The organism is Microbulbifer sp. SE14 (assembly GCF_059834885.1).
Genome location: NZ_JCBAJA010000020.1, coordinates 57672 through 101133 on the forward strand (window position 1 = coordinate 57672; position 43462 = coordinate 101133).

At 61.5% G+C, this 43462-nt stretch carries 35 protein-coding genes and 1 pseudogene (1 of these 36 running past the window's edge); 14 read left to right on the forward strand and 22 right to left on the reverse strand.

The genetic code is table 11. The annotated features are described in order from the left end of the window. A protein-coding gene (locus AC6R19_RS14545) for an alkyl/aryl-sulfatase (RefSeq protein ID WP_500580558.1) crosses the window boundary here: on the reverse strand, positions 1–878 show its start. 1099 nt of this gene lie to the left of the window's left edge; only the first 878 of its 1977 coding nucleotides appear in the window; its start codon is at positions 876–878; its stop codon lies off the left edge, out of view. A gap of 240 nt (positions 879–1118) precedes the next feature. Here AC6R19_RS14545 and AC6R19_RS14550 point away from each other — a divergent pair, with 240 nt between their 5' ends. After that, positions 1119–2150, forward strand: coding sequence for an AraC family transcriptional regulator (locus AC6R19_RS14550; RefSeq protein ID WP_500580559.1), 1032 nt, complete (start codon positions 1119–1121; stop codon positions 2148–2150). Positions 2151–2181: 31 nt separating this feature from the next. Here the strand turns inward: AC6R19_RS14550 and AC6R19_RS14555 are convergent, their stop codons facing one another. From AC6R19_RS14555 to AC6R19_RS14575, 5 genes are all read right to left on the reverse strand, one after another. Continuing rightward, complete coding sequence (locus tag AC6R19_RS14555) at positions 2182–2643, reverse strand: hypothetical protein (RefSeq protein ID WP_500580560.1); 462 nt, start codon at positions 2641–2643, stop codon at positions 2182–2184. Then, complete coding sequence (locus AC6R19_RS14560) at positions 2597–3376, reverse strand: porin family protein (RefSeq protein WP_500580561.1); 780 nt, start codon at positions 3374–3376, stop codon at positions 2597–2599. Before AC6R19_RS14560 ends, AC6R19_RS14555 begins: the two co-directional genes overlap by 47 nt. Before the next feature lie 228 nt (positions 3377–3604). Beyond that, the gene (locus tag AC6R19_RS14565; protein WP_500580562.1) at positions 3605–5254 is read right to left on the reverse strand and encodes a GMC family oxidoreductase; all 1650 of its coding nucleotides are present in this window, start codon (positions 5252–5254) and stop codon (positions 3605–3607) included. 105 nt (positions 5255–5359) lie between these two features. After that, positions 5360–7768: an efflux RND transporter permease subunit gene (locus AC6R19_RS14570; protein WP_500580563.1), complete on the reverse strand. Its 2409-nt coding sequence runs from the start codon at positions 7766–7768 to the stop codon at positions 5360–5362. Then, positions 7758–8882 carry a WD40/YVTN/BNR-like repeat-containing protein gene (locus tag AC6R19_RS14575; RefSeq protein ID WP_500580564.1) on the reverse strand — a complete coding sequence of 375 codons (1125 nt, stop codon included), beginning with the start codon at positions 8880–8882 and terminating at the stop codon, positions 7758–7760. Before AC6R19_RS14575 ends, AC6R19_RS14570 begins: the two co-directional genes overlap by 11 nt. A 255-nt stretch (positions 8883–9137) precedes the next feature. On the opposite strand from AC6R19_RS14575, the gene AC6R19_RS14580 reads away from it, so the two are divergent. The 3 genes from AC6R19_RS14580 (at position 9138) to AC6R19_RS14590 (ending at position 13876) form a co-directional block, all read left to right on the forward strand. Beyond that, on the forward strand, positions 9138–10973 hold the full coding sequence (locus AC6R19_RS14580) for a DUF1302 domain-containing protein (protein WP_500580565.1): 1836 nt from the start codon (positions 9138–9140) through the stop codon (positions 10971–10973). A gap of 15 nt (positions 10974–10988) precedes the next feature. Continuing rightward, positions 10989–12350: a DUF1329 domain-containing protein gene (locus tag AC6R19_RS14585; RefSeq protein ID WP_500580566.1), complete on the forward strand. Its 1362-nt coding sequence runs from the start codon at positions 10989–10991 to the stop codon at positions 12348–12350. Positions 12351–12436: 86 nt separating this feature from the next. After that, complete coding sequence (locus AC6R19_RS14590) at positions 12437–13876, forward strand: coniferyl aldehyde dehydrogenase (protein WP_500580567.1); 1440 nt, start codon at positions 12437–12439, stop codon at positions 13874–13876. Between the two features lie 97 nt (positions 13877–13973). Here the strand turns inward: AC6R19_RS14590 and AC6R19_RS14595 are convergent, their stop codons facing one another. From AC6R19_RS14595 to AC6R19_RS14610, 4 genes are all read right to left on the reverse strand, one after another. After that, positions 13974–14981 (reverse strand): fumarylacetoacetate hydrolase family protein, encoded by a 1008-nt coding sequence (locus AC6R19_RS14595; RefSeq protein ID WP_500580568.1) that lies wholly within the window; start codon positions 14979–14981, stop codon positions 13974–13976. Continuing rightward, positions 14978–15538 (reverse strand): VOC family protein, encoded by a 561-nt coding sequence (locus AC6R19_RS14600; protein ID WP_500580569.1) that lies wholly within the window; start codon positions 15536–15538, stop codon positions 14978–14980. Before AC6R19_RS14600 ends, AC6R19_RS14595 begins: the two co-directional genes overlap by 4 nt. A 3-nt stretch (positions 15539–15541) precedes the next feature. Beyond that, entirely contained in the window at positions 15542–16648 is a 1107-nt protein-coding gene (gene hppD / locus AC6R19_RS14605; RefSeq protein WP_500580570.1) for a 4-hydroxyphenylpyruvate dioxygenase, read from the reverse strand. A 398-nt stretch (positions 16649–17046) separates the two neighbouring features. Further along, positions 17047–17322, reverse strand: coding sequence for a hypothetical protein (locus tag AC6R19_RS14610; protein ID WP_500580571.1), 276 nt, complete (start codon positions 17320–17322; stop codon positions 17047–17049). Between the two features lie 559 nt (positions 17323–17881). Here AC6R19_RS14610 and AC6R19_RS14615 point away from each other — a divergent pair. After that, positions 17882–18862, forward strand: a complete 981-nt coding sequence (locus tag AC6R19_RS14615) for a calcium/sodium antiporter (protein ID WP_500580572.1) — start codon at positions 17882–17884, stop codon at positions 18860–18862. A 26-nt stretch (positions 18863–18888) separates the two neighbouring features. Here AC6R19_RS14615 and AC6R19_RS14620 read toward each other — a convergent pair whose 3' ends face one another. From AC6R19_RS14620 to AC6R19_RS14650, 7 genes are all read right to left on the reverse strand, one after another. Next, entirely contained in the window at positions 18889–19194 is a 306-nt protein-coding gene (locus tag AC6R19_RS14620; RefSeq protein WP_500580573.1) for a chaperone modulator CbpM, read from the reverse strand. A gap of 21 nt (positions 19195–19215) precedes the next feature. After that, the gene (locus tag AC6R19_RS14625) at positions 19216–20247 is read right to left on the reverse strand and encodes a DnaJ C-terminal domain-containing protein (protein WP_500580574.1); all 1032 of its coding nucleotides are present in this window, start codon (positions 20245–20247) and stop codon (positions 19216–19218) included. A 149-nt stretch (positions 20248–20396) separates the two neighbouring features. Further along, positions 20397–20975 carry a zf-TFIIB domain-containing protein gene (locus AC6R19_RS14630; RefSeq protein WP_500580593.1) on the reverse strand — a complete coding sequence of 193 codons (579 nt, stop codon included), beginning with the start codon at positions 20973–20975 and terminating at the stop codon, positions 20397–20399. A gap of 83 nt (positions 20976–21058) precedes the next feature. Then, positions 21059–22753: a flotillin family protein gene (locus AC6R19_RS14635; protein ID WP_500580594.1), complete on the reverse strand. Its 1695-nt coding sequence runs from the start codon at positions 22751–22753 to the stop codon at positions 21059–21061. A gap of 22 nt (positions 22754–22775) precedes the next feature. Beyond that, positions 22776–23432, reverse strand: a complete 657-nt coding sequence (locus AC6R19_RS14640) for a YqiJ family protein (RefSeq protein ID WP_500580575.1) — start codon at positions 23430–23432, stop codon at positions 22776–22778. Beyond that, positions 23432–24094 carry a PspA/IM30 family protein gene (locus AC6R19_RS14645; protein WP_500580576.1) on the reverse strand — a complete coding sequence of 221 codons (663 nt, stop codon included), beginning with the start codon at positions 24092–24094 and terminating at the stop codon, positions 23432–23434. Before AC6R19_RS14645 ends, AC6R19_RS14640 begins: the two co-directional genes overlap by 1 nt. A 29-nt stretch (positions 24095–24123) precedes the next feature. Next, positions 24124–24579: a hypothetical protein gene (locus AC6R19_RS14650; RefSeq protein ID WP_500580577.1), complete on the reverse strand. Its 456-nt coding sequence runs from the start codon at positions 24577–24579 to the stop codon at positions 24124–24126. Positions 24580–24951: 372 nt separating this feature from the next. Between AC6R19_RS14650 and AC6R19_RS14655 the strand changes: the two genes are divergently transcribed. The 9 genes from AC6R19_RS14655 to AC6R19_RS14695 all read left to right on the forward strand — a co-directional run bounded on the left by AC6R19_RS14655 (position 24952) and on the right by AC6R19_RS14695 (position 37435). After that, a complete protein-coding gene (locus tag AC6R19_RS14655) occupies positions 24952–26595 on the forward strand; it encodes a TldD/PmbA family protein (protein WP_500580578.1) in 1644 nt (547 codons plus the stop codon). 134 nt (positions 26596–26729) lie between these two features. Continuing rightward, positions 26730–28061 carry a TldD/PmbA family protein gene (locus AC6R19_RS14660; RefSeq protein ID WP_500580579.1) on the forward strand — a complete coding sequence of 444 codons (1332 nt, stop codon included), beginning with the start codon at positions 26730–26732 and terminating at the stop codon, positions 28059–28061. A 27-nt stretch (positions 28062–28088) separates the two neighbouring features. Continuing rightward, complete coding sequence (locus tag AC6R19_RS14665) at positions 28089–29720, forward strand: TldD/PmbA family protein (RefSeq protein ID WP_500580580.1); 1632 nt, start codon at positions 28089–28091, stop codon at positions 29718–29720. Positions 29721–29833: 113 nt separating this feature from the next. Continuing rightward, the gene (locus AC6R19_RS14670; RefSeq protein ID WP_500580581.1) at positions 29834–30538 is read left to right on the forward strand and encodes a DUF4159 domain-containing protein; all 705 of its coding nucleotides are present in this window, start codon (positions 29834–29836) and stop codon (positions 30536–30538) included. Between the two features lie 6 nt (positions 30539–30544). Then, complete coding sequence (locus AC6R19_RS14675) at positions 30545–31543, forward strand: AAA family ATPase (protein WP_500580582.1); 999 nt, start codon at positions 30545–30547, stop codon at positions 31541–31543. A 32-nt stretch (positions 31544–31575) separates the two neighbouring features. Then, positions 31576–32481, forward strand: coding sequence for a DUF58 domain-containing protein (locus AC6R19_RS14680; RefSeq protein ID WP_500580583.1), 906 nt, complete (start codon positions 31576–31578; stop codon positions 32479–32481). A gap of 1 nt (position 32482) precedes the next feature. Further along, entirely contained in the window at positions 32483–33634 is a 1152-nt protein-coding gene (locus AC6R19_RS14685; protein WP_500580584.1) for a BatA domain-containing protein, read from the forward strand. Then, on the forward strand, positions 33627–35840 hold the full coding sequence (locus AC6R19_RS14690) for a hypothetical protein (protein ID WP_500580585.1): 2214 nt from the start codon (positions 33627–33629) through the stop codon (positions 35838–35840). Before AC6R19_RS14685 ends, AC6R19_RS14690 begins: the two co-directional genes overlap by 8 nt. Then, positions 35837–37435 carry a hypothetical protein gene (locus AC6R19_RS14695; protein ID WP_500580586.1) on the forward strand — a complete coding sequence of 533 codons (1599 nt, stop codon included), beginning with the start codon at positions 35837–35839 and terminating at the stop codon, positions 37433–37435. Before AC6R19_RS14690 ends, AC6R19_RS14695 begins: the two co-directional genes overlap by 4 nt. A 155-nt stretch (positions 37436–37590) precedes the next feature. Here AC6R19_RS14695 and AC6R19_RS14700 read toward each other — a convergent pair whose 3' ends face one another. The 5 genes and pseudogenes from AC6R19_RS14700 to AC6R19_RS14720 all read right to left on the reverse strand — a co-directional run bounded on the left by AC6R19_RS14700 (position 37591) and on the right by AC6R19_RS14720 (position 42936). Beyond that, positions 37591–37914 carry a hypothetical protein gene (locus AC6R19_RS14700; RefSeq protein ID WP_500580587.1) on the reverse strand — a complete coding sequence of 108 codons (324 nt, stop codon included), beginning with the start codon at positions 37912–37914 and terminating at the stop codon, positions 37591–37593. An 86-nt stretch (positions 37915–38000) separates the two neighbouring features. After that, positions 38001–38783 carry an MBL fold metallo-hydrolase gene (locus tag AC6R19_RS14705; RefSeq protein WP_500580588.1) on the reverse strand — a complete coding sequence of 261 codons (783 nt, stop codon included), beginning with the start codon at positions 38781–38783 and terminating at the stop codon, positions 38001–38003. A 120-nt stretch (positions 38784–38903) separates the two neighbouring features. Then, a complete protein-coding gene (locus tag AC6R19_RS14710) occupies positions 38904–39407 on the reverse strand; it encodes a hypothetical protein (protein ID WP_500580589.1) in 504 nt (167 codons plus the stop codon). Positions 39408–40878: 1471 nt separating this feature from the next. Next, positions 40879–41868 (reverse strand): annotated as a pseudogene (locus tag AC6R19_RS14715) (reverse transcriptase domain-containing protein). 630 nt (positions 41869–42498) lie between these two features. After that, on the reverse strand, positions 42499–42936 hold the full coding sequence (locus AC6R19_RS14720) for a DUF3592 domain-containing protein (RefSeq protein ID WP_500580590.1): 438 nt from the start codon (positions 42934–42936) through the stop codon (positions 42499–42501). Positions 42937–43462 lie beyond the last annotated feature (526 nt).

Genomic DNA, 43462 nt, shown 5'->3' on the forward strand with positions numbered 1-43462 from the left:
TTCATCTCCGCCGGGGACTCGGTGTCGGGGGTGTTCTGGAACCGCATCTCGATGCCGTCGATCACCAGGGTTTCCTCGTCCTCCTCGATGGTGCGCGTCGGCGCAATCAGGCCGATCACTCCCAGCGAGGCGCCCTTGCCGATGGCGGAATCCACCTGCCCCTTGGGGCTCTTTTCCAGCATGGTGCCGTACTGGAAGCTGCCGCGGCGCAGCATGGCGTTGCCGGCGAGGACATTTTCCTTCACTGCGTGCTCCATAAAGCCCCGCGGGGCAATGACCTGCACCTTGCCGCTGTCCACGTCTTCCTGGCTGACGATGCCCTTGACGCCGCCGAAGTGGTCCACATGGGCGTGGCTGTAGACCACCGCGTGCACCGGGCGCTCGCCGAGGGTTTTGGTGACCAGTTCGAAGGCGGCTTTCGCCGGCGCCGGGGTCAGCAGCGGATCGAAGACGATCCAGCCGGTGTCACCGGCGACGAAGGTGATATTGGCCAGGTCGTAACCGCGCACCTGGTAGATGCGATCGGTCACCTTGTACAGGCCGTAGTGCATATTCAGCTTGGCCTGGCGCTCCAGACTGGGGTTGATGGTGTCATGTGACTGATCACCACTGAGGAAGTCATACTGGTCCAGGCTCCAGACCAGTTGGCCCTGCGCGTCGCGGATCTCTACCGATTCCGGGCGTTCGATCAGCCCTTTCTCGGCCAGTTCGAAATCGCGCCTGTCGGCAAACGGCAGGCTGTCGCGCACCGACTTTTGATAGGCCCGGGTGGCCGGACTCGCATCCTTTTGTTGCGCCACCGTATCAGCACTGTGGACCAGGGCCGAAGCCGCCATCAAAGCGCCCAGACCGACGGACGCAACCAATACTTTTAGCATTCTGTTCTCTCTTTATCGTTTTGCCTGGCCCAAAACATCTGCGAGAGCCGAAGCGCAGCGCAATAGCCTTTGGACCCAGTGTTTACTGGCTCTTACATTACACAGGTGACCGGGAATGACTATTGCAGTACACGCCAATCTATTGTTCTCCCGCGCAAATCGAGTAGAATGCCAACTGATCAATTTTTGTACCCTTTGTGGCTATTGGTACGAAGATAACGCAACAGTAGGAAAAACAAAGTGGAACGCGATTACATTGCATTGAGCGGCTGGTTGATTCCCGTTTCCAAAGCCATGCGCGCCAACCATATCGACGTGCAGGAGGCACTCAATGCGTGTGGCATTACCGAGGAGTACCTGGAGGACCAGGAGTCCCGTATCGCCGTGTCCAAACTCAACTTGCTGATGGAGTACTGCAACGCCCGCATGCCGCAAAAGGATTTCAGTATCCAGGTGGCGGAGCACTTCCACCCGGGCATGTTCCACGCCCTCGGCTACGCGATGATGTCATCGGCAACGCTGAAGGACAGCCTGGAGCGCATCGTGCGCTACAAACGCATAGTGTCCGACGCCTGTCGGGTGGCGATATCGGAAGGCCCCGGCGGGCTCGAGTTCCGCATGAGCCCCCTCTACCACGAGGACAGCGGCAAGCCGACGCTCGGCCCCCGGCAGATTGAGAGCTTTCTCGCCACGCTGCTGAAATTCGGCCGCGAAGCGGTGGACGCCGACCTGCGACCGCTGGCGGTCTGCTTTCAGGCACCGGCGCCGGAACAGGGCAGCGGTTATCTACAGGACTTCTTCAAATGCGAGCTCCGCTTCAATGCGGAACACAACGCGCTGCTGTTCGATCGGGCACAGGCGTCGAAGAAACTGCTGGCGCACAACCTGGTCCTGACCCAGAGCCACGAAAAGATCCTTGATGAGTACCTGTCGCGCATCGACAAAAACGATCTGGCCAACCTGGTCAAATGTAAAATCTACGAGCGGCTGCCACTCGGCACACCGACACAGACAGAGGTTGCCGAGAGCCTGGGCATGAGCCTGCGCAATCTGCAGCGCAAGCTCAACGAGCAGGGCACCAGCTACAAGGAAATTCTCGAACACACGCGCAAACAGCTGGCACTGGAATATATCGACCAGGCGCACCTGTCGCTGGGCGAGATCGGTTACCTGGTGGGCTTTGCGTCGGTGGCCAATTTCAACCGGGCGTTCAAGCGCTGGACCGGGTGCACGCCGGGGGAATTCCGCACGGCGCACGCCGCCAGCGCCTGACGGCTTATTGCCCGGGCACCGGCATCGCCTTTCAGAAGCTGTAGCCAACGCGAAACGCGGCGGCCCATACCCACCCGTCGTCAAAGTCGGTCTGCAGCCGGTTGGCAGTGTCGCCAAGTTCGCCGTAGGTCAAGGCCCCGGTGAAGGTGAACTTGCCGCAGTCGTAGCTCAACGCGGCCGTGCCCATTGTCCGCCCGTCGTAAGGGCCGAGGGTCGTCATGGTGCCGCCCACCGAGGGTTCGTAGACGACGAAGAAGGAACCACCGACCTGGGTGCTCAACCGGCGCCCTATTCCCAGAGTGTAGGTCCACCAGTCTTCCTCGTAGTCAACGACCGGCCGTCCGGTGAGCCCTTCGAAGAGCGGCGGCGCAATAATGTAGTCAGCCCAGTTCATCCATCGGACCGAACCGAAGACCAGGGTTTTCGGGATGATTCCCCTTTGGAACTCAAGTGAGGCCGACTGCGGCGTGTCGATGCTGAAACTGCTTTCCAATGCGCCCGTCAGAACCGAACTCGGTCGCGTCGACATTGTGGTCAATGCCGGAGAAATAGCTGAGCGCGATCCGCTGCATCTTCTCCGGCCGGGTGTAGGCGGCACCGATCAGGTAGCCACCACCCCAGTCCCGATCGACATTGGCCACATAGTCCGCAAGGAAAGGTACCGCAGCCCCGGGATCTATGCGCTCGGCGCGCAGACCGGCGTAAACCTTGCCCATCGGTGCTACGTCGTAAGCCAGTACAGTAGTGAGCTGATAAGAGCGCAACTCACCGGTGGTGCCGTCATAAGACAGTGTAGTCGACGGAAAGGAGCCTTGTCTGTAGCGGGTATCCACTCCCTGCGGCTGGTCGAGCACCACCACATAAGACAGCTGCCCGTTGATCTCGCTCTTCAGGGCGGCGAAAACACTCGTGTGCGCGTCCAATGGGTCGCCGGTATTTCCCTCCAGCGGGCGCGGCCCCGAGGATGTGGGGAAAACGGCACCCTCCCCAGCCTGGTGGGGGCTGACATAAAGAACGCCCAGCTCGCCATAGGTCCCCTTCTCGTAGAGGAGCCGGACGATTTGCGGAACAGCGCGTTCGAGCGCGGCACCCCACCCGGTTTCGGCTAGCCCCATAAAAACGGCCGCTAGCAATACCAACAGCCGGCCGCACCGGGGTACAGCCAGCGCGCGCCAGATCCCAGCGGCGGGGTCGCAGCTCCCTGGTTTTTCCGCTATCACTGGCATTGTCCTGTCTCCCCGAAACCTTGGCACCGCACCCCTGCGATTGCTCAGGCTCAACAAAATATAAACCATAGCCGCCCTGGCATCTCGAGCAGGTCGCTGGAAGGATGGGAGGGAACCCCATGACATACATCCGTATACCCTTTTCACGCAACAAAAAAGACGCCCCTGCATCGACAGGAGGCGCCCCCAGTGAAGACCAACAAGGCCTGAGAGAAAAGTGTCGGGGAATCAGTGCTGCGCCGGCTCCGCCACTTCGCCGGCGACGGCACTGTCTGCGCAGAGAATCATATCGGCCGCCTTTTCCGCAATGGCGATGGTGGGGGCGTTGGTATTGCCGCTGACGAGCTTCGGCATGATGGATGCGTCCACCACGCGCAGCCCCTTCAGGCCGTGCACCCTGAGCGCCGGATCCACAACGGCCATATCGTCCACCCCCATCTTGCAGGTGCCCACCGGGTGGTAGACCAGCCCCACCTTGTCCTGCGCTTTCTGGAATATCTCCTCGTCGGACTGGCTGTCGACGCCCGGGTAAATCTCCTCGGCCCGGTATTCGTCGAAGGCCGGCGCAGCGAGAATTTTGCGCGCCTGGCGGATGCCGTCGACCAGTACCTGGCGGTCCTGTGGGTGGTCGAAGAAGTTGTAGTCGATCTCCGGCGCGGCGAAGGGATCCGCGGAGCGCACCAGCACGGTGCCGGTGCTCTCCGGGCGCAGCACGCACACATGCACCGAGTAGCCGGGTTTCGACATCAGCTGCAGGTCGCGGCCGTGGTCGTCGAACAACAGCGGCAGCATGTGGAACTGTACATCCGGCCGCTCCACCTTGTCGGAAGAGCGGACAAAGCCGCCCACCTCGGTGATCGACTTGGCCAGCTTGCCCTTTCTGGTGAGGAAATATTTCACCACTTCCGGCACCATCTTCAGCACGCCGCCGATGGTCGCGGTAAAGCCGTTGTTGATCTTGCTGCGCACCAGCACACAGGCGTCCACATGTTCCTGCAGATTCTTGCCCACACCCGGCAGGTGGTGCAGACAATCGATACCGACAGTTTGCAGGTGTTCGCGGTCACCGATGCCGGAGAGCTGCAGCAGCTGCGGTGAGTTGATGGCGCCGCCGCTGAGGATAATCTCCCGGGTCGCCTCCAGTTTCAGGTCGCTGCCTTTGTGTCGCAGCTCCACCGCCACGGCGCGGCCCCCTTCCAGCACTACCCTTGTCACCTGCGCCTCGGTCAGTACCGTCAGGTTGTCGCGCTCCATCGCCGGCTTCAGGTAGGCGGCGGCGGCACCGAAGCGACGGCCATCCTTGATATTCAGGTGGTAGTAGCCCACACCCTCCTGGTCGGCGCCGTTGAAGTCGTCCGTATAGTTGAATCCGGCCTGCTGCGCCGCTTCGACAAACGCCTGCGACATGGGGTATTCCGCGGTGTCCGGCGCGCTGATATGCAGGTTGCCGCCCCTGCCGTGATACTCGCTGCCAGCGAGCTTTTCGTGGTGCTCGGATTTCTTGAAGTACGGCAGCATGTCGCGGTAGGACCAACCCTTATTGCCCAGCGATTCCCACTCGTCGTAGTCCTCTTTCTGCCCGCGCACGTAGAGCATGGCGTTGACCGCCGAGCTGCCGCCCAGGGTTTTTCCGCGTGGGGTAAAGGCCGGCTCACCGCCGCGCAACTTCGGGTCCGGCTTGGCCTCGTAGGCCCAGTTGTATTTCTTTGAATACATGAAATAGGCGAAGGCGCCGGGGATGCCGATCATCGGCGAGCGGTCGGCGGGACCAGCCTCCAGCACACAGACGCTGTACCTGCCGTCGGCGGACAGGCGGTTGGCCAGCACACAGCCCGCGGAGCCGGCGCCGACGACGATGTAATCGAATTTTGTTTTCATTATTTTATCTCCTGTTCCTGGCCGCAGGATGGGCAAAGGAGCGCAGCGACCTGCCCATCTTCCACAGCATCGATGGGCACGCTTCGCTTTGCCCATCCTACAAAACTACAAAACTTCCGCGGCAACCGCTTTCTCGTGCACAGGTTTGTACACCGACTTCTCCGGCGCCGCCAGGCCGGCACCGTTGCCGGCACCGATTCGCAGCAGCCAGGCGATCGCCGGCACCAGCACCAGCGCTCCGAGCATGTTCCAGACAAACATAAAGGTCAGCAGCAGGCCCATATCCGCCTGGAACTTGATCGGCGAGAAGACCCAGGTGGCCACGCCGATGGCCAGGGTGATGCCGGTAAAGGCCACTGCCTTGCCGGTCTGGTTCAGGGTGGCGGCGTAGGCCTCGGGCAGTGACTTGCCCTCGGCCAGCGCTTCGCGCAGCTTGCTGAAGATATAAATACCATAGTCGACGCCGATACCCACGCCCAGCGCAATCACCGGCAGGGTCGCCACCTTGACACCGATTCCCATCAGCACCATCAGCGCCTGGCCGAGGATCGAGGTCAGCATCAGCGGCAGCACCACGGCGAGGACGATGCGCGGGGAACGGAAGGTCAGCAGGCAGAGTGCGATCACGACGCCGTAGACCCACACCAGCATTTTCAGCTGCGCTTTATCGATCACGCTGTTGGTGGCCGCCTCGATACCGGCGTTGCCGGCCGCCATCAGGAACTCCACCGATTCCGGCGCGAAGTCTTCATTGAAATCGCGCACGGTGGCGACCACACGGTCCAGGGTTTCCGCCTTGTGGTCGTTCAGGAATACCAGCACCGGCGCCATGCTGCAATCGGCGTTGATCAGTCCCGGCGGCGCCTTGGCCACCGACTGGTTGGTGACGAACTGGTTGCGATTCAGGCCGTACCATTTCAGTGAGCCCTCGTTCATGCCAAAGTTGCCGAACTTGGACACGTCCGCCACGGAGCTGACCTGCTGTACGCCGCGGACATTTTTCAGGTGCGCGGACAGCTGGTCCATCCACACCAAATTTTCGTAGGCGATGCACTCTCCCGCTTCGGTCCTGGCCATGACCACGAACACGTCGGTGCTGGTGCTGTAGTTCTCCACCAGGTAGGCGTTGTCCTTGTTGTAGCGGGAATCCGGGCGCAGTTCCGGCGCACCTGCATCGAGATCCCCGATCTTCATGTACTGCGAGAACCAGGCGCCGGTGCCGAACAGCACCAGGGCGATCGCCAGCGTCGCCTTGGCCCGGTGCGGCTGCGCAAAACCGGCGAACAGCCGCTGCACCAGCGGCGCCCTGTCCAGGCGCTCGCGGGCGTGACGCACGCCACCCGCGGATGCGCCGATATAGCTGGCGATGATCGGCAGCGCCACCAGGTTGGTGACGATGATCACCGCCACGCCGATACTGGCGGCGATGGCCAGTTCGCGGATCACGCCGATATCGATCACCATCAGGGTGGTAAAGCCGATGGCGTCACTCACCAGCGCGGTGATACCGGCCAGGTACAGGGAGCGGAACGCCAGTTTGGCCGCGCTCAGTTTGTCGGCGCCGTGCACCGCATTGTGCATGGTGGCGCTGATGATCTGCACCCCGTGGCTGACGCCGATCGCGAATACCAGGAAGGGCACCAGCATCGAGTAGGGGTTGATGCCGTAGCCGAGCAGGTTCAGCACGCCCAGCTGTGCAAACACCGCGAAGATGGAGCAGGCCAGCACCGCCAGGGTGCTGCGCAGACAGCGGGAATAGCTCCACAGCAGCGCGAAGGTAATCAGTACCGCCAGGCCGAAGAACATGACCACCTGCACGGCGCCCTCGATCAGGTCACCGATGACCTTGGCGAAGCCGACGATACGGATACTGATATCGTCGCTGCTGTATTTGTCGCGGACATTCTGTTCCAGGTAGTCGGACAATTCGCGGTAGTCCAGCGGCTTGCCGGTCTCCGGGTTCACATCCTGCAACGGAGCCAGGATCACCGCGGATTGGAAGTCGTTACCGACCAGCACGCCCACCTGGCCGGACTTGAAGACGTTTTCCTTCAGCCGCTGGACCATTTTCGGCGAGCCATCGTAGCCGTTCGGAATCACCGCGCCGCCGACAAAGCCGTCCTCGGTGACCTCCTGCCAGCGCACATTCGGGGTCCACAGGGATTTGAGGCCGTCGCGGCTGACGCCGGGCACATAGAAGACTTCGTCGGTGACCTGCTGCAGGACCTGCTGGAAATCGGCGTTGAAGATATCGCCGTCTTTGCTCTCGACGACGATACGCACCACATTGCCGAGATCCGCCAGCTCCCTGCGGTAGTCCATGTAGTTGTTGATGAATTCGTGGTTGCCCGGAATCATCTTGGTAAAGCTGGCCTCCGGGCGCACCTGCAGTCCCTGCCAGGTCAGGAAGGACAGCATCCCCACCAGTACCGCCAGCACCAGTGGGCGCTTGCCGAATATCAGGCGCTCGAAAAACTGTTCCAGCCCGGACGGATTCTTTGGATTATTCTGCATCGCCCTGCACCTCACTCTTGTTCCAGGCGGTTACCCCGAACTGACCCGTCAGGATCAGCTGCTCGCCGTCGACCGCGACCGCAGACAGCGCGGCACCGGACGGATGTTTGCCCAGTTTGACGGCGCCGGGGTCGCCGATCGGGAAATGCACCACCAGGCCACCGTGGCCGACCAGGTAGACGTCGCCACTGTCGGTGGCAATGCCGCCGAGCAGGCTGGCGCCGGCGTCTATGCGTTGGCGAACCCAGCTGGCGCCGGCGTCGCGTGAAATCAGCACATTGCCCTGCAGGCCGAAGGCCACCAGGTTTTCACCGCCGCCCTGCACGGCAATGCCGAACAGGCTGCCGCCGTAGGGCAGTTCCATCCGCGCCCAGCTGTCGCCGCCATCGCGGGAGACAAAGCCGAGACCGCTCTCGCCGACGATGTAGAGGTCGTCGCCGGCGCCGCGCACGATCGCGTTCAGGTGAAAGCGGTCGGGGTTGTCGAGACGATCGCTCAGCAGCTGCCAGCTGTCGCCGCCGTCGCTGCTTTTCAGGAAGGTGCCGTAGGCACCGACGGCAAACAGGTCGTCACCGAGCGCGGCGATATCCAGCAGCGGCCGGTTGGGCCCCTTGTCCAGTTCGGCACGGGCGTCCTCCAGGGTGAACTGCAGATCTTCCAGTTGATATTCCAGCTCGCCGATATCCGCATCCTCGGCCGGGTTATCGACCTGCCGCTGCAGCCGTTCGCGCTTTTGTTCCAGCGCCGCAATCTGCAGGCGTGTCAGCTGGTAGCCGTCGAAGATCTTCTGCCAGTCGCCAGCGGCGGCGCGGCGCAGGATGGCAGCATCGTGGCCGACCGCATAGGCGCGGCCGTCCGCCAGCACTGCCAGCGCCGTGAGGGCGACACTGACCGGCGAATCGAACTGCTGCCACTGACCGGATGGTCGCCACTGCAGCAGGGTGCCGCGCTCGCCGGAAACCAGGTAGCGGTCGCCGGCTGCGGCGAGATCCATCATCACGCCGGAAGCGGCGCTATCGCTGTGCAGGGCGGGTGTCTGGAGGAGTTCCACCGCGGCACTGGCGGGGCCGGATGCCGCCATCAGCGGGGGCAGGAGAAATCGGGCAAGTCTCATATCAGTGCTACATCGGGATTATTATTAGGTCGTCGGATTATCCGGCAGCCTGCAGGCGCACCGATATGTCAGACGCGCCAAATCATTGTCATTGCTTCCCGGATCCCGGCCCGACCCCGACAGCGCCTCTCCCAGCCTAATCCGGCCATCCGGCGCGGGATGATAAAAAGTTGGCGCACTCCGCCTATCAAACGGCATCTTCCCGCCGCGGCTTCTACGGTAGAGTTTTCAGTGGCATGAATGGGAGAAGAGCCAATGCATACAAAAATAAAGTTGCCCCTTTATAAGAAAACCCTGCTCGCCGCGCTGATCGGCGGCGCAGTTTCACAGGCCCAGGCGGCCGACTTTTACTTCGGAGAAAACGAAGATATCGCGCTGCGCATCACCTCGCAGCTCGACGTCGGCGCAAGCTGGCGCCTGGAAGACGCGGACCCGCGCTTTATCGGCAGCCCCAACGGCGGTGCCGGCCACGCCACCACCTCTGACGACGGCAACCTGAACTTCGAGCAGGGCGAGACCTTCTCGAAAATCGTCAAGGGCGTGCATGATATCGAGCTGTCGAACGACAACTTCGGTGTCTTCATGCGCGTCAAATACTGGTACGACAAGGAGCTCGAGGACGAGAACCGCCCCCACGGCAACAATGCCAACAGCTATGACGCCGGTGCACCACTGTCCGACGAGGGCTTTTCCGATTTCGCCAAGTTCTCCGGTGCTGAAGTGCTGGACGCCTACACCTATCTCGATAGCGAAGTGGCGGAAATGCCCATCAGCCTGCGCCTCGGCCGCCAGGTGGTGAGCTGGGGTGAAAGCACCTTTATCCAGGGCGGCATCAATGCCATCAACCCGCTGGACGTCAGCGCCTTCCGCCGCCCCGGGGCGGAGCTGAAAGAGGGCCTGCTGCCGGTAGGCATGGCCTACTTCAACGTCGGCGTGACCGAGAACCTCAGCCTCGAGGGCTTCTACCAGTACGAGTGGGAGAAGACGCAGATCGAGGGCTGCGGCACTTATTTCTCCACCGCCGACACGGCCGCCGACGGCTGCAACCGCGTCACCCTGCAGTTGCCCGACCAGGCGGCGGTCGCCCAGGGATTCTTCGTCGGGCGCGACGCGGATATCGAGCCGGATGACGGCGGCCAGTACGGCCTCGCCGCGCGCTACTACGCCGCGGCACTGAACGATACCGAGTTTGGCGCCTACTATATGAATATCCACTCGCGCACGCCCTATGTCAGTGGCGTCCGCTCGGCAATCCCCGATAGCGTCGGCCAGGTCTTCATCCCGTCGGCTCTCGATCCGACCAGAGGCCAGTTGTCGGCGGCCAACCCCGGTTACCTGGTCAGCTTCCCGGAAGACCTGAAGATCTATGGCTTGAGCTTCGCCACCAATGTGGGCGGCGTGGCCCTGTCCGGCGAGCTGTCGTACAAGCCGGACACGCCGGTGCAGATCAACGGCAATGAAATTATTTACGGCGTGGTGACCGAGAGCCCCCTGTTTGCCTTCAGCAGCCGCGTGGCAGATGTGGGTGACGGCCAGGTGGCACCGGGCTACGACACCTTCGACCAGACCCAGTTGCAGGTTACCGCGATCAAGTTCTTCGAGCGCGTACTGGGTGCCTCGCGCCTGACCCTGATCGGCGAGGCCGGCGTGTCCCTGCTAGACGGCGTGGAGGATTCCGACCAGCGCTACGGCCGCAACCCCGTATTCGGCCTCGGCGACTTCGACCTGGGCAACGGCATCAACTGCCGCAACCTGGTGGCCGCGGGCCAGATCGCCGGCGACTGCCGCAGCGACGGCTATGTCACCGACAGCGCCTGGGGTTACCGCGCCCGCGCCGCATTGGAGTACCCGAACGTCTTTGCCGGCGTGTCCCTGAACCCGACGCTGGCCTGGTCCCACGACGTATCCGGCTATTCCGCCGAGCCCGGACAGCAGTTCCATGAAGGGAGCAAATCCCTCGGGCTATCCCTGGAGGCGGTATACCAGCAGAAGTACAGCGCCACCCTCGGCTACACCGCCTTCGAGGGCGGCAGCCACAACATCCTCGAAGACAAAGACTTCATTTCTTTGAGCTTCAGCATCTCCTACTAAGAAGAGGTAGCGACCATGAAAAAAACAATGACTACCGCCGCACTCTTGCTGCTGGCACTGACGAGCGGCGCCGCTTTCGCCAAGGTCTCCGAGCAGGAGGCTGCCAAGCTGGGCGACATACTGACGCCGCTGGGCGCGACCAAGGCCGGCAACGAAGACGGCACCATTCCCGCCTGGAACGGCGGTTTCACCGCCGCCAAGGCCCCTAAGGGCGGTGACAAGGGCCGCCCAGCCAACCCCTTCCCGGACGACAGGCCGCTGTTCGAGATCACCAACGCCAACCTGGCCGGCTACAAGGACAAGCTGAGCCCGGGCCAGCTGGCGCTGTTCGAGAAATTCCCGGACTACCGCATGCCGGTGTACCAGACCCGCCGCACCGCCGCCTATCCGCAAGCGCTGTACGACGTGGTCAGGAAGAACGCCACCAGCGCCGAGCTGGTCGCCGGCGGCAGCGGCCTGACCAACTTCGACTCTGTGATTCCGTTCCCGATACCGCAGAACGCGCAGGAAGTGGTCTGGAACCATATCACCCGCTACCGCGGCGGTTCCGTCGAGCGCACCACGACCACGATCCCGGTGCAGGCGGACGGCTCCTTCGTGCCGGTGAAAATGACCGACCATCTGGTGTGGCCGGAATTCCTCAGCGAGGGCCGCGATGCCGAGCAGGATGACAACGTACTGTTCTACTACCTGCAGCAGATCACCGCGCCGGCGCGCCTGACCGGCACCGCGCTGCTGGTGCACGAGACCATCGACCAGGTCAAGGAGGCGCGCCGCGCCTGGGTCTACAACGCTGGCCAGCGCCGCGTGCGCCGCGCGCCCAACGTCGCCTACGACGGCCCCGCCGCTGGCGTGGACGGGCTGCGCACCTCCGACAACCTGGACATGTACAACGGCGCGCCGGACAAGTACGACTGGAAACTGATCGGCAAGCGGGAGATGTATATCCCGTACAACGACTACCAGCTGATCGATCCGTCGCTAAAGTACAGCGACATCATCCAGGCCGGCCACCTGGCCCCAGACTACCTGCGCTACGAATTGCACCGCGTGTGGGTGGTGGAGGCGACCCTGAAAGAGGGCGAGCGCCATATCTACGCCAAGCGCACCTTCTACATCGACGAGGACACCTGGACCGCCTCGGTGGTCGACCACTACGACGGCCGCGGCAGGCTGTGGAAGGTGGCCCAGGGCCACAACGTAATGTTCTACGGCGCGGACACCCCGTGGCTGGCGGCGGAAACCCTGCACGACCTGGATTCCGGCCGCTACCTGGTGACCGGCCTGGCGAACGAGGAGCCGAAATTCCTGGACTGGGATACCAAGGCGAGCCGCCGCGATTTCTCCTCGGCGGCGCTGCGCCGCATCGGCCGCTGAGCCCGTCTTAACAACCCGGTTCAGTCAGCAAGTTGAATCCGCGTTTCTTGTGGCCGGCGCAGCCGGCCTTTTTTTTGGAAAAAAACATGACCTCTTTCGTTCAACACGAGCCCGTCAGGGCCTCGCTGCAGGGCCTGCTGGACAGGCAGCGGCAGGCCTACCTGGACAACCCGAATCCGGACTACCGCCAGCGCGTGGCGGACCTTAAGGCGCTGTCGCGCATGGTGCAGGATCACGAGCGGGAACTGGTGCAGGCCATCAGTGACGACTTCGGCAATCGCGCGCCGTTCGAGAGCGGCTTCTGTGAAATCTATCCGGTACTCGACGGCATCAAGGACACGATCAAAAAACTGAAGAAGTGGATGAAACCGCAGCGCCGCCACACGGCGATCAGCGTTTATCCCACCTCCCGCAACCGCGTGATTCCGCAGCCCCTGGGCGTCGTCGGCGTTATCGTGCCGTGGAACTTCCCCATCAACCTGAGCCTCCTGCCGCTCACCGGCATCTTCGCCGCCGGCAACCGCGCCATGGTGAAGATGTCCAACAACTCCGGCCAGCTGGCCCGGCTGCTGAAGCGCATCAGCGGCGACTACTTTCCCGAGGACAAGCTCGCCTTTGTCGAGGGCGCCAGCGGCGTCGGGCAGGCCTTCTCCAGCCTGCCGTTCGACCACCTGATCTTCACCGGTTCCAGCGACACCGGCAGCGCGGTGATGCGCTCCGCCGCCGACAACCTGACGCCGGTGACCCTGGAACTGGGCGGCAAGTCGCCGGCAGTGGTCGCGCCGGATTTCCCCCTCGACGTCGCCGCCGAGCGCATCCTGTTCTGGAAGCTGCTGAACGCGGGACAGATCTGCACCACCGTCGACTACCTGTTCCTGCCGGAGGACAGCGTCGACGCCTTCGTGGCAAAAAGCAAAGCGCTGGTTGCAGAACGCTATCCGGACCTGCACAGCAGGGACTACACCTCCATCATCGACGACGCCTCCTACCGCCGCCTGTGGGACACGCTCGACGACGCCATCGCCAAGGGCGCCACCGCCATCGACCTGTCCGCTGGCCGGGGCAGCCGCGACGACAAGCTGCGCAAGTTTCCGCCGCACCTGCTACTGAATGTCAGCGACGATATGGAAGTGATGCAGCGGGAGATTTTCGGCCCGCTGCTGCCGGTCAAGACCTACAGCAGGCGCGAGGAGGTTGTGCACTACATCAACGCCCGCCCGCGCCCGCTGTCGATCTACCCGTTTTCAAATGACCGTTCGCTTGTCGATTACTATATCGAACGGATGATTTCCGGCGGCGTCAGCGTGAACAACTGCGTGCTGCACGTGGCGCAACACGATATTCCCTTCGGCGGCGTCGGCGAGAGCGGCATGGGCCACTATCACGGTTACGAGGGTTTTCTGACCTTCTCCAAGCTGCGGCCGGTTTTCTACCAGGGACCGATCGATCCGCTGAAGCTGCTGGTGCCACCCTATGGCAAGTCCGCCAACAGGATTCTCGACTTTATGATCCGGCTGACGAAATAGAGAATCGCATAAAAGAATGGCCACCCAATGGGTGGCCATTCTCGTGCAGTTTCTGCGGGAGCGGCGTTTTGTGGTACTTAGGGTGGTCCAGCCTGCCTCAGGCCTGCTGCACCGTCTGCTCGATACGCCCGAAGATGGACTGGCCGTTGTCGTCCAGCATCTCGATCGCGACCTGGTCGCCGAACTGCATGAACGGCGTGCTCGGCTGGCCGTGCTGGATCGTCTCGATCATGCGGATCTCGGCGATACAGCTGTAGCCGACACCGCCCTCGGAGACCGGCTTGCCGGGGCCGCCGTCCAGTTTGTTGGACACGGTGCCGGAGCCGATGATGGTGCCGGCGCCCAGGGGGCGGGTCCTGGCGGCGTGGGCGATCAGTTGGCCGAAGTGGAAGGTCATGTCCACGCCGGCATTGGGCTCGCCGAACTTGTCACCGTTCAGGAAGGACTGCAGCGGCAGGTGCAGCTTGCCGTCCTTCCACTTTTCACCCAGCTGCGCCGGGGTGACGCATACCGGCGAGAAGGCGCTGCTCGGTTTGGACTGGTAGAAGCCGAAGCCCTTGGCCAGTTCACCCGGGATCAGGCCGCGCAGGGAGACGTCGTTGACCAGCATCACCAGCTTGATGTGCCCCAGCGCCTGCTCCGGGGTCACCCCCATGGGCACGTCGTCGGTGATGACGGCGATCTCGGCCTCGAAGTCGATGCCGAAGCCTTCGGCCTGCGGCATTCTGATCGGCTCGCGCGGGGCCAGGAAGGTGTCGGAGCCGCCCTGGTACATCAGCGGGTCCGTCCAGAAGCTCTCCGGCATCTCCGCACCCCTAGCCTTGCGCACCAGTTCCACGTGATTGACGTAGGCGCTGCCGTCGGCCCAGTGGTAGGCGCGCGGCAGGGGCGAGTGGCACTGGCTCTGGTCGAAGGGCCGGCTTTCGATTTCGTCGTATTTCAGCTGGTGACTCAACTCCTCCAGCAGGCTCTCCACCTGGGCCCAGTTGTCCAGGGCGGCCTGCAGGGTGGGCACCACGGATTCGGCCGACGCCATGCGGGTCAGGTCGTCGCTGACAACCACCAGCTGGCCGTCGCGGCCGGATTTGAGACTGGCTAACTTCACTGTGCCTCCACTTCGGTCTTGGGTTCAAACTCTGCGTCGCCGTGCATCCAGGCGGCGTGCCTCGGTGCCTTCTTGGTACGCGACCACTCCTCGAGCATATCCTCGGCCACGCGCTTCAGCTCGGTGTGCATGCCCGGCTTGGCGGTGTTGGCGGCCAGCTCTATGCGGTGGCCGTTGGGGTCGAAGAAGTAGATCGACTTGAAGATCGTGTGGTCGGTCGGACCGAGCACATCCAGGCCGGCGGCTTCCAGTCTGTCCTTGGCCGCCAGCAGTTCGTCCATGCTCTCCACTTCCAGGGCGATATGCTGCACCCACTGGGGGGTGTTCTCGTCGCGGCCCATCTCCGGGGAGTTGGGCAGTTCGAAGAAGGCCAGCACATTGCCCTGCCCCGCGTCGAGGAAGACATGCATATAGGGGTCCGGCGCCCCGGTGGAGGGCACCTTGTCCTCGGCGATGGCCAACTGGAACTCCATGCCGAGGAGATCGCGGTAGAACTCCACCGTCTCCTTGGCATCGCGGCAGCGGTAGGCCACGTGGTGTATGCGTTTGATCGCCATTACTCAGGCCTCTTTCTTCTCACCCTTTTCGCCTTTCTCTCCACCGATAACCCCGCGCTCCAGCTGGTCGCGCTCGATGGATTCGAACAGGGCCTTGAAGTTACCCTCGCCGAAGCCCTCGTCTTCCTTGCGCTGGATGAATTCGAAGAACACCGGGCCGAGCATGTTGGCGGAGAAGATCTGCAGCAGCAGGCGCGGCTGGCCGCCCTCCGTGGTGCCGTCCAGCAGTATGCCGCGGGCCTTCAGTTCCTCGGTGGGCTCGCCGTGGCCGGGCAGGCGCTCTTCCAGCATGTCGTAGTAGGTGTTCGGCGGCGGGGTCATGAACTCCATGCCGCGCTCTTTCAGGCGGTCCCAGCACTTGATCAGGTCGTCACAGGCAAAGGCGATGTGTTGTATCCCCTCGCCGTTGTACTTCATCAGGAACTCTTCGATCTGGCCGCCGCCACCGGCCGCCTCTTCGTTCAGCGGGATGCGGATCTTGCCGTCCGGCGCGGTCATGGCCTTGGACAGCAGGCCGGTGTATTCGCCCTTGATGTCGAAGTAGCGGATCTCGCGGAAGTTGAACAGGTCTTCGTAGTACTTGGCCCAGTAGTCCATGCGGCCGCGGTAGACGTTGTGGGTCAGGTGGTCCAGGGTGTGGAAGCCGCAGCCCTTCGGGTGCCTGTCGACGCCCTCGAGCCACTTGAAGTCGATGTCGTAGATGGTCTCGCCTTCCTTGTAGCGGTCGATCAGGTAGAGGTTGGCGCCGCCGATACCCTTGATGGCCGGCAGGTGCAGTTCCATTGGCCCGGTTTTCACTTCCACCGGCTGGGCGCCCTTCCGGATCGCCTCTTCGTAGGCGAACCTGGCGTCCTTGACGCGGAAGGCCAGACCGCAGGCGGAGGGGCCGTGCTCCTGGGCGTAGTAGTGAGCGTGGCTGTTGGGCTCGTAGTTGGTGATGAAGTTGATGTCGCCCTGGCGCCACAGTTCGACGTCCTTGGAGCGGTGGCGGGCGACCTTCTCGAAGCCCATGGCCGCGAAGACGTGCTCGAGGATGCCCTTCTCCGGCGCGGTAAATTCGACGAACTCAAAGCCGTCCAGACCCATGGGGTTTTCAAACAAATCGGCCATCTTGCCCTCCGTTTTTCTCTCTCGTGTCGCCGCAATGCTAGTGCGGCGGCGGGGTGAATAGTTTCAGGTGCAACGAACTTAGTTGCAGGTGTAACTAATGTCAAGAGGGGAGGATTTTCGGAACCCGTCAAGCTGGTCCGGTCATCGAGCCCGGGCGGGGCGATCAGGGCTCAATCGGCAGTCGTCATCTGCGGCCGATATAACCTGGCGATTAGCAATTCTTCTGTGGCAGCGAGGAGCCCTGGCACGGGCGCTGCTGGCGCCCTCCACCAATACGGTGATGCGCCCGGGGTGGTCTTCCGTCGCCTATCCGGCCGGCAGCAACTTCGCCGAGTTACTGGCGGCGCTGTCGGCCGGGCCGGACGGCGCCTGGAGGAGCAGAGATAGCAGACGCGGTGTTACTGCTGTGGTTGCATCTGGTCCCGGGTGCACATGCCATCGGTGCCACAGCTGGCGCCCTGCTGGAACTGGCCGCCCATACCGGTGCAGTCCTGCTCGGAGACCGGGGCGGAGCAGGTGTTGTCGGCCTTTTGGCAGCAACCCATGTCCGGGGTGGTCATGCCGCCGCCGTTTTCCATGCGCTCTTCCCGGCGCTCCTCGCGCTCACAGCCCGCGAATACCGTCAGCAGACAGCCTATCATCAACAGTCTGGTGGTGAATTTCAGCAGTTCCATAATGACGCCCTCAGGTTTTGGGAGTGGCCCCGGCCATTACAGCGCGGGAATTTAAGTTACACGGAATTGGCTCCGCCTCCCGGGTCGCCCCGGTCAGCTGCTGCCCGGCCGCACTGGCGCTGTTTCGGATAACCCGAGCTCTTGCGCCAGCTTGTCCAGGCGGCCTTTTCCCGCGGATTGTCCTCGTCGCTGGTCAACGCCGTGACCAGGTAAATGTTCAGCGCGGTTCCGGGATGTTGCCCATCGCCACCACGCCACCCATATCCACCGGCTGTGCCAACTGCCGCCGGAATTCCTCCAGCTCAAAGTCGTGGCCCGGCGCCTGCATTCAGCAGTAACTTGTTGCGCATTTGGGGCTCAATGTAGACCAAGCGCCTATGCGTTTAGCGTAGCCCAGCACTGACGGGTATTCCGCCCCGGCTCCGGGATTTAACGCCTCGCCGCGCAGTGACCGCTGGGCCGGCACCGATTTTTCCTTTTGGATTTCCCCTGAGTCGGTACAATCGGCCCCCGCGCACAGATCTGCCCTACCCTGAACGCACTGAAATAAGGACACCCCATGCTTGTCGCCGCCCTCGCCATCATCGCCGGATTCGCCCTGCTGGTCTGGAGCGCCGACCGCTTCGTGGAGGGTGCCGCCGCCACGGCGCAGCACGCCGGCATGCCGCCGCTGCTGATCGGCATGGTGATCGTCGGCTTCGGCACCTCGGCGCCGGAGATGGTGGTGTCGGCCATGGCGGCCCTGGACGGCAGTCCCGGCCTGGCGCTGGGCAACGCCTACGGTTCCAATATCGCCAACACCGGCCTGATCCTCGGCCTCACCGCGCTGTTCGTGCCGCTGATGGTGCACTCGAAGATAGTGCGCAAGGAGCTGCCGCTGCTGCTGGCCATCACCTGCCTGGGCGGTTTCTTCCTATGGGACGACGGCCTGGAGCGCTGGGAGGCGCTGGTACTGCTGGCGGGCTTCTTCGGACTGATCGGCTGGTCGATCTTCTCCGCCCTGCGTGGCAAGGACGATATGCTCGCGGGCGAGATGGCCGGCGAGCTGGAAGTACACGCCATGCCCCTGGGGCGCGCGCTCTTCTGGGTTGTGGCGGGCCTGGTGCTGCTGATCGTCAGCTCGCGGACCCTGGTGTGGGGCGCCGTGACCATTGCCGAGGCACTGGGGGTCAGCGACCTGATCATCGGCCTCACCATCGTTGCCCTGGGCACCTCGCTGCCGGAGCTGGCGGCCACGGTGATCGCCGCGCGCAAGGGCGAGCACGATATCGCCATCGGCAATGTGGTGGGCTCGAACATGTTCAACCTGCTGGCGGTGGTGGGAATCGCCGGCGCCATAGCACCCATGTCCAACGTGCCGCCGGAGGTCCTGTCGCGGGACTGGCCGATGGTGATCGGCCTGACGGTGGCGCTGTTCGTGTTCGGCTACGGCTTCCGCGGCCAGGGGCGCATCAACCGCTTCGAGGGCGCCACGATGCTGCTGGCCTATGTCGCCTATAACGCCTACCTGGTGATGACGATTACCCGCGCGGTGGTCTAGCCGCTTTCGCGGCCTGCACCGCGCTCCTACGGCTGTTCGAAGCGCCGCAGCTGCGCCTGCAGGCGCTCGATTTCCTCCAACAGTTCAATCGCCAGGGCCGCACCGGCCAGGTTGACGCCAAGGTCCCGCTCCAGGCTGCAGACCCTGCGCACCCGGCGCACACAGATGCCGCTGAAGCGCCACTGGATCTGGGCACCGCCGCGGGGCTCGATAACCCCCTCCTCCACCAGGGCGATGATCTCCTCCGCCGGCAGTTCACAGGCGCGGCAGAGTTCGCTCAGGGTCAGTTCGACGCTTTCATCCAGGATTGCGCCGCTGATTTCTTTTTCCATATCCGTTGCCATTGCACTGCCTCACAAGCCACTGCGGGGATTGAATTTGAAGGCATCGCTGAAGCGGCGGTAGGCCTCCTTTTCCTCCTCACTGTCCGCCGGCGGCGAGACGATTTTCAGCACCGCATAGAAGTCGCCCGGCTCCCGGGCAGGAATGCCGCGGCCCCTGAGGCGCAACCTGCTGCCGTTTCTGCTGTTCGGCGGTATCTTCAGGTTGACCGAACCCGCCGGGGTCGGCACCTCCACCTTTGTTCCCAGTGCTGCCTCCCAGGGCGCCAGCGGCAGGTCCAGGTACACGTTCCGGCCCTCGACGCGATAGAGCCGGTGGGGGTTGAAGCTGATCTCCAGGTAGAGGTCGCCGGCCCCGCCGCCGCCGATACCCGGCTCGCCCTGCCCGGCGAGGCGTATCTGCTGGCCCTCGGTGACGCCCTTGGGAATCTTCACGTTGAGTTTGCGCTCGCGAACCTGCGGCCGCCCGTCCGGACCCAGCTCCGAGTGCTTGAGGGAAATCTGGCGGGTGGCGCCCCTGTAGCTGTCCTCGAGATCTATGGCTATTTTGGCGTAGGTGTTCTCGCCCTGGGCGCGGTACGCCCGGCGGTGGACGCCGCCCCTCTCCCCGAAGCCGCCGCGGCCGAAGAGGCTCTCGAAGAAATCGCTGAACATATCCGGGTCCGCCTCGGTGAAACCGCCGCCGTGGAACTCGAAGCCCTGGTCCCAGTTGGGCGGCGGGCGGAACTCCTGCCCTGCCTGGTAGCCGCTACCCAGCTGGTCGTAGGCGGCGCGCTTCTCCGGATCCTTGAGCACCTCGTAGGCCTCGCTGACTTCCTTGAAGCGGTCCTCGGCCTCGTGTTCCTTGCTCACGTCCGGATGATATTTGCGCGCCAGGCTGCGATAGGCGCGCTTGATCTCGGCCTGGTCGGCGTCGCGCTCCAGGCCGAGGATTTTGTAGTAGTCCTTGTACTCCATGGTTTTATAAAAGCCGATAAGTTGGCGGCCCGCCACGTTGGTGGATGCGCCCGGCGTGGATGCGCCCGGCGTGGATGCGCTTAGCACTTATCCACCCTACAGAGTGGCACGGTGTGTGCTTCGTAGGGTGATAAGCGCGAAGCGCATCCACCAAGAAAAAAGCCGCCTGAATGGGCGGCGTTTTTTTATCTGACTTAGCTCAACCTTCGGTTTTCCCGAACTTGTGTTCGCGCTATCTATCTCTCAGCTGAGTAAGGGTCCTCCGCCAGTAGATAGGCTCTGATATCTGCCTTTTGCTCCTGGGATTGCAGCCATTCTCGGACCTCCCTGACTTTGCCGTAAAGATCCTCTCCGAACTTTTGCTTGTAAATTTCGGCAAAGTTGTCCTTAGCGCCATCCTGCCGAATCTTTTTCTGCCACTGTTGAGTCACTACAGCATTAAGTGAACCGGCCAGTCCTTCCGTCTTGAGTAGTTCCCATTCCCCCCTGTCCAACCACAAACCGCCAACGGCGGCGCTGTAATCCAGGCGGTGTTCATTCCCGGCGGAGATTCGGAACTTCTGCATAAGGACTCCGGAGACAGGGCATAGCATTGCCTGCTTCGACTCCATTACGTCGCTCCCGTCGGAAGCCTCCAACCTCTCGGAAAAGTCGTGCTCAGGATTGCGCTCCTTCCACGCCAGATAATCCTGAATCAGTATCCAATTGCCGCCGCAGGAAGAACAGGTATGTGCACGAAACAATTCATCCATAAAGCTCGGCTTCAGCACGCCATTACTACAACTTGTACATCTCATCATTTTTCTTTTCCGCATTGATTCGAGGGTGGCTATGTAGGAATCCACGGGACGGGTAAGTACATTCGCCATTTAAAAGCCGCCCTGGGGCGGCTTCAAGTTCAGGCTTCGGTTTCCGGTACCTTGGCGAAGTCGCCGACACCCGCCTCCTTCAGCAGCGAGTCCACCAGCGGCGCCATGGCGCGGTGCTTGAGGGCGCTGCCGACCAGGGCTTCCGGCAGGCTCTGGCTCTTCATATCGCCGTCGCTGTCCATGATGCCGCCACTGGCGCGGCCGTCGATGCCGTTCAGGCCCTCGACGGAGATGATCTTCATGCCCTCGATGCTCTCCAGCGGCTTGACGCTCTCGCGGATGATATGGGGCAGGTTCTCGTGCAGGCTGAGGACCTGCTTCAGTGCGATCTGCGCATCGCTCAGGCTGTTCAGGGCCTCGTTCATCAGGCGCTGGCCCTCGGCGTCCACCGCGTATTTCTCGCGGTCCGCCTCCACCTTGATACGCACGGCCTCCGCCTCGGCGGCGGCCTGCAGGCGCAGGGCCTCGGCCTTGTCTTCCGCGGCAGCCTTCTCCGCCTCGGCGGCCACCTTGATCGCGGTGGCCTGGCGCTCCGCCTCCTTTTGCGCCTCGATGATCTCGATGCGCTTGTCCCGCTCGGCCACTTCCACATCCTTGGCGGTGCGCACCTGTTCCTCGGCCTTCACTGCTTCCGCCAGGGCCACGTTGGCCTGCTGGTCGGCGACGGACTGCTCCTTGGATTTTTCCGCTACCGCGATTGCGCGCTCCTGCTCGGCAATCTCCACGGACTTCTGCTTGGAGATACGCTGCTCCTCGAGGATGCGCTCGCGCTCGATTTCCTGCTCCTGCAGGCGCTTTTCCTTCTCGATTTCCAGCAGCTTGGTGGCCTGCTCGGCGGCGATGCGCGACTGGTCCACTTCGCGCTGGGCCTCGATTTCAGCCTGGCGCGCGGCCTTTTCCTGCGCCGCCAGCTCCTTGGCCATATCCGCCTTCTGCGCGGCCTCGCGGTTTTCGATTTCGCGCTGCTGTTCCAGATACGCGTAGCGCTTCTCCTTTTCGATCTCCAGGCGCTGGCGCTCGGCCTCGAGATTTTTCGTCTCGATCTGCACCCGGGTTTCCTGCTCGACGTCGTTCACTTCCTTGCGCCGCGCCTCGATGGAGCGGGTCATGCTGGCCAGGCCCTCGGCATCGAAGACGTTGTCCTGATTGAAGAACTCCTTGTGGGTCTGGTCGAGGCCGGTCAGGGAAACGGATTCCAGCTCCAGGCCGTTTTTCAGCAGGTCCTCGGACACCACCTGCTGCACCTTCTGCACGAACTGGCTGCGCTGCTCGTGCAGTTCGGCCATCTGCATTTCGGCCGCCACCGAGCGCAATGCATCGACGAACTTGCCCTCGATCATGTCCTTCAGCGCTTCCGGGTCCAGGGTGCGGATGCCCAGGGTCTGGGCGGCGTTGGCGATGGCATCGGTGTCCGGCTTGACGCGCAGGTAGAACTCCGCCAGTACGTCCACGCGCATGCGGTCCTTGGTGATCAGCGCCTGGTGTTCCTTGCGCGACACCGCCAGGCGCAGGGTGTTCATGTTCACCGGGATGATTTCGTGCAGCACCGGCAGCACCAGGGCGCCACCGTTCATGATCACCTTCTGCCCGCCCATACCGGTGCGCACGAAGGAGCGCTCCTTGGAGGCGCGGGTGTAGAGGCGCGCGAAGATGGTGCCGATCACGATCAGGCCGACCAGCACGGCGCCGGCCATAAATAGAATGGTGGAAAAGTTTTCGATCATATTCACGTTGGTTTTCTCCTTTTTAGTTATTTACCAGGTGCTGGCTGGTGGGGCGGATCACGCGGAAACTGGCCCCGCGCTCTTCCACCAGCAGCACCTGCTCTCCCTGGGAAAAGGTCTCGTTCCCGTCCGGCTCCACCATCACATAGTGGGTGGTGCCGTACTCGTCGCTGAAGCGCGCCTCGGCCGGCGAACCCGCCGCAGCCTCTCCGATGGTGATTACGGCCACGCGGCCGATAAAGGATTTGCGCCCCACCGCCTCCGTCTCGTCGCCGACCGCAAAGCGCCGCAGCAGGTTGCCGACGAAGCGCACCTGCGGCAGCGCCAGCATGAATACCGGAATCACCAGCAGCCAGCCGGGCAGCACGAAACCCAGCAGCGAGTCGACGAACATCTGGATCAGCAGTCCGGTCACGCCGAAGCCGACCAGGAAGGCGACCAGCAGTATCAGCGCCGGCACCTCGCCGAAGCGCAGCCAGCCGAGGAACTTGGTCAGCACTCCGCCCGCCTCGGTATCCGGCGCGTCCAGGTCGACGTCCACGTCCGGCAGCAGGTTGTCGAGCAGGTCCGAGATGCCGACGCCGATCAGGGTCATTACCCCCTCGAGCAGCGCGATCATCAGCATCAGCACCAGGGCGCCGGTAAACAGCAGATTGCCGTCTTCAAGCAGGAAAGCCATCAAGCCTCCGATTTGATTTTTGCCAGCCGCTCCTTGATGCGGTTGCTGCGCGCCAGCTCTTCCAGTTCGGCCAGCTTGCTGGCGTCGGCGCTGGATTCGGAAGTGGGCACGCCGGCACTTTCCAGTACGCGGTTGAAAGCATCTGTGGCCTGATCGACCCTGTCCGCAGTTTTGCGGCTGCTGCCGCGCTCCTCGCCGCTGGCGCCGTCGACGATATGCTCGCTGGCTTTGGCGAATTCACGCAGCTGTTCGCGCATCTCGCGCTTCTTGCCCTGCAGGGCGCTGATATAGGAGTTCAGCTCCTTGATCTCCGCGTCGGCATCATTGATGGCTTTTTCCAGCACCGGCAGCTGCGCCTCTATATCCATCTGCTTGGCGATGGCGGCCTCGGCCAGATCGTCGCGGCCCTCTTTTACCGCTATGTCGATCTGCTCGGCGAGTACACTGTGACGGCTGTTTTCGTCGTTCAGGGCCTTGCTGCTCAGGTACTTGGCCGCCTCGGCCTTGCCCAGCTGATCGCGCACATCGAAGATGGCATCGTCGATCTCGCGGATCGCCTGCTCCATCACCAGCTGCGGGGTGGCGTTTTCCACCGAGTCCACCAGCGCGTTGGCCGATGCGGTTATGATGCGGGAAATGCGTTTTACCAGTCCTTCTTTCATTGTTTTCTCCTTCCGTTCCGTTGATTTAACTATTTGTTCAGCAGCAGATCGAGTTGTTTTTTGATTCGCCTTGCGGAATCCGGGTCGGCCACGCGCGGGTCCTCCTGCAGGGCCATCAACAGGGCTTTTTCCAGGAATGCCTCGATTGCGGGCAGCGCCCTCTTCTCCAGCGCCGGGGCCATGGGCTCATCATCGGCACAGGCCTGCACCGCCGCCGCACCCTCGGCGAGCAATTCCAGCAGCGCCTCCACCAGCAGGCTCCGCTCGCCCTCATCGAGGCAGCGGGCCTTGACCGGCAGGATGGTTTCGGCGGAGGCGATATAGGCGCGGGCAAAACTCTGCATGCCGACGGACTCCCGCGCCATCGCGATCAGCTCGCGCACTTTTTCGCTTTGGGTGACAGCGCCGTAGCGGTCGATGGACATCAGGTAGGCGTAGTCGTCCGCCGACAGGCGTGCCGATATGGATTGGCTCTTGTTGAGCATGGTCATTCCCTTTAACCCCGGATGTATACAAAAGTACACACGCGTATACACCGGGTCAACGAGTATTTGATGAAATCTTTCGTGGTGAAAAATTGTGCGCCAATGATATTGGCACGGAGGTGCGGGTCGGATGCTTCGACTCGGCCCCGCACGGCGTCATTTCAACGACTACCGCCTTTACAAAATTTCCCCGGCGCGATTACCTGTCCCATCGAACCTAATTGGACGCTCCACGGGGCGGCCCCGTCGCGGGTCAGCTTTTGTGCACCGTGGTGAATTTTTCCGCAGTGGCGCGGATGAAATAACAATAAACAACGGCTCCCGGTAGCGCCGCCGCAGGCGTTCTCCGCGGTCGGGAGCCCGGGGAGGACCATGATCAGAAAAATAGACAGAAGAAATTTCCTCAAGATCGCCGGCGTCGGCGCCGGTGGCATACTGTTGCCGGTGTACGGCACTCCGGTGACGGCGGAGCAGCTGACCAACGACGGCATGGATGTCCGCACCAAGAAGGCGCTGGCGGACGCAGCGCTGAACACGGCGCGCAAGGCCGGCGCCAGCTACACCGATGTGCGCATCGGCCGCTACCTGAACCAGTTCGTGATCACCCGCGAGACCCGCGTCGAGAATATCGTCAACACCGAGTCCTTCGGTGCCGGCATCCGCGTGATCGCCAACGGCACCTGGGGCTTCGCCGCCACCAACGACCTGACCCCGGACGGCATAGCCCGGGCCGCGCGCCAGGCAGTCGCCGTGGCCAAGGCCAATTCCAAGTACCAGACGGAACCGGTACAGCTGGCGCCGGTGAAGGGCGTGGGCGAGGTCAGCTGGAAAACACCGATCGAGAAGAATGCCTTCGAGGTGCCGATCAGCGAGAAGGTGGACTTCCTGATGGAGGTCAACGACGCCGCCCTGCAGGCCGGGGCCGATTTCATCAACTCCACCCTGTATCTCGTCAACGAGCAGAAATACTTCGCCTCCAGCGACGGCTCCTATATCGACCAGGACGTGCACCGCCTGTGGGCGCCGATGGAGGTGACCGCGGTGGACAAGGACAGCGGCAGCTTCAAGACCCGCAACGGCCTCGGCGACCCGGTGGGCCGCGGCTACGAATACCTGGACGGGCGCGAGGAGGACAAGATCCACGGCCAGACCACGCTCTACCGCAACTCCTACGACATGGTCGAGGACGCCAGGCTCGCCGCGGAACAGGCCAGGGCCAAGCACAGTGCGAAATCCATAGAGCCGGGCAAGTACGACCTGGTGCTGGAGCCCTCGCACCTGATGCTGACCATCCACGAATCCGTCGGCCACCCGCTGGAGCTGGACCGGGTGCTGGGCTACGAGGCCAACTACGCCGGCACCTCCTTCGCGACCCTGGACAAGTGGCGCAGCGGCAAATTCCAGTACGGCAGCGACAAGGTCAATCTCTTCGCCGACAAGCTGCAGCCCGGTTCACTGGGCGCGGTCGGCTACGATGACGAGGGGGTGAAGACCAAGCGCTGGGACCTGGTGAAGGACGGCGTACTGGTGAACTACCAGGCCGTCCGCGACCAGGTGCATATGCTCGACCAGAAGGAATCCCACGGCTGCTGCTACGCGGACAGCTGGTCCAGCGTGCAATTCCAGCGCATGCCCAATGTGTCCCTGGCCCCGGGGGAGAAGAAATACTCGGCCAGGGACATGATCCGCGATGTGGAAAAGGGCATCTACATCGTCGGCCGCGGCTCCTATTCCATTGACCAGCAGCGCTACAACTTCCAGTTCGGCGGCCAGCTGTTCTACGAGATCAAGAACGGCGAGATCGTCGGCCAGGTGGAGGACGTCGCCTACCAGTCGAATACCCAGGAGTTCTGGAATTCCTGCTCCGCCATCTGCGACAGCAGCGACTACCGCCTGGGCGGCACCTTCTTCGATGGCAAGGGGCAGCCGAGCCAGGTGAGCGCCGTCTCCCACGGCTGCTCCACCACCCGATTCGACAAGGTCAATGTGATCAACACCAAGCGCAGGATTTCATAAGAAAACAGTGAATCGCTTCTTTCGTCACCCCGGCGCAAGCCGGGGTCCAGGTGCCACGAAACTGGATTCCGGCCTGCGCCGGAATGACGAACTCAAGTAGCAGCGAACAACAATAATTTTTCGGAGAAAACAAGATGGCAATTTTATCCAGAAGTGAGGCCAAGGCTATTCTCGACAAGGTGCTGAAATACAGCAAAGCCGAGGCCGCCAGCGCCCAGCTCACCGGCGCCGAGACCGGCAATATCCGCTACGCCCGCAACAGCGTCTCCACCAGCGGTATCGTCAACGATATCGAGCTGGCCGTGGAGGCGCGCTTCGGCAAGAAGTCCGGCATCGCCACCATCAACGAGTTCAGCGATGCGGCGCTGGAAAATGTCATGCGCCGCGCGGAGGAACTGGCCAGGCTGTCGCCGGACAACCCGGAGTCCATGCCGCTGCTGGGCAAGCAGAAATATATACCCGTGGACGGCTTCGCCAGGTCCACCGCGGAGATAACACCGGACCAGCGCGCCAAGGCGGCCGCGGACTCCATCGCGGCGGCGAAAAAGCAGGGCGCGGTCGCCGCCGGCTTCCTCGAGGATGCGCGCTCCTTCGCTGCGGTGGCCAACACCAAGGGGCTGTTCGGCTACCACGCCTCCACCTCGGCCAATTTCACCGTGACCATGCGCACCGAGAACGGCCTGGGCTCCGGTTGGGCGGAGAGCGACGTCACCGACTTCGCCGCCATGGACGCCGGCGCTACCTCGCGCATTGCCGTGGACAAGGCGGTGCAGTCCCAGGAGGCGCGTGCGCTGGAGCCGGGCAAGTACACGGTGATCCTGGAGCCCAACGCGGTTTCCGGCCTGCTCGGCTACATGATGTGGCTGTCCGACGCCCGCAGCGCCGACGAGGGCCGCAGCTTCATGAGCAAGAAGGGCGGCGGCAACCGCATCGGCGAGAAAATGTTCGACAAGCGCGTGCATATCTACTCGGACCCCGCGGACCTGAACGTGCCGGCGCAGCCCTGGTCCGAGGACGATCATATGGCCCTGTCGCGGGTCGACTGGATCAGGGACGGCGTGGTGCGGAACCTGCCGCGCAGCCGCTACTGGGCCGAGCAGTCCAAGGCGGAGCCGGTGCCCAAGCCGAATAACCTGATCATGGTCGGCGGCGACAAGTCCACCGAGCAGCTGATCAAGGAGACCCGCCGCGGCGTGCTGGTGACCCGCACCTGGTATATCCGCATGGTGGATCCCCAGTCGCTGCTGCTCACCGGCCTGACCCGCGACGGCACCTTCTATATCGAGAACGGCAAGATCAAATACCCGATCAAGAATTTCCGCTTCAATGAGAGCCCGGTGATCATGCTGAACAATATCGAGGAGCTGGGGCGCGCCCAGCGCGTCGGCATGTTCGGCTCCTCGGCGATGATCCCGGCACTGAAAGTGCGCGACTTCACCTTCAGCAGCCTTTCCGATGCCGTTTGACGGCGCAGCGAAATTGAGGAGCGAATAATGGACAGAAGAAAATTCCTGCAATTGAGTGGCGCCGGCCTCGGCTTTTCCCTGCTGCCGCTGTCCGGCATTGCGGTGGCGGAGAGCCGGCTGACCCAGAGCGGTATCGACGTCGCAGTGAAGAAGGAGCTGGCGGACGCGGCCCTGAACACCGCCACCAAGCTGGGGGCCAGCTACGCCGACGTGCGCATCGGCCGCTACCTGAACCAGTATGTGATCACCCGCGAGATGAAGGTGCAGAACGTGGTCAACACCGAGTCCCTCGGTATGGGCGTGCGCGTGATCGCCAAGGGCACCTGGGGCTTTGCCGCCACCAATGATATGACCGTGGACGGCATCGCCCGCGCCACGGCCCAGGCGGTGGCCACCGCAAAAGCCAATTCCAAATACCAGCGGGAGCCGGTGCAGCTGGCGGAGCAGAAGGGCTACGGCGAGGTCAGCTGGACGACGCCGATCCAGAAAAATGCGATGACCATTCCGCTGGCGGAAAAAGTCGACCTGCTGATGGCCGTGAACAAGTCCGCGCTGGATGCCGGTGCCAGCTTCGTCAATTCGATGCTGTACCTGGTCAACGAGCAGAAGTATTTCGCCTCCACCGACGGCTCCTATATCGACCAGGACGTGCACCGCCTGTGGGCGCCGCTGGAAGTGACCGCGGTGGACAAGAAGACCGGTGGCTTCCGCACCCGCGAGGGCCTGGGCCAGCCGGTGGGCCGCGGCTTCGAATACCTGGACGGCCGCGCCGAGGACAAGATCCAGTCGCAGACGGTGCTCTACCGCGACTCCTACGATATGGTCGAGGATGCGCGCCTGGCCGCGGAGCAGGCGCGGGAAAAACTCAGCGCCAAGTCCGTCAAGCCGGGCAAGTACGACCTGGTGCTGGACCCCAGCCACCTGTGGCTCACCATCCACGAATCCGTCGGCCACCCGCTGGAACTGGACCGGGTGCTGGGCTACGAGGCCAATTTCGCCGGCACCTCCTTCGCCACCATCGACAAGTGGCGCAGCGGCAAATTCCAGTACGGCAGCGACAAGGTCAACCTGTTTGCGGACAAGGTGCAGCCGGGCTCCCTGGGCGCGGTCGGCTACGACGACGAGGGCGTGCAGACCAGGAACTGGGACCTGGTGAAGGATGGCGTGCTGGTGAACTACCAGGCCATCCGCGACCAGGTGCATATGCTCGACCAGAAGGAATCCCACGGCTGCTGCTATGCGGACAGCTGGTCCAGCGTGCAGTTCCAGCGCATGCCCAATGTGTCGCTGCTGCCGGGCAAGGAGGATCTCTCCGTCGACGACATGATCAAGGATGTGGAGAAGGGGATCTACATCATCGGCGACGGTTCCTTCTCCATCGACCAGCAGCGCTACAACTTCCAGTTCGGCGGCCAGCTGTTCTACGAGATCGAGGACGGCAAGATCACCGGCATGCTGGAGGATGTCGCCTACCAGTCGAACACCCGGGAATTCTGGAATTCCTGTTCGCAGATCTGCGACAAGCGCGACTACCGCCTGGGCGGCTCCTTCTTCGACGGCAAGGGCCAGCCGCAGCAGGTCAGCGCCGTGTCCCACGGCAGCGCGACGGCGCGCTTTGACGGTGTCAATGTGATCAATACCAAGCGCAATATCGGCTGATATTTCGCAGGTTCCTGTAGGAGCGGCCCATGGCCGCGATCGATCTTTCCGACTTCTCCGGAATCCGATCGCGGCCATGGGCCGCTCCTACACCTGGTTTTTATGCTGTAACTATGCCTCTGACCCGCAGACACTTCCTGCAAAACCTGTTGCTGACCGCCACCGCGCTGCCGGCCGGCCTGCGCGCGCAAAATTCCCGGCAGCACTACGACTTCTACTTCACCCGCCTGATGTACGAATCCGGCGACTGGGACGTGGACCAGCGCATGCCGTCCAACCTGCTGAACTCACTGGTGGAGTACACCAGCCTGAAAGTCGATCCCACCGAACACATAGTGCCGCTGGCGGACCCGCAAATGCTGCTGGCCCCCTTCTGTTACCTGGCCGGGCACAAGCTGGTGGAGTTCACCGCAGCGGAGGCGCGCAACTTCCGCGACTATGTCAACCGCGGCGGCTTCGTGTTCGCCGACGACTGCAACCACGATATCGACGGTCTCTTTGCCAAATCCTTCGAGGCGCAGATGACGGCGCTGTTCGGCGCGGGCTGCCTGCAGAAGCTGCCGAACGACCACGATCTGTATCACTGCTTCTTCCAGTTCGACGAACTGCCGGTGACCAGTTTCGAACTGAACGGCTGGGGCGACGACCTGGTGCACGACTACCTGAAGGCGATCGTCGTCGACGGCCGCATCGCCGTGCTCTACAGCAACAAGGATTTCGGCTGCGAATGGGATTACGACTACCGCAACAAACGCTGGCTGGCCGTCGACAACACCAGATTCGCCGTGAACATCGTTATCTACGCACTGACAAGTTGAATAAGCATGCAAACCGCTATTGAAGACCGCATAGAGCAGCGCCTGGAAGGCCTGGAAAAACTGCGACAGGAAATCGGCAAGGTGATCGTCGGCCAGCAGGCCGTGGTGGAACAGCTGCTGGTCTGCCTGCTGGCCCGCGGCCACGCCCTGCTCGAGGGGGTGCCCGGCCTCGGCAAGACGCTGCTGGTGAAAACCCTGTCGGACTGCAGCGAGCTGGCGTTCAAGCGGGTGCAGTTCACCCCGGACCTGATGCCGGGGGACATACTCGGCAGCGAGATCCTCGAGGAGGACCACTCCACCGGCAAGCGTTTCTTCAAATTCCAGGCCGGGCCGGTTTTCACCAACATACTGCTGGCGGACGAAATCAACCGCACCCCGCCGAAGACCCAGGCGGCACTGTTGGAATCCATGCAGGAATACGCGGTAACCGTCGCCGGCGAGACCATGGCGCTGCCGGACCCCTACTTCGTGCTGGCGACGCAGAACCCGATTGAGCAGGCCGGCACCTACCCGCTGCCGGAGGCGCAGCTGGACCGCTTCCTGCTGAATATCCATATCGACTATCCCGCCGAGGAGGAGGAGGTGGCGATACTGCGCGCAACCACCGGCAGCGCCGCGGCAACACCGCAGCCGTGCCTGGACGCCGGCGCGCTGCTGGAGATGCAGAAGCTGGTGCGCGAGATACACGTCAGCGACGACCTCTACCGCTATGTCGCGCAGCTGGTGCGCGCGACCCGCGCCGGCGCGGACGGCGATTCCCGCCTGCAGCAGTGGATCAAATGGGGCGCCGGCCCGCGTGCCGGCCAGGCGCTGATCCTCGCCGCCAAGGCGCGGGCCCTGCTGCAGCGGCGCCTCGCCGTCACCCGCGCCGATATCCAGTCACTGCTGCTGCCGGTACTGCGCCACCGCCTTCTGCTCAGCTTCCAGGCCCAGGCCGACGGCGTCACGGTGCTGCGGGTGCTGCGGGAACTGCTCGAAGTCGTACCGGAACCCGGGCGGGACTGATACGGTGGAGCCGGTATCGTGAGACTGATCCCTTGAAACTGACGGACCCACTGGTGCTGGCCAGCACCCGCGACCTGCTGTGGCTGTCACGCCATATCGCCGAGGGCATGCTGCTCGGCGCCCAGCACAGCCAGCGCCGCGGCGCCGGCATCGAGTTCCAGCAGTACCGCAGCTACGAGCCCGGCGACGCCATCCGCCATATCGACTGGAAACTGTTCGCGCGCTCGGACCGCTACTATGTGCGCGAGGCGGAACAGGAGAGCCAGATGCACGTCTGCATCGCGCTGGATACCAGCGCCTCCATGGCGCAGCCAAGTTTCGCCGTCCCGCAGCTGACCAAGCTGCAGTACGCCAGGTGCTGGATAGCCACCCTCTGCTGGCTGCTGCACAACCAGGGCGATCGCTTTTCCCTGCTGGCCCTGAACGACGGCGGCAGCCGCCATATTCCGGAGGGCCAGGGCGAGGCACAGCACCGGCGCATAGCGCTGGAACTGCAGCGGTTGCAAGCGCGCGGCCACTGGCCCGGGGAAGCGCAGCTGGCGCCGCTCTGGAACCACTTCGAACAACCCTGCCAGGTGGTGCTGGTCAGCGATTTCTTCGAGCGCAACGCAGAGATCAGCGGCTTCGCCGCGCGCCTGCACGCCGCCGGCCGCCCCTGCCTGCCGCTGCAACTCCTGGTCGAGGCCGAGGAGACATTTCCGTTCGACGGCGAACTGAAAATCCGCGATCCGGAATCGCCGGCCATCACCGAAGTCAGCGCCCGGGCGCAGCGCGCCGATTACCTGCGCGCTTTCGACACCGCGCAGAGAACCCTGGCCGCGCGCTTTGCCGCGCAGGAATGTGCGCTGACCAGCGTCGCCATTGAGCAGCCGCTGGAACTGTCGCTGCGCCGCTTTGTCGGCGCGCACTCCAGGACTGGTTCCGGGGGGTTCGGCTGATATGCTCTGGCAGTCTCCCCAGTGGCTGTGGCTGCTCTGTGCCCTGGCGCTTCCGCTGCTGATTCACCTGTTGCGGCGCAACGCCGCGCGGGAAATTACCTTTGCCGCTGTGCACTGGCTGCAGAAAAAACGCCAGTACCGCAAGCGGCTGATGCTGCGGGAAAAGTGGCTGCTGCTGTTGCGCATCCTGCTGTTAGTGCTGCTCGCACTGCTGCTGGCACAACCGCTTTGGCAGCGCGAGGCAACGGCCACCGCCGATATTCTGCTGGTGGACCCGCGCATAGAGCGCGCCGAACTCGAGGCATTCCTGCGCGAGAACACCGCCTTCGCCTCGGCACTGTGGCTGCAGCCGCAACCGACGCCGGTAGCCGAGCCGCAACCGCAGGCGACGGACCTGTGGAACACCCTGTCCAGCCTCGCCGATGCCGGCGAATTCCGCCGCGCCCATATCCTGCTGCGCAGTGCGGAAAACCCGAGTGGCCACAGGGCCCTGTCGGTCAGCCCGCACTGGCAGTGGCATGCGCTGGAAGACGCAGGGGAGGAAAGCCCCACACCGTTGCCAAAACTCGCCCTGCTGGGCGAGGGGCCGCCGTGGCTGGAAGCGGCCCTGCAGCAGTTGCAGGACACCGCGGCGCCACAGCTGGAACTGCAAAGACTCGACGCCATCGACTCCGTCAACGCCAGCGCGCAGGACTGGCTGATCTACGACACTGCCGGTGCGCTGCCCGCAGCGCTGCGGAAATTTGTCCGCGACGGCGGCCTGCTGATCACGGACCAGCGCGTGCAGGCGGCAGGCGAAATTCCCTTTGTCGACGTCGCCGGCGGCGAACCCCTGCAGGCCGCCGCGCTCGGCCGCGGCAGCTGGCTGCGCTACGGGCGAGACTGGCACGGCGACGAGTTTTTCCGCCGTTCGGACCTGCCGGAAAAACTGTGGCGGCAGTGGTTCGAACAGGACTGGGCACTGCAGGCACGCAGCCGCGGCCGCTGGTCCGTCGCCGCGCCGCCGGGCATCGCGGTGCCCGAGGCCGATGTGCGCCTCTCCCGTTCCGTGCCGCTCGAACACTGGCTGTTGCTGGCATTCGTGCTGCTGCTCGCACTGGAGCGCAGTGTCGCGCTGGCGCGCCCGGTTGCGGGAGGTGTCGGCCGTGACTGACCGCGCCGATCAATTGCTGCGGCGCGCCGCACGCCGCTGGCGCGTCGCCAGCCTGTGGCCCTATTTTGTGCTAGCGCTGGCCGCGGGCGCCTTCTTGCTGGCGCTGGCCGCAGGCGCCTTTCTGCTGGCGCCCGCCGCAGGCGCCACAGTCCAGCCGCAATGGCTGGGCTGGATTCTCCCGGCGTTCCCGGTTGCGATCGCGCTGGCACTGCTGCTGGATCGCAACTGGCGTCTCTCCACGGTGGAAATCTGCCGCCGGCTGGACGGCCGCTTTGCATCGCTGCAGGACAGCAGCCAGCTGCTGGACAGCGCACCGGACAGCCTCAGTCCGCTGGCCCGGGTGCAGCGGCAACGCACCGCCGCCGCGCTGCAGCAGTTGCTGGACAGCGGCGCCCTGAAAAATTTCCACCCGCCCTGGCACCGCAGCGCGGTAGCCAATGCCGCCGGCGCCTGCCTGGGGCTGCTGCTATTTGCCATCGCCGACAGTCTGCCGCCGGAAATAACGCGCGGTGCCGCGGATGCGGCGCAGACTGCCGCCGCGCCGCAGCCTGTTGCGGTGGCTGAGGCCGTTACCGAAATCCGGCCGCCCTCCTACACGGGCCTGCCCGCACTGACCCAGTCGCTGCAGGTGAAGGCGCCGGAACAGTCGCGCATCACCTGGCGGATCACACTGAATACACCCGCCGACGCCCTGACGATGCTCGCCGCCCGGGAGCACTTCGCCTTCACTGCAACGGGGCCGCTGCCCAGCCGCCACTGGCAACTGGCAAGGACACTGGCGGAGACGGATTTTTACCAGCTGTCCGCACTTCGCGGGGAGGAGGAAATACTGCTGCCGCAGATTCACAATATCGAGATCGACCCCGATCGACCGCCGCAGTTCTCCTTCAACTTGCCGCGGGACAATGTCACAGTGGTCGCTGGCGAGGCGCGGTCGCCGCTGCTGCAGGTGGATGTCGAGGTGACGGACGACTTCCGTGTGGCGGAGACGGAGCTGTTGATCACCCTGGCGAGCGGCGACGGCGAGAATGTCCGCTTCAGGAACGAAAGCATAGAACTAGAGCCGAGCAGTGCGGCCGGCGACGCAAAGCGCTACCGCTTCAGCCTGCCGGTGGAGAACTACCAGATCGAGCCCGGCGACGAACTCTACTGGTTCCTGCAGGCGCGCGACAACCGCGAACCCGAGCCGAACCTGCACAAGAGCCAGCACTTTATTGTCCGCTGGCCCCAGGCGGAGATTTTCGGGCTCAGCGATGCCGAGGGCATGGCGATCAAGATACTGCCGGAATATTTTCGCAGCCAGCGCCAGCTGATCATCGATACCGAGGCGCTGCTGGCGGAGCGGGATCAGCTCGGCGAAGAGGATTTCCGCAAGCGCTCGCAATCCCTCGCCTATGAGCAGAACCTGCTGCGCATGCGCTACGGCCGCTTCCTCGGCGAGGAGGATTCGGCAATGGAACACGGCGGCGAAGCCGAAAACCCTGAAGAAGATCACGGCGAAGGCGAAGAGGTCCACGAAGAAGCGCATGCACATCACGGGGACGAACACCGGGCCCCGTCACAACAGTTCGGCGACGCCAGCGGCGTGGTCGCCGCCGCAGGCCACCAGCACGACAACTCGGAACACGCGACCCTGTTCGACCCGCACACCAAGGAGCTGCTGCGCAGCGCGCTGAATGCCATGTGGAGCTCCCACCGCGAGCTGTCGGTCATAGCGCCGCGCGCTTCCCTGCCCCACCAGCACAGCGCCCTGCGCTATATCAAGGAAGTACAGCAGGCCTCGCGTATCTATCTGCAGCGGGTCGGTTTCGAGCCGCCGGCCCTGGACGAGAGCCGGCGCCTGAGCGGCGAACGGGACGGTGTAAAGCTGTCACCCTTGAACGCCCAGCGCAGCGACCCGGAGCGCGAACAGCTGTTACAACTGCTGCAGCGGGTGCGCAGCGGCGACGCCCTGGACGATGTCGCGACGGAGCAACTGCAGTCACTGCGCCAGCTGCGCGAACAGCCGCAGTTGCGGGTGGAGTTGGCGAAAAGCCTGCGCTTGCACCGACAGCAGCCACACTGCAGCGAATGCCGCCGCCAGCTCTCCGCACTGCTGCACCAGTTACTGCCACCACCGCGGGCACAGCCGTCGCTGCCGCGGGAGCGCGCGGCCGCGGGCAGTTTCGACAACTGGCTGCGGCAACAGGACGGGGGGCGCCGATGAATTTCTGGTTCGCCGCCATCTGTATCGCCGCGCTGGGGATTTCCCTGCTGCTGATCATCCGCCGGAACAAAAGCGTGGCCCGCCGCACCGGTGCGGCGCTGCTGCAGATCGCCATCTGGGGACTCACCTGGGCACTGGTGAATCCCCCCGCGCTGCTGCCGCCGAAAGCCGCCGCGCCGCAAATCGAACTGCCGCAAAGCCGGGATGCGCTGCGCGACCTGCCGCCGGTGCGACTGCAGGTGGAAAGCGCGGGCGAGACTCCCGGCTGGCGGGTGGACTGGCCCAGGCAATTGTCGCTGGGCGAGCCACTGCAATTGCACATCGCGCACGACAGCGGCATTGCGGGCCGCCTGTTCCTCGAGGACCCGTTTGATGGCGATGTGGACAGCGCCGTGCTGGCCGCAGAAGGCGGCGAGGCGATACTCAGCGACACACCCAAACTCGCCGGCCGCTGGCTCTACCAGCTGCGTATCGAGACGCAAACCGGCAGCGACACCGCCGTGCGCCGCGAGCCGCTGCCGGTGCAGGTGCATGCGCCGGAGGCGCCGAAAGTCTTGCTGTGGCTGGCACGCCCGGGGTTTGAGAGCGCCGCCCTGTCACGCTGGCTGCGCCAATCCGGCACCCCGGCCCGGGTCGTTACCCAGTTGGCTCCCGATATCGTACGGCGCGAGTCCTTCAACGGACTGGAAGCAGGAAGCCGGCAGCTGCTGGACCCCGACGGCCCCTTCGATCTGCTGATCCTGGATAGCCACCTGTGGCCGCAGCTGGGCCCTGCGCAGCGGCAACAGCTGCCGGCCCTGGCCGAACGGAAATCCCTGCTTTGGCTCACCGGCGCCGACAGCCCGCGCGGCTTCCTGGATTACACCCGCGCACAGGGTATGCCGCTCACGCCCGCGAATCCGGTCGAGGTCGATTATCCACCGGCGGCCGGAGAAAAAATGCCCTCACTGGTCCCGGCCGGTTACCGGCCACAGCAGACGCATCCGGGCGATATCCAACTCGGCGCCCCGCCGATTTACTGGGCGCGCAGCAACCGGGGCCAGTCTCTCGGTTTCGTGCTGTTCGACCGCAGCTACCGCTGGATCACCGCCGGTTTCGCCGCGGACTACGCCCGCCTGTGGAAAACCCTGTTCGACCACCAACTGCGCCACCGCGCCGGGCACATACCGGTAAGACTACAGAAGCAGTTGCCGCGCGAGCAGCAGCGGACGATTCTGTGCAGCGCGGCTTTCTCTGGCGCAACACCGCAGTTGCTCTCCGCGGATAATAAAGGAATGAAGGCTCTGCTGACCGGCGTTGCCCTGCCCGGCAGCGGCGGCGACACCTGCTATTCCTGGTGGCCCAGGCAGCCCGGCTGGCACCGCGTCGACTACGGCAGCGGCGAATTCGATTTCTATGTATTTCCGCGCGACTCCTGGCCCCGGTGGCAGCAAACCATGGCCCACGCGGAAACACGGCAGATGGCCAGCGCCCGCCTGGGTCCGGCCGCCGATACGCAAGCACCGCGGCATCCGCTGCCCCGGCACTGGATAGCGCTGGCGTTGATACTGTTGCTGGGGTTCAGCTGGTGGCGGGAGCGCAGAATGCTGCGCTGAGGCTTCAGTGCAAGGTGAAGTGAGATGCGAATGCCGCTAAGTTAAGGGTTGGTGCAGCAACTTCTGTAGGGTGGACAAAGCGAAGCATGCCCATCACGGCCGCGGAAGATGGGCACGTTGCTGGACTCCTTGCTCATCCTTTTAAAGTGGAGCGGTTAGCACGGGCCGCCACCAGGGTACATGTAGATCTCATGCTCTTCCGTGCCCTCAGGAACCATGACCATCTCACCGGTTAACGGATTAACAATGAACTCATAGTCAATGCCCTCCGCCTTCAGGTCCTCCGCATATACATTTTCATAATATCCGATAGCATACAACTCATCCCTAGCCAGATCCTCGGATACGCCATACTGCTTAACATAGCGCGAAACATAGTTATCATGAGGGGCATCCCTGCCTAAAAGCCATTTCTTGGCATCATTCATTCTTGATTTAGGATCAAGCTTCTTCTTACTTTTTCTCTTTCTTGTTGGCACATCTACTCCGATATCTTCAGCGCTAACGCTGCGCTCTGCGGAAATTTTGGAGCGACAGCGAGCAAATTTTCCGTAGCAGGGCTTTATTACACGCCCTTCTCAATCACTGCTAATGTTCTTTCGATAAAACGGAAAAGTGCTCTTTCTGGTATAAAATCGGCCTTGTTTTCCACGTTAAACTTTCCCAAAATAATTTTTATTTGCGCATCATTTTTAATTTCGACAACCGTCATACCATCGTTCTTCAACTTTTTTACTCTTGATACCCAATCTAAAGTGTTTTTCCGAAATACTCGGAGTTCAGCTTTGCTCGTCGGTTTACCGTGTCCAGGTACAATGATACTTTCTTCATTACCTAGCTTTAGAATTGCTTCAATTGCACTATTAAACCCGGACAACCCTCCATCATAAAATGTTGGATGCCAACTGGTGTCATAAATATCACCAACAAAAATACTGTTACTTATTTTGTGAAAAAAAACTTTATCCTCAGTTGTATGAGATTTGGCCAACAGCCCATGAATTTCTGTGAAATTGGCTGCATTATCAAGAAGTATGCCTCCTTTTTCGATAAAATATGCGTTTCCACCCGAATGATCACTGTGTTCGTGTGTATTTAATATAAATTTCACGGGTTCACCAACAAGGTCTTTTACAACATTATTTAAATCATCCAGATTTTCACTCCCCGGCATAGGATCTACTAAAACAATTCCCTTTGTAGTTTTGAACAGTCCAATATTTGTTCCGTAATATATAGATTTCAAAATAAATGCCTCCTTGGACAGTTCGGTTACCAAAATATTATCCGAACTTGCCAAGCTCATTTTTGAGCAGATAACGGCGATAAAAAATAATGTGAATTTCACGGACAATCCTTTTTATACTCAGTGCTCATATTTTAATACGGTGTCTAACGCCTGCAGTATGCGCGCCCTTGTAATGGAGCCGAAAGCGCAATGAAAAGGGCATCGCCGAACCTGCACTGGTTAGGAAAACAAGCCCCAAAACCTTCGGCGCTCAATGAACGGATTTTTGTCCGGAGAATACCCGGCTATTATCTTCTTTGCCGCCAAATCAAAAGATGACATGCCTGAGTCCATCGCAAGCTCTTCATTCCGTGACAATCGCGACACTCGCTTAACAAAAGCTTGTGGCGGATCGATGGTGTACAGCCACCACTCTCGAGCCTTCACTTCCGGACGATGCTCGTGGCAACTTTTTGTGAGATTTATCACCAAGTACTCATTTGGGTCTTCAACCTTGCCAATCCTCCTTACTTCACCCTCTTTCTTGGGAAGCAGCAAGTCTGTGCAGATGTTGAACCCGACTTTCATGGGGCTCGGCTCGAAATGCTCAACCCTACTTCCATCACCGTGGAACGCATAAACGATATTACCACCAAACATGAAGATTTCTGTGATGACGACCAAGTAATACCATTTACCCTCGAATCCAATTTCCAGGATATCCCCTGGACGTTGCTGAATCACAATAATCTCCTCTCGCCGTAGGAACCCCGGTCACCCAGGGCTCCTCAGAGAATCCATATCCTTCAGTATATCTTCACTCATCCAGCCAAAGGCGCAGGCGACTTGTATTCTTTTTGACAGACTTGAGAATGGTCCATAGCCAGAGAAGAGGCTATCTCTACCTCCCGGGATACCCTTGGGTATTTCACGCTTGTACATCTCATCAAGCGCTTCATCAGCGAATGCGCACGCTATTACCGGAATAAGCCGTTCATCATCAAACGCTATTGCATCACATACCTTGTCTAATCTCGAGACATCGTGAAATTGGGAATTAACTTGAGCTGCAAACTTTTTTGCCTACTCCCTTTCGAACGCCTTCGTATAGTTTCGATAAACCTGCAGGCCATTCTTTTCAATGTCGCTCATATCTAGCGCCGCGATATCTTCATCCCATTCGAACATTCTCATGAACCCTATGAAAATTTAACGCCCGCATCAGCGGCATTTGCACCTGTGCTTTAAGTTTGGCAGGCTTGTCCTGCCGGGCTTAAAGCACAGGTGCAAATGTCCGCTGCATGCGCTTGTTAGCTGCCACACAGCGCTTGTTTTAACTTTGATAATTGCTCCGAATTAAGACCACGAAGCGTTACGAACGTTGGCCACCCAAGGTGGGTAAAAAAGACTGCCGGCCCAAACATGACAACCCGACGAATATTACTGATCTCATATATACCGCGTTTTCTCAGTGGAGCCGTAATAATAATGTGCTTTCCATTGATTTCAACAAGCGGATACTCATATAGGTAGTGTAAATGGCGGAGCACCAAGCCACCAAGCACTACACTTAAAAGAAATGATATGGCGCTAGTTTCCAGCCTACCACTATCGATAGATACGTATGCGAGAAACCAGCTAAACGGCAACCAGATAATGCCTATGAGAATCAGTCCGGGAACAATCAATCTCTTGAGACTTCTTCTTTCACCCAATTCCATAATCACTGACGCCGTTCGGGGATTGGAAAGCAGCTAACGCCGCGCTCACGGGCGGACAATACTATGCACCTTTGTGCAAAAATGGGAGCGAAGCGACCAGCACAAATGTGGTCGGGTAGACGACGGCGTTACCACCGCCGCCCCCCACAGATCCGGACGTGCGCGACTAACGCATCCGGCCCTTCAATTCATCGCCTTCGCAGGTTTCATGGCTAACAATCTCACCGCCGGAAGTGGGTAACGCTGTAACAGTTTTTCAGCGAACTCCCAGCTCAACCGGTGCCTCTGTGATCGTCGCCGCAGCCACTTTATCCAGAGCCGCTTTACCAGATACAGGAAGCACCCCAGCGATTCGCTGTTGCCCCTGATTCCAAAGTAGGCGTAATGACCCCTGATCTTACTACAGAGTTTCGTGTATTGCTCTGGCAGTGGCCGGTGGCGATTATTTCGGCACCAGTGACTTGCAGCTTTCACGGCACGCGCAAGCCGGGACTTCATGGTCTTGCGCCGGATGCTCCAGCCGCCTCGACGGTTCTTTCTCCAGTAGTGGTGAACCCCAGGAAGTCGATACTGGCATGCTCCTGGGGCTTGAACCTGGTGACACAGGTCTTCTTCGGGTGCAGGTGGAGACCGAAACGATGGAATCGCTTTGGTAGCACCTCCATTACCCACTCGGCGTCCCTGGCGTTTCTCGTTAGCAGCACTGCGTCATCGGCGAACCGAATCAGGCAGGCATCGTTGAGTAGCCGGGGCCTCACCGCTCGCTCGAACCACTGGTCCAGCACATGGTGCAGGTAGACGTTGGCGAGCAAGGGCGAGATAACGCCGCCTTGTGGCGTTCCGTGTTCGGGGTAACGAAGGATTCCGTCCTCCATTACCCCCGCTTTTAGCCATTTGTTGATTAGGCGCAATATCACGCCATCACCTATCCGTTGCTGGAGGAACTTCCGCAATTAATGCTTATCCAGATTATCGAAAAAGCTCTGGATATCCATCTCAATAACATGGCCACCTCCCGCCTTGTGCAGCTGCTGGTACAGCAGTGCCAGCGCTTGATGCGTACTCCTGTTCGGTCGATAGCCGAAGGAGTTCGGGTGGAAGGTGGGCTCGTAGAGCTTTTCCAGTATCCAGACCAGCGCACGTTGCAGCAGCTTGTCTTCGAAGGTCGGTATCCCGATGGGGCGCCGATCATTGCCTTTCGGGACGTATCCGCGCCTTACCGCTGGAGCGAGATAGCTGCCGTCTTTGGCTCGAACCAGAAGACTCTCGAGATTGTCCTCTAGCTTCTGCTCGTAGCCGGCTGCCGTCTGGCCGTCCACACCGGTGGCGCCGTCCTTCCGGGTATGATGAAAGGCTGCTCGCAACAGGTCCTTGGTCAGGTACTGATTGAGATTGGTAAAGCACCGCTGCGGGTATTCCCTACCCAGCGCCGCTAACCTCAGAAGTGAGGTGGACATGGTTTCGGAGCTCTGTGTCTCTTGCATGTTTCCCTTCTGAGGGTGTGATGAATTGGCTTTCCCTTCCCTCCACTGGCTCCCGACGGATTTCGGTTCGCCCGCTTCCTCGGTACTATGGAAAGCTCCGATTTCTGTTTCGTTGTCTTGCGGCAGCCCTTTCTATCGTTCCGACGCAATACCTTGGATGGTGTTGTTTTCCTTCGTGCGACCCAACACCCAGCCGCACGCCGGGACCAACTTCTTGACCGCAGGCCCGTAGCGGTTATATACACAAGGAGCGAAACAGACCTCCCGAGTTCCCAAGGTTTCCTTGCCAGCATGCCAGGCTTTTCGACACCGGTGGGTCTGCATTCCAGGTCAGCTTAGAATACAGGTATTGCCTTTCGCAGCTATGAAAGCGTCGGCGCCCACGATGAACCAATTTCGGTGCTCAATCACCGTGGCCTACTGACTCGCTGTCTACGCTTAACCGCCAACGTCACCGCTGGACAGTCCAAGACTCGCTTCCGGGTGGTGACCAGCCTTGCCCGGGTGGGACTTACACCCACGGGAAACCTATACACAGTTTCCGTTAACCACATCCTTGTCAATCAACTTCCCCTGCGCCTGAGCTTTGCTCGGCGCACCATAGCGTTGGCTGTCCCTTGCAGCGCTTGGTTAAGAGCGGGGCCTAGTAGAGGGCCATAACGCTAAACAAGCAGCAAAAGCTGAAACTAGGCCAGCCTGAACAAATACGCGTAAATCTATACCGCTCTTTTCTAAAATAGAGTACCGTGGATTCAATGGGTCATAATAAACTATGACATCTTTTCCTTCTGGGTACTTCCTCAATACCTGGCGAGAGTAAATAGATCCAGGTGCCTGATAGCTAACCTTACCAGACTCAAAGGTGTAACCATCTACTACATACTGATATTTAATGTCATGGAATGAACTTCTACGCCCGCTCAGCTTTCTTGACTCGATTATTTTCCCTGTGGTTGAGGCCGTAGCATCTGAGGAATAGTAGCTATGGATAGTACTAAATGCACCTAAGTGATGCTCTCCAAAGTAGAGCAATGCAACAGCAGCAGCTATCCGCAGAATTCTCTTCATGACTACTTGCTCTTAACGCCCGCCAGCAGGGGCGGCCTACTTTGCGCACTTTTTGCGCGACAATGGGAGCGAAGCGACTCGCGCAACAAAGTGCGCAAAGTAGGACGTCCCGCGGAGGGCCGGAGGCCCGGAGCGTACTGCCTGGCATTGTTATTGGGCTCGGAGTTGCAGCGCCCATCTTATTAACTTAGCGCCGACCCCGCTTACTACTGCAACAATACCAAATTGGCCAAACGACTGGAGTACAAGTTTTGGCCAGAAATCAATTTCTTCAGTAAAAATTGGGTGCCAAATATAAATTAGCGACATGTTACCCGGAAGCAATAGAGCGTTGTAACCGGGCATACCTCCGCCATACACGATCCAATTTACTGTAAATACTACTAGGCCAACGAGTAGCCCAACCAAACCTGAAATTGTAGTGGCATAGTGAATCTGGTCACCTGGTTTTGAGTGTATGATCACTCACAGAGAAAGTCAGGTGGATATGATGACGAAGAAGAGAAATTTCAGCCCGGAATTCCGT

Coding starts and splice junctions, on each gene's coding strand:
- AC6R19_RS14560 (WP_500580561.1), bottom strand. CDS start 3,376: ATGCCAGTGATAGCGGAAAAACCAGGGAGCTGCGACCCCGCCGCTGGG.
- AC6R19_RS14565 (WP_500580562.1), bottom strand. CDS start 5,254: ATGAAAACAAAATTCGATTACATCGTCGTCGGCGCCGGCTCCGCGGGC.
- AC6R19_RS14570 (WP_500580563.1), bottom strand. CDS start 7,768: ATGCAGAATAATCCAAAGAATCCGTCCGGGCTGGAACAGTTTTTCGAG.
- AC6R19_RS14575 (WP_500580564.1), bottom strand. CDS start 8,882: ATGAGACTTGCCCGATTTCTCCTGCCCCCGCTGATGGCGGCATCCGGC.
- AC6R19_RS14580 (WP_500580565.1), top strand. CDS start 9,138: ATGCATACAAAAATAAAGTTGCCCCTTTATAAGAAAACCCTGCTCGCC.
- AC6R19_RS14585 (WP_500580566.1), top strand. CDS start 10,989: ATGAAAAAAACAATGACTACCGCCGCACTCTTGCTGCTGGCACTGACG.
- AC6R19_RS14590 (WP_500580567.1), top strand. CDS start 12,437: ATGACCTCTTTCGTTCAACACGAGCCCGTCAGGGCCTCGCTGCAGGGC.
- AC6R19_RS14600 (WP_500580569.1), bottom strand. CDS start 15,538: ATGGCGATCAAACGCATACACCACGTGGCCTACCGCTGCCGCGATGCC.
- hppD (WP_500580570.1), bottom strand. CDS start 16,648: ATGGCCGATTTGTTTGAAAACCCCATGGGTCTGGACGGCTTTGAGTTC.
- AC6R19_RS14610 (WP_500580571.1), bottom strand. CDS start 17,322: ATGGAACTGCTGAAATTCACCACCAGACTGTTGATGATAGGCTGTCTG.
- AC6R19_RS14615 (WP_500580572.1), top strand. CDS start 17,882: ATGCTTGTCGCCGCCCTCGCCATCATCGCCGGATTCGCCCTGCTGGTC.
- AC6R19_RS14620 (WP_500580573.1), bottom strand. CDS start 19,194: ATGGAAAAAGAAATCAGCGGCGCAATCCTGGATGAAAGCGTCGAACTG.
- AC6R19_RS14630 (WP_500580593.1), bottom strand. CDS start 20,975: ATGCGGAAAAGAAAAATGATGAGATGTACAAGTTGTAGTAATGGCGTG.
- AC6R19_RS14635 (WP_500580594.1), bottom strand. CDS start 22,753: ATGATCGAAAACTTTTCCACCATTCTATTTATGGCCGGCGCCGTGCTG.
- AC6R19_RS14640 (WP_500580575.1), bottom strand. CDS start 23,432: ATGGCTTTCCTGCTTGAAGACGGCAATCTGCTGTTTACCGGCGCCCTG.
- AC6R19_RS14645 (WP_500580576.1), bottom strand. CDS start 24,094: ATGAAAGAAGGACTGGTAAAACGCATTTCCCGCATCATAACCGCATCG.
- AC6R19_RS14650 (WP_500580577.1), bottom strand. CDS start 24,579: ATGCTCAACAAGAGCCAATCCATATCGGCACGCCTGTCGGCGGACGAC.
- AC6R19_RS14655 (WP_500580578.1), top strand. CDS start 24,952: ATGATCAGAAAAATAGACAGAAGAAATTTCCTCAAGATCGCCGGCGTC.
- AC6R19_RS14660 (WP_500580579.1), top strand. CDS start 26,730: ATGGCAATTTTATCCAGAAGTGAGGCCAAGGCTATTCTCGACAAGGTG.
- AC6R19_RS14665 (WP_500580580.1), top strand. CDS start 28,089: ATGGACAGAAGAAAATTCCTGCAATTGAGTGGCGCCGGCCTCGGCTTT.
- AC6R19_RS14670 (WP_500580581.1), top strand. CDS start 29,834: ATGCCTCTGACCCGCAGACACTTCCTGCAAAACCTGTTGCTGACCGCC.
- AC6R19_RS14675 (WP_500580582.1), top strand. CDS start 30,545: ATGCAAACCGCTATTGAAGACCGCATAGAGCAGCGCCTGGAAGGCCTG.
- AC6R19_RS14685 (WP_500580584.1), top strand. CDS start 32,483: ATGCTCTGGCAGTCTCCCCAGTGGCTGTGGCTGCTCTGTGCCCTGGCG.
- AC6R19_RS14695 (WP_500580586.1), top strand. CDS start 35,837: ATGAATTTCTGGTTCGCCGCCATCTGTATCGCCGCGCTGGGGATTTCC.
- AC6R19_RS14720 (WP_500580590.1), bottom strand. CDS start 42,936: ATGAAGAGAATTCTGCGGATAGCTGCTGCTGTTGCATTGCTCTACTTT.